The sequence below is a fragment of the Martelella limonii genome, from assembly GCF_013344475.1.
Lineage (GTDB): Bacteria > Pseudomonadota > Alphaproteobacteria > Rhizobiales > Rhizobiaceae > Martelella > Martelella limonii.
The window spans coordinates 285,152-342,157 of sequence record NZ_JABUOU010000001.1 but is presented as its reverse complement, the minus strand read 5'-3'; the positions used below and the strand labels follow the sequence as shown (position 1 = coordinate 342,157).

The window sequence follows — 57,006 nt, the reverse complement described above, 5'->3', positions numbered from 1 at the left end:
CACGATTTCGCGCAGGCGGTCGGCCGATTCCAGACCCAGCTTTTCGGCCAGGGCATCGTTGATTTCGATTTCACCGGCTGAGGCCACTTCCTTGACGGTGACGTCGAAGACGGCTTCCTTGCCGGCGAGGTGCGCTGCCGGATATTCTTCCGGGAAGGTTACCTTGACCTGCTTTTCATCACCGGCCTTGGTGCCGACGAGCTGCTCTTCGAAACCCGGGATGAAGCGGTTGGAACCGAGCACGAGCTGCGAATCGGTATCCGTGCCGCCATCGAAGGCTTCGCCGTCGAGCTTGCCGACGTAATCGATCGTGACGCGGTCGCCGTTGGCGGCCTTGCCCTTCTTGGTTTCGTATTCGCGGGCGTTCTCGGCAACGGCCTTGACCTGCTCTTCGACTTCCTCATCGGAAATCTCGACAACCGGACGCTCGACCTTCAGGCCGTCGGTCGGCTGCAGATCGAACTTCGGCAGGACCTCGTAGGAGACGGTGAATTCGAAATCCTGCTCGCCGTTGAGAACCTTGTTGGCCTCGGCTTCGTCCTCGGTCATGTCGATCTTGGGCTGTCCGGCAGCGCGTTCGCCACGCTCGGCAATCACGGCCTGCGGCTTTTCCTGAAGCGTCTCGTTGACGATCTCGGCCATCACCGACTTGCCGTAAAGCTTCTTCATGTGCGACATCGGCACCTTGCCCGGACGGAAACCGTTGATGCGCACCTTGTCCTTGGCCTCGGCCAGGCGTTCGTTCATGCGCGCCTTCAGATCATCCGCAGGAACTGTGATCTTGATTTCGCGCTTCAGCCCTTCGGCGAGCGTTTCGGTTACCTGCATATCCATACCTTCATTTCATATCGGCCAGACGGCCGTTGGGTTACATGCGCAAACGCGGCGCTCATGGCCGGGCGCGACTTCTTGCAATATCCTCGGCATTTTGACAAGCTTTTCCGGGCTTGGGCAAAATGGCGCCAGGGCGTTGACCTGCGGCAGACGTCGCCTTCGACGCTATACACGGTCCCCTTAAAAGCGGCTTGGTGCCCCCGGCAGGATTCGAACCCGCGACCCTCTGATTACAAATCAGATGCTCTACCAACTGAGCTACAAGGGCATTGGGCATGCCCACTATCAGATTTGGTCCCTCTGTAAAACGAAAAAATCACCTATTCAGCCTGTATTTTGGCCAATGCGGCCAAGAACACTGATCATCAGGGCTTGCAAAACATGGCCCGCTCGGGTGATCTGGCCCCGCGCCAAACGCGAACGGAAGAGCAATATGCCAAAGACCAGTCCCGCCCTCTGCTTTCTGTCTTCCGGAACAGAGGATGCCGAGGCCGCCCTCAGTGAACTGACAGGGCTTTATGGCAATGTCATGCCGGAGGAAGCGGATTATATCGTGGCGCTCGGCGGCGACGGCTTCATGCTGCAGACGCTGCATGAATACATGAATTCCGACCTGCCGGTCTATGGGATGAATCGCGGCTCCGTCGGTTTCCTGATGAACGAATATTCGACGGAAGATCTGATCGCGCGGCTTGAAGCCGCCGATGTCAACGAGTTCCGGCCGTTGCGCATGACGACCAGGAATGCCGATGGCTCATCCTCCATCGCGCTCGCGATCAACGAGGTCTCGATGCTGCGGCAATCCCACCAGGCAGCCAAGCTCCAGATCAGCGTCGATGGCCGGGTGCGGCTGCCGGAGCTTGCCTGCGACGGCATTCTGGTGGCCACGCCCGCAGGCTCCACCGCCTACAATCTTTCCGTCCACGGCCCGATCATTCCGCTCGAGGCGCCATTGCTTGCGATCACGCCGGTGAGCGCGTTCCGCCCGCGGCGCTGGCGCGGCGCGCTGCTGCCCAATACCGCCGTAGTCGATATCGCCGTGCTCGAACCCGAAAAGCGCCTCGTCAACGCCTTTGCCGATCACACCGAGGTCAAGCACGCGGTCCATGTGCGGATCGAGCAGGACCCTGACGCCCGCGCCAAGGTGCTCTCGGACCCGAACCGCTCATGGTCGGAGCGGATCCTCGCGGAACAGTTTTCGGATTGAGGCAAAACGCTTCCGGAAAGCGGCATCCCGGCGGAGAAAGGACGGCGCTTTCTTTCTCCTTGAGCTCCAATCAGAGCCCGAAAACCTGCCGGTTCATCGCGGCCCATTGCAGCATGACGACCGTCTTCGCGTCCGAGATCGCACCGGTGGCGACCATGTCCATCGCCTCCTCCAGGGAAAGCGTGACGAGTTCGATGTCCTCGTGCTCGTCGGCAAGACCACCGCCCTCGGCCACGCGCATCGATGCGTCGACAATGGCCGTATAACAATGGATCTTTTCCGTCATCAGGCCGGGCGCGCTGACAATCCGGTAGGCGGGAATCAGCGTTTCGACCGCATAGCCGGTTTCCTCGCGCGCTTCGCGAATTGCAGCCTCGTCGGGCGTTTCGCCCTTGTCGATCAGGCCGGCAGCCGTCTCAAGAAAGAAGCCGTCCCCCTCGCCCATCGCATAGACCGGCACCCGGAACTGGCGCACCAGCACGAACCTGCCGAGATCCCGGTCGAACACCAGAACCGCCGCCGCTTCCGGCCGCTCGCTGACCTCCCAGCTGCGTTCGATGTCCCGCCCCTTGCTGTCATGGTAGCGGAAGACATATTCGACGATCCGGTTCCAGCCCTCGAACAACGTCTTCCTGCTGATAATGTCGACACGATCGGAGGCCATCGGAATATCCTTTCGAAATGAAGGGGAGCGGGCAAGGCCGGGCTGAGGGGCGCTGCTTGTAAAGCCGTGCCGACAGTCATAATAACATTCGCGCCGAAGGCAATGCGAGGAAGCGATGAACTACCGCCATATCTATCACGCCGGAAACTTTGCCGATGTGCTGAAACACGCCGTGCTTGCCCATGCGATCCGCTATTTCCAGAACAAGGAGGCAGCTTTCCGCATTCTCGATACCCATGCCGGGATCGGCGAATACGACCTGTCGAGCGTGGAAGCGGAAAAGACCGGCGAATGGCGCGACGGCATCGGCAGGCTGATCGAGGCGGACCTGCCCGAAGATGTCGCAAGCCTGCTCGCCCCCTATCTCGACTGCGTGCGTGCCATGAACCCCGAGGGCGGAATAAAATCCTATCCGGGATCACCCCGGCTCGCCCGCATGCTGATGCGCAGGCAGGACCGGCTTTCGCTGATGGAACTGCACCCCGCCGACTTCGAAACGCTGCACAGCGCCTTCGAGGGCGATCACCAGGTACGCGCCACCCATCTCGACGGCTGGCATTCACTCGCAGGCCACCTCCCGCCAAAGGAACGCCGCGGCATCGTGCTGGTCGACCCGCCCTTCGAGGCGCCGGGTGAATTCGACCGGCTCGTCGACGGGCTTTCGAAGGCCTATCGCCGGTTTGCGACCGGCACCTATCTACTCTGGTACCCGATCAAATCCGGCGCGCCGGTCCGCCAGTTTCATGATGCACTGAAGGAGCTCGCGATCCCGAAAATCCTCTGCGCCGAGCTGACTGTGAAGAACGAGGCCGACGGACTTTGCGGATCCGGCATGATCATCGTCAATCCACCCTATACGCTGGCACGCGATCTCGATATTCTGCTGCCCTATCTCAGAACCTGCCTGAAGCAGGACCGTTTCGCCCGGGCCGACCATTTCTGGATCGCGGGCGAACAGATTGCGGGAAAGACTTGAAATCATGAAACTTTTTTATTCCCCGGCCTCGCCGTTCTCCAAGAAGGTGGTGATGGCCGCCTTTTATATGGGGATCGATCTCGAGCTTGAAGTCTCCGCGACGCCGGACAATCCTGCCGATCTCCTGGCGGCCAATCCGCTCGGCAAGATCCCGACGCTGGTGACCGATTCCGGCGAAACCTATTACGACAGCCGCACGATCATGCATTACCTGAACGGGATCGCCTCGGACGACGCGCGGATCTATCCGCGCACGCCCGAAAAGCGCGCGATGGTGGAGCGCACCGAGGCGCTTTGCGACGGCATCTGCGAGGCGGCGGTTCTGACGATCTACGAAAAGCGGTTCCGCACGCCCGAGACCTTTCATCAGCCCTGGGTGGACCGGCAATGGGAGAAGGTGCGGCGCGGCCTCGACTATCTCGACGCCCATCCACCGGAATTCGGAAAGCGGCTCAATGCCGGCCATTTTGCGCTTGCCAGCACGCTTGGCTATCTGATGCTGCGCTTTCCGGGCCAATGGGAAGAACACCGCGTGCGCCTCACCAATTGGCCGTCGGAGTTCGAAACGCATTTCCCGGATTACCGGCACCTTCGCCCGCAGGCCTGAAAGCCTGCCGCAAGGCAAGGAAAAGCGTTTGGCGGCAAGCTGACGGGACTGTCTTCCGGCAGACAGTTGCAAGCGCCGCCCCGCCCCTCCGGCGCAACGAAAAAGGCCCGCCTTGCGGCGAGCCCTTTCCTGTACCAGCGGATATCGGGTTCTTAGAAGTGAACGCCGAGACCGACCTTGACGGTGTTTTCTTCAAAGCCGCGCTCATAGGTCGCGCCGTTGAGCTTGAAATCCTGCTTGCCGTAATCGGTGTAGCGGTATTCCACGCGTGCCGAGATGTTCTGGGTCAGCATGGCTTCGGCACCGGCGCCGACCGTCCAGCCCCAGCCCATCTGGGTATCCTCGGCGCCGGTCTGCTTGCCGGTCAGCTTGGAACCGGCGAGACCGGCCGTACCGTAAAGCAGCACCGGATCCATGGCGAAGCCGACGCGGCCTCGCAGCGAGCCATTGATGCCCTGCTCCATCTTCACGTTCGGGAACACGACTTCGCTCTGGCTCGAGGTCGCGAGATCGGCTTCAACGCCGTAGACGATGCTGCCGCTCTGCATGTTGTAGCCGCCGAACAGCGTGCCGCCCCAGCCGTCTGCGTCGAAATCGCCTTCATTGAACGTGCCCCAGTCCCAGTTGGCGGCGCCACCGACGTAGAAGCCGGCCCAGTTCTTGGCCTGTACCGGCGGGGCGTAGCTGACCGGGCTCGGCTCATAGGGGGTGGAGACGATGGCGTCCGCGGCCTGAGCCGCACCAGCGCCTACCATTGCCGCCAATGCGACGGCGGTCGTCGTTTTGAAATTCCGCATCTTGTCTCTCCTTGATCGCAACGATTGCATTCCCTGCAAATGCACTTGCTAGATGAGATAGGCCCCTGTTCTGATCTTTTCAATACTGTGCAAATTAACCTTATTGCCATCGTTAATGAGGCGTTTACTCGGAATATCCGCATGAAAAACACGGTTAATACTTGATTTATTCATAAGGACGCGTTTCGCGGAACAAGTGCTCCCGAGCCGGTCTGAAATACAAAAGCCGCCATCAGACCTGCCGTTTCTTCAAAAAGGCGGGACGGAACGGCTTTCAGCCGACCAACGCTGTTGCAATGCAGCATAAATCCGCCCGGCGGCAGGGATCAGCGAGAAGCGACGGGGCCTGTCGTGGCAAGTCAGATGCTTGGGCCACCAGCAATTGCGGCCTGAATGTGGCGGAATGCACCGTCCCTACGTTGAGAACCGGGATGTTCGTATGTGCAGACGTTCCGAACATCGTCCGTTCTGGCCCTCCATACGCACGCCCGACACCCAAAAATCGGCGGATGGCTGATCAGCATTTTGAAAGCGGGATCGAAACTCCTATCTTAGGGACAGAAGCTGCGTCCTGCGGGCGCCGATTCGCGATTGAACGCCCCGATCACGGGCCAGAAGACCGCGCCCGTTCTCGGGCAGCGCCTGGCCCTCACATCACCGCACAGGACGGGTAGGACGGAATGACACGCAAGGCGCCCGATGGCGGCATTGTTTACGAAGAGACCGAAGACGACGACGGCTTGCCGGAGCCTGCGCCATCCTCCGCCGATGCCATCGAGTGGAACGACGCGGCAAGCGAGCAGCATGAGCTGAAGGGCGCGGCGCTGATCGGCGAATTCGTCAAGCGCCTGCCGAATGCGCCGGGCGTCTACCGCATGTTCAATGCCGCGGGCGACGTGCTCTATGTCGGCAAGGCGCGCTCGCTGAAGAAGCGCGTCACCAATTACGCCCAGGGTCGCGGCCATTCCAACCGCATCACCCGGATGGTGAGCCAGACGGCCCACATGGAATTCGTGACGACCCGCACGGAGACCGAGGCGCTGCTGCTTGAAGCCAACCTTATCAAGCGCTTGCGCCCCCGCTTTAACGTCCTGCTGCGGGATGACAAGTCGTTCCCCTATATCCTGATCACCGGCGATCATGAAGCGCCTGCGCTCTACAAGCATCGCGGCGCCCGCGCCCGAAAGGGAGATTATTTCGGCCCCTTCGCGTCGGCCGGCGCGGTGGGGCGCACCATCAACGCGATGCAGCGCGCCTTCCTGATCCGCTCCTGCACCGACAGCGTCTATGAAAGCCGCACCCGCCCCTGCCTGCTCTACCAGATCAAGCGTTGCGCTGCCCCCTGCACCGGCGAGATCTCGAAAGAGGGCTATGACGCACTGGTGGATGAAGCCCGCGCGTTCCTCTCCGGCAAGAGCAAGCAGGTGCATGCGGAGCTTGCCGGCGCCATGAACGAGGCCTCGGAGAATCTCGATTTCGAACGGGCGGCGATCTACCGCGACCGGCTATCGGCGCTTTCCCACGTGCTTGGCCATCAGGGCGTGAACCCGGCCGGGATCGAGGAAGCGGACGTGTTCGCGATCCACAATGAAGGCGGGCTTTGCTGCATCCAGGTCTTCTTCTACCGCACCGGCCAGAACTGGGGAAACCGGGCCTATTTCCCGAAGGCCGACCCGTCGCTTTCGGGTGCGGAGATCCTCAACGCGTTTCTCGCCCAGTTCTACGACGACAAGCCGATCCCGCGGAATATTTTCCTGTCCGAGGAGATCGAGGAACAGGCCCTCCTGGAGCTCGCGCTCTCGGAACGGGCAGATCGCAAGGTGCAGATCACCGTCCCCAAGCGCGGCGAAAAGCGCGAGGCGGTCGAACACGGCCTTGCCAATGCCCGCGAGGCCCATGGCCGCAAGCTTGCCGAAACCGCAACCCAGGCGCGGCTGCTGGAAGGCTTTGCGACCACGTTCGGCCTTGACCGGCCACCAACACGCATCGAGGTCTACGACAATTCCCATATCATGGGCACGAATGCCGTCGGCGGCATGGTGGTGGCGGGCCCGGACGGCTTCGTGAAGACGCAATATCGCAAGTTCAACATCAAATCGACCGAGATCACCCCCGGCGACGATTTCGGCATGATGCGCGAGGTCATGACGCGGCGGTTTTCACGCCTGATCAAGGAGCACGGCATACCGGATGGCAGCGCGCCCCCGGAGAGCGAGGGCGAACAGCCCTTCCCTGCATGGCCGGACGTGATCCTGATCGATGGCGGCCAGGGCCAGATGACGGCGGTGCGGGCCATTCTGGACGAGCTCGGCATCCGCAATGCCGTGACGGCGATCGGCATCGCCAAGGGCGCCGACCGCGAGGCCGGCCGCGAGCGCTTCTTCATGGATGGGCGCGCCGATTTCGCGCTGCCGCCGCGCGACCCGGTGCTCTATTTCATCCAGCGGCTGCGCGACGAGGCCCACCGCTTCGCCATCGGCTCGCACCGGGCGCGGCGCAAGAAAGAAATGGTCAAGAACCCGCTGGACGAAATCGCCGGCATCGGCCCGTCACGCAAGCGCGCGCTGCTGCAGCATTTCGGTTCGGCAAAGGCCGTGTCCCGCGCCGGCCTCTCGGATCTTGCCGGCGTCGACGGAATTTCGGAAGCCATGGCGAAGCTGATCTACGATCATTTTCATGAGGGAAGCTGAAAATAACGTGTTCGGCCGTTACCTGTCACAGGTTTAATGGCGCGCCGCATTGACCTTTGGACCGCAATGGAAGCATTTTGCGGGCGGACAGCGCATCGGGCGCAAGCATACGGACTGAAGCCATGGCATCGAAAGCGTACAATCTTCCAAACCTCCTGACCTACGGGCGCATACTGGCGGTACCGCTGATCGTGCTGTGCTTCTTCCTGGAGGGCAAGCTTTCGAGTTCCGATTCTGCCCGCTGGGCGGCACTGACGATCTTCATCATCGCCTCGCTCACCGACTTCCTCGACGGCTACATCGCGCGCGCCTGGAACCAGACTTCCAATATCGGGCGCATGCTCGATCCGATCGCAGACAAGCTGCTGGTGTCCACCTGCCTGCTTCTGCTCGCCGCCGATGTGGAGCGCACCATTGCCGGCTGGTCGCTCTGGGCTGCGATCATCATCCTCTGCCGCGAGGTGCTGGTGTCGGGCCTGCGCGAATATCTCGCTGGCCTCAAGGTATCGGTTCCGGTGACCCGGATCGCCAAATGGAAGACCACCTTCCAGATGGTGGCGATCGGCCTGCTGCTGGCGGGGCCCGCCGGCGACAAGGTGTTCCCCTATACCAGCAATCTGGGCATCATCCTGCTGTGGGTGGCCGCCGGCCTGACCATCTATACCGGCTATGATTACTTCCGTGCCGGTCTGAAACATGTCGTGGACGCAGAGCGATGACGCGACTTGTCTACTTCGCATGGGTGCGCGAGCGCATCGGGCTTGCCGAAGAAGAGATCGACCTGCCGGCCGATGTCGCTGATGTCGCGGGATTGCTCGCCTTCCTTGCCGGCCGCGGCGAGAATTATCAGGCAGCGCTTGCCGAGCCGGAGGTGATCCGGGTCGCCCTCGACAGGGTCCACGCCGAACATGACGAGCCGCTCGAAGGCGCGTCCGAGATCGCCCTGTTCCCGCCGATGACGGGCGGCTGACATGACAATCAAGGTCAGCATTCAATCGGAAAACTTTGATATCGCATCCGAAATTGAGCGCCTGACCAGGGGCCGCGCGGATATTGGCGCAACCGTCAGCTTTACCGGCCACTGCCGCGACGAGGGTGGCCGTCTGGCGGCCCTCGAGCTTGAACACTATCCCGGCATGGCAGAGGCGGAGATCGCCAGGATCTGCGAACAGGCCGTCTCACGGTTCGAACTTCTGGGGCTCACCGTCATCCACCGCTTCGGCCGTATGGCGCCCGGAGACCTGATCGTCGTCGTGCTTGCCGCGGCAAGCCACCGCCAGGCAGCCTTCGACGGCGCCGCCTTCGTCATGGATTTCCTGAAGACCGACGCACCGTTCTGGAAGAAGGAACACCTGAAATCCGGCGACAGCGGCGACTGGGTTACCGCCCGCGACGCTGACGAAGACGCTCGGCTACGCTGGCTATAAAACGGTCACGTTGTCGTTATAGAAGCGCTGAGGCCGGGGAATCGCCCTTGCCGGGAACATAAATTCGCCTATGCTCCGGTTGAAATCTGTTTCAATCGATTTGCAGCTTGATGAGGACCGCCATGCCCGCCAATGCCGCTTCCATAGATGTCGGCTTGATCATGTATCCGGGTCTGACCCAGCTTGACCTGTTCGGACCCGCCGATGTCCTGACGCGCATGCCTGGAACGAATATCAAGTTTCTCTGGAAGAACCTCGACCCGGTGATCGTCGATCGCGGCCTGCGCGTCCTGCCCAACACCACGTTCGGACAGTGCAAGAGCCTCGATATCGTCTGCGTTCCGGGAGGCCCCGGACAGATCGCGCTGATGGATGACGAGGAGACGCTGAACTTCCTGCGCAGGATTGCGCCCGGCTGCAAGCTCGTCACCTCCGTCTGCACCGGCTCTCTGGTGTTGGGTGCTGCAGGCCTGCTCGATGGCTACCGCGCGACCTCGCACTGGACCTCGATCGAGCATCTCGAACTCTTCGGCGCCAAGCCCGTGCATGAACGCGTCGTGGTAGACCGCAACCGCATCACCGGCGCGGGCGTGACCTCTGGGATTGATTTCGCGCTGCGCGTGGTCGAGGAGATGACGGACCGCACCACCGCCCAGCAGATCCAGCTGCAGATGGAATACGACCCCGACCCGCCTTACCGCTGCGGCAGTCCGAAGACGGCCCCGCCGGAAATCGTCGACGCCGTGCGTGCGCGCCTCCACATGTTCCAGTCCAGCCGCCGCTCCGCCAGCGAACGCGCTGCAGAACGGCTTGCCGCTCGCAAGGGCTGAGGCGGGAGATACCGAGCGCCGCCCACGGGCGCTATGCTCTTCGGTTACTCGTCGCTTTCCCCATTCTCAGTGTCACCCTCGGGCTTGCCCCTAGGGACCAGGCGGGCCTCTCCGTGTCTCCTGGATGCTCCGGTCGATCCCGAGCATGTTCCGACAGAGGCCTGTTTTCACAACAAAAAAACCCGCGGCAAGCCGCGGGTTTCTAAACGTCATCAGTCGAAAAATCAGCCGACGATTTCGGTTTCGGAGAACCAGAAGGAAATCTCGCGCTTTGCGGTTTCCGGAGCGTCCGAACCGTGAACCGAGTTTTCGCCCATCGACAGCGCGAAGGTCTTGCGGATCGTGCCTTCGTCAGCCTTTTCCGGGTTGGTTGCGCCCATGATCTCGCGGTTCTTCAGAACGGCATTTTCGCCTTCGAGAACCTGAACCACCGTCGGGCCGGAGCACATGAATTCGACGAGTTCACCGAAGAACGGACGTTCCTTGTGCTCGGCGTAGAAGGCTTCGGCTTCGCGCTTTGCCATCCATACGCGCTTGGAGGCGACGACGCTGAGGCCGTTTTCCTCGAAAACCTTGGTGATCGCACCGGTCAGGTTGCGCTTGGTGGCATCCGGCTTGATCATCGAAAAAGTGCGTTCAATCGCCATGTCATCGTCCTTTGCGTTCATGAAATTTGGCCGGTGTATAAAGCGGTTTCGGCCAAAATGGAAGGAGCCGGACACGATGTTTTGATGCTGGCCCCCATTATGAAGTTTCGGTGACGAGCTCACAGCGTTCGAACCAGTTCAGGACGGGGTCATTCGCGTCAAGCAGACCGGAATTGCCGGTCGTGAAGGCCCATTTAAGTGCGCCGAAGACGATGTAGTCGGCAAACAGCGGCGTGTTTCCGCCTATGAAGGGCTGGTGCGTCAACATCGTTCTCAGCGGCGCAAGCTTGCCGGCAAAGGCTGCGATTTCCGCCTCGCGTCCGGTCGCAATCTCCTCAAGCGTCGCGCCGAGGCGCGGCTCCCGGCTTTTGCGGAAGTAGGCCTGATCAACCGGGGCAAGCATGTCGTGAATATTCTTCACCGCGATCCGGGTGATGGCGGGATGCAGCGTCGACTGCGAATAGGCCTCGACGAAGCGCGCCATACCCATGCCGCCCTCGCCCGCAAACAGCGACGGCGCATCCGGATAGGTCTGCTCGAGATAGAGCGCGATCGCGAAACTGTCAGCGATCAGCCTGTCGCCATCCCTGAGGATCGGCACGGTCTTTGAAAAACCATTCTCCAGCGCGGGAATTTCAGTGAAGCCGACCGCCCTCTCCTCGAAGTCGAGGCCCTTGTGCCTCAAGGCCTGCACGACCTTCCAGCAATGGGGTGAAAAGCGGTTGTCGGTGTCATCACCGCAAAGCGAATAAAGAATACGGGCCATGAGAAATTCCTTCTGCTCCTTGCGCCAGCCTAGCAGGTTTATCGATGAAGATTCATCACAGTTTCTGCTGCCACCCATCAAAATTTGAAGCTGGTGCGGACGGCGTTTCGGACTATTTTCCGCAGGATAAAGGAGAGCCTGATGTTACAGAACTTCCGCCGCTTCGCCGGCTATAATGCCTGGTCCAACCGCCAGATCTATGAAACTGCGGCCACGCTTTCGGACGAGGAATATCGCCGCCCGCTCGGCGCGTTCTTTCCCTCCGTCCATGCCACGCTCAACCATCTGGTCTATGCCGATGGTCTCTGGATGACACGCTTTGCCGGCAAGGATACCGGCCCGGTCAAGCTCGATACCATCGTCTGCGAAGATTTCGAGAGCCTGAGACGCAAGCGGGAGGAACTCGACGCACAAATCATCAGCTTCATCGACGGCCTCGACAGTCTGGAAGGAACATTTTCCTATCAGCGCGGCAACCCTCCGGAAACCTATACCGACCGCCTCGGCACCACGCTTGCTCACTTCTTCAACCACCAGACCCACCACCGCGGCCAGGTGCACATGATGCTGACGGTGCTCGGCCAGCCCTCGCTTTCTCTGGACATGATCTACTTCCTGCGCACGCCCGAAGGACGCGCGCTCGACGCTGCATGAACCAGCGCTTGCCAAGCGGAGCGGTTTCAGACAAAACCGCTCCATGATCTCCATATCCGACCTTACAGTCCGCGTTGCCGGACGCCTTCTGATCGAAAACGCCTCCGTCTCCATTCCCGATGGGATGAAGGCGGGGCTTGTCGGGCGCAATGGCGCCGGCAAGTCGACGCTGTTTCGCGTGTTGACCGGCCTGCTTGCGCCCGAGACCGGCACGGTGTCGCTGCCCAAGCGCGCGCGCATCGGCCAGGTGGCACAGGAGGCGCCGGGAACGGAAGACCCGCTGATCAACATCGTGCTGGCCGCCGACAAGGAGCGCGCCGCCCTGATTGCGGAAGCCGAGACCGCAAGCGATCCCGGACGGATTGCCGACATCCACACCCGGCTTGCCGATATCGATGCGCATTCGGCGGAATCGCGCGCAGCCAGCATCCTCTCGGGCCTCGGCTTCGACGAGGCCGCCCAGCAGCGCCCGGCCTCCTCCTTTTCCGGCGGCTGGCGCATGCGCGTGGCGCTGGCGGCGGTGCTGTTTTCCGAACCGGACCTGTTGCTCCTCGACGAGCCGACCAACTATCTCGACCTTGAAGGCACGCTGTGGCTGGAGGATTATATCCGCCGCTATCCCTATAGCGTGATCATCATCTCGCACGACCGCGATCTTCTGAACACGGCCGCCAACGCCATCGTCCATCTCGACCAGAAGAAGCTCACTTTCTATCGCGGCTCCTACGACCAGTTCGCCCGCCAGAAGGCGTCGCAGGACGAGTTGCAGATGAAGGCGCACGCCAAGAACGAGGCGCAGCGCAAGCATCTGCAGAGCTTCATCGACCGGTTCAAGGCCAAGGCCTCGAAGGCACGCCAGGCCCAAAGCCGGGTGAAGGCGCTGGAGCGCATGGGCACGGTATCCGCAGTCATCGAAGACCATGTGCAGGGCTTCTCCTTCCCCGCGCCGGAAAAGCTGCCCGCCTCCCCGATCGTCGCGATCGAAGGCGGCGTTGTCGGCTACGAACCGGGCAAGCCGATCCTGTCCAACCTCGATCTTCGCATCGACAATGATGACCGGATCGCGCTTCTCGGCGCCAACGGCAACGGCAAGTCGACCTTTGCGAAATTCATCTCCGGGCGGCTTGCGCCGCAGGCCGGCAGCCTGAAGCTTGCGCCGCATCTTTCGACCGGCTTCTTCGCGCAGCACCAGATCGACGATCTGGTCCCCGATGAGAGCGCGATTGCCCATGTGCGCAAGCTGATGCCGACGGCAACCGAGCCCAAGGTGCGCGCCCGCGTGGCGCAGATGGGGCTTGCGACCGAGAAGATGGACACGCCCGCCCGCGACCTTTCCGGCGGCGAGAAGGCCCGGCTCCTGATGGGCCTTGCCGCCTTCCACGCGCCCAATCTGCTGATCCTCGACGAGCCGACCAACCATCTCGACATCGACAGCCGCAATGCGCTGATCCAGGCGCTCAACGACTATCCGGGCGCCGTCATCCTGATCTCGCATGACCGGCACCTGATCGAGGCGACCGTCGACCGGCTTTGGCTGGTGCATGATGGTACGGTGAAGAGCTATGACGGCGACCTCGAGGACTACCGCGAACTGATCATTTCCGGCGGCAAGCCGAAGGCCTCCAAGGCGCCGGTTGAAGACACCCGTTCCAAGGCGGAGCAGCGCAAGAGCGCCGCCGACCGTCGCGCCTCGCTCGCCCCGCTGAAGAAGCAGATCGACATGGCGGAGCGCAAGACTGCCAAGATCGAGGAGATCATCGCCAAGCTCGATGCCGATCTCGCCAATCCTAAGCTCTATACCCAGTCGCCGGAAAAGGCGAAGGTGATGATCCAGGCCCGCGCCAATGCAGCGGCCGAGCTTTCAAGGATCGAGGAAGAATGGCTCGCGCTGTCGGCGAAGTATGAAGCCGCCATGGCGGGCTGACAGTCCGGACCGCATTGACAGCAGGTGTCTGAGGCACCTCAATTGCTATTAAAAACAATCCTATGGCGCGGGTATTTGATACGGAGACTTCACGATCCGGCCCGCCAGCCGGGTGGCGGCAGCAGCACAACCCGCATGTCCCTGCCGAGGCGTTCGAGATAGGGCCTGGGAAGATGATCCATGACCTCGCCGCCGCGCGTGACGCTCGCGTAGCGGCAGACCCGGCGCGCATCCGGGGCGCCTTGTGCCGCCTTGATGCGCTCATGGAGCTCCCACACGACCGTCGTTCCATCAGGCACCGGAACCTTGATGCGGAAGCCGCCATTGGCGACATTCGCACCGATATGGTCGTCGCCGCAAGCCCGCCCGGCGGGATGCGGCTTGCCCCCATGGAAGCCGAACAGCGAATCATGCGCAAGCAGGCTTCGCCGCGCATGGGGCCACACCTGCTCGCGCAGGAAATACTGATCCGCAAAATGGGCGGAGGCGAGCGGCTTTGCGAGATAGCGCGCCACCATGGCCTCCATCGAAGGCAGCGCGCCTGCGGTCATGCCCCAGAGACCGGCATGCAGCAGTTCGGTGTGTGTATGCCAGTCGCGGATGTGGTGGAACTGCCGGTCACCAGAGACCCATTCATCCACCAGTATCCGCTCGCGGCTTGAAATCAGCGAATCGGCATCGCGGAACAGGACGCGGTGCATCCCGGGGATATCGGCGGCGGCAAAGCGCCACATGGTCGGGGGCCAACGTTTCAGCGCGCCGGACACGACACGGATATGCGCGCCTTCCGCAGTCAGCCGCTCGAGCACAGAAGCGGGCACCGTCTCGTCGACATAGAACAGACAGGTCCATTCGGGAAAGACGGTTGCCTGCGCCTTCGCGTTCAGTATCGCGGTTTCGCAATAGCGCGCACGATTGCCGAACAGGCTGAAGGCAATAATGTTGTGTTGGCGGGTCTTGAGCGCGGGCGGTTCCGGCAGGGGCGCCATGGAACAATCCGTGTCCGGCGGGCGTGCGAACTGCCGGTCGCGCAGTGTGAGCGCCTTCAGCCCCCACTCTCGGACCGCCTCGACATTCCCCTTCTCGCCATAGGCGTGGGAGAGCGCGTCATAGGCGACGAAGTTCTCGGGCATGCGCGAAAGCGCCTGGAGCGTGAAGTCAATCGCATCGTCGAAATCGTCCAGACGCAGGTGGCTGACGGCAAGGTTCATCAGGATCAGCGCATTGTCGGGCGCCATCGCATGCGCCTTTTTGGCAATCGCCAGAGATCGGGAATAATCGCCCGCATCATACGCTGCGCCATAGGCACGCTGCAGATCCTGCAGCGTGCCGGGCATGGCATCAACGACAAGTCGGCCATCCTGCATTGCGGCACCAGGTTTCGTTTCCACGAAACCACAATACATCAATGAAACGGGGAGTAAACTTTACCCGTTATATTGAAAATAAACCCCACATCATCATGAATTACTAAAATATAAATATGATGCTGAGTGCGCGCGCAGATCAACCGGCCTGTCGCGCACGTTCATCTGCAAAACCGCTTCCGGTGCCGCGCGCAGGCTTTACGCCGAGACGATCGAAGACCGCGATCAGCAGCTTGGAGCGGTTCATCGTATAGAAATGGAAGTCATCAATGCCGCGGCGCTGCAGATCGAGCACCTGTTCGGCGGCGACCTCGAAATGGGCTTCCGGATCTTCAGTGAGCGCGCCAAGACGCTTCTCGATGAAACCGGGAATGGTCGCCCCGCACATCGATGCAAAACGGCGGAGCTGCGTCAGATTCTGGACGGGCATGATGCCAGGCAGGACCGGGATCGTGATCCCAGCCTTCCTGACATCGTCAAGATAGGCCTCGAACACGTCATTGTCGAAGAAGAACTGGGTCAGCGCCCGGTCGGCGCCATTGTCGGCCTTGGCCTTCAGCATCGCAATATCGGCGGAGCGATCAGCGCTTTCGGGGTGCTTTTCGGGATAGGCGGAGACCGAGATATCGAAATCATCGATCGCTTTCAGGCCCTTGACCAGTGCGGCAGCGTTCTCGTATCCGCCGGGATGCGGACGGTATGCGGCGCCGACGCCATCCGGCGCATCACCGCGCAGCGCCACGAAGCGCCTGACACCGGCTTCGCGGAATTTCCGCACGACATCATCGACCTCGCCGCTGGTGGCCTTGACCACCGTGAGGTGCGAGGCCGTCACCAGATCGGTTTCATCGATCAGGCGCTTGACGGCATCGAAGGTCGGCGCCTGGCTGGAAGCACCGGCCCCATAGGTCACGGAAACGAAAGCCGGATCGTAAGCCGAAAGCGCCTCGACCGCGCGCCACCATCCGGCAGCCGCCTGTTCGCTTTTCGGCGGAAAGAATTCGAACGAATAAGAAAACGGCCGAGCGCCGGTCACATCGGTCATTGTTTCAGACACTCCTCGCAAAAGTCTTTTCATTGCCATCGGCCACAAGCAGCCGGGGGTCGCGGGCAAGCCACACCGTCACCGTCAGCGAGCGCTCCTTGGCGCCGGCAAAGGGAAGATCGGTGACGTTCTCCACATCGAGACCGGCAGACGTCATCCAGTCTTCCATGGCCTGATGAGAGAAGCCGAGCCGGAGATGGGCGTGGTCGGCCCGCAGATATTCGAGATCATGGGGGGCGAAATCGATCACCACCAGGCGCCCGCCTGGCCTCAGCACGCGGGACGCCTCGGCGATCGCGGCTTCGGGATTTTCCAGGAAGTGCAGGACCTGATGAATGATCACCAGATCGAAATCCTCGCTCTCGAGCGGCAGGTTCAAAATGTCGCCAAGGCGCACGGCCGCGCGGGTGAGCCCTTCCGCATCAAGATTGGCGCGGGCAACGGCCAGCATGTCGCGACTGGCATCAAGACCCACGGCGCGGCGATAGATGTCCTTCAGGAGAAGCAGCATGCGCCCTGTGCCCGTGCCGAGATCGAGCAGGTTCTGGACAGGCTTGTCTCCGATCAGGTTGACGAGGCAGCTTTCCACCTCCGCTTCGGAAATGTGGAGCCTTCGCATCTGGTCCCATTCGCCGGCATGCTGGGCGAAATAGGCTTCCGCCTTTTCCGCGCGGGCCTGTTTGACAGCAGCGAGCCGGGCGGCGTCGCGCTTCAGCGCCGAATCATCGTCGGACGCGTTGTCCAGCAGCTGCCGGACCAGCCGTGCCGGCGTCCCCTCATCCCGCAGACGGAAATAGGCCCAGGCCCCTTCCTGGTAGCGGTCGATCAGGCCAGCTTCCGCCAGAAGCTTGAGATGACGTGAAATGCGCGGCTGGGACTGGCCCAGAATGTCGGTCAGATCCGAAACCGTGAGGTCGCCGCCTGCAAGAAGCGCAATCAGCCTCAAACGCGTGGGCTCGCCCACCGCCTTCAACACCTCCACCATGGTTTCCAGATCGAACTTCGCCATCGCCCCGACTTTCATCAAGATATAAAGATATGTTTATATCGACTGGCTGCGATACGCAAGCCTGTTGATGAACGAAGAATAGCACAGCGCGGCTGAACACGGACGACCGTCCTGAAACGCAAAACGGCGCGTCAGGGACGCGCCGTCTGAAGCTTGCCGTGAGGGGACCCGTATCAGCCGTTGAGATAAGGCATCGGGTCGACGGCAGTGGTGTTGTCGCGCACCTCGAAATGGACCATCGGGCGCTGGGCATTGCCGGTCATGCCGGAGATCGCAATGGTCTGGCCACGCTGCACGGTATCGCCGCGCTTGACCTTCAGCTCCTCCGCATAGCCGTAGACCGTCACCTTGCCGTCGTCGTGACGGATCAGGATGGCGTTGCCGTAATTGGAAAGCCCGTCATCGGCATAGACCACGACGCCGTTTTCCGCGGCCTTGATCGGCGTACCGACTGGAACGGAAATGTCGATCCCTTCGCTGATGTCATCGCCATAGGGCTGACCGAAGCCCACAACCACGGCGCCCTTGACGGGCCAGCGATAGGCCGAAATGCCGGTGCCTTCCGGCACTTCCTCGCCCGCGTTGGAGCGCACGGCGACTTCTTCGACCACTGCGGTGGTCTGCGCGGCCTGCGGCGGCTGATATGGTTTCGGACTTTCGGTGGCTGCCTCCGCAGTCTTCTGAACCGGCGCTGTCGGAACGGCGGCTGCCGTCTGAACCGGGGCCGCCTGCTGGACAGGCGCACCCTGGGCGGGGATCGCAAGCTGCTGGCCGATGCGGATATTGGCAGAAGACAGTCCGTTGGCAGCCTTCAGCGAATCAACCGTAACGCCGTAGGCCTTGGCAATGGTGTAGAGGCTGTCGCCGCTCTTGACGGTGTAGGTATTGCCCGCGCCGCTTTGACCATTCTGCGCGGCGGAGGCTGCGCTGCTGGCTGCGGGCGCGCTCTGACGTTCGCGAACGCTGGTGGTTCCCGGCAGAACGGCAACGCGCTGGTCCGGCGTGTCGGTGGGAAGCTGCGTGGGGGCTGCCGGCGGCAGACCCTGGCTCTGGCTGGCGGATTTCGCGGCCGACTGCTGGCTGGCGGTAACCGGCACCAGCAGCACCTGGCCGGGGCGCACCTGAGAGGCGCTGGTCAGCCCGTTAAGGCGAAGTATATCCTGTTCGCTGACCCCGTTGCGGCTGGCGAAGGCGGCAAGCGATTCGTCGGAACGGATCATCACGCGCTGCGTCGCCACGTCCTGCGTGGATGATGGCAGCGTGCTCGGCGCACCGACGGCTGCCTGCTGCACCGCCGGGTTGGCGGGCGGAACAAGCGCTGCGGTCTGGACCGGCGCGGGCGTTGCCGGCGGCAGGGAATTGTTCTGCACGGTGACGGGCGTCGTCGCCATGCGCGCGCCGGAACCGGCCGTGGTGGCGGTGCTGATCGGCTGATTGCTGACGACGGCCTGCCCCTGGGAAGGAAGGGTCTGATAGCCTCCGCCTCCGACATTTTCCGGCGGAACGAGCTGACGATACTGGGGAACGACCGACCCGGTGGTCATCGTATCCGGTCCACCGCTGAGGCGTGATGTTTCCGAACTGCAGCCTGCGGCCAAAATGGCCAGCGACGAAACGAGCAGTACGCCTTTTGTTGCTTTGCCGACTTCCGGCAGCCCAGAAATACGCATGAACCGACCCTGTACGCTTGAACTCTTTACTGCACCGGTTTTAACCACATCAGAGTTACCGCACGGTTAAAGTCCGCTCACGGATGCAAAATTCACGCTGGAATCGCTGGGAAAAATTTGTCGGGGCCTTTTGGCGCGGCGGATGGCGGCGCTGCAAAACCTCTAGAGAGCCTTCGACAGACCGCGTTCAGCCGCCAGATACGGCACCTCGAAAAGGTCCTGGCGCTCGAACCGGCTCCCGATCCTGGTCATGCGCACCATCAGCGGCGGCGCGTCCTCGCGGAGAATCGGCGCCATGATGACACCGTTCGACACCAGTTGCTCGACGCGTGCCCGCGGGATTTCGGGAACGGCCACGGTATAGAGAATGCGATCGAAGGTCCCCTCGCCGCTCATGCCTTCGCGGCCATCGGCGTGGCGCACGACCACGCGTCTCAGCGAAAGCTCAGTCAGCCGTTTGCGGGCGAGATCGGCAAGCGTGCGATAACGCTCGACCGTCAGCACGCGCTCGGCGATCCGGCCCATGATCGCGGCGGTATAGCCGGAACCCGTGCCGACTTCGAGCACGCGCTGGCCGGGCTTGATCTTCAGGATATCGATCAAGCGGATGGCAAGATCGGCGCTTTCCATGAAAGAGCCGCACTCGATCGGAACCGAGCGGCCGCTATAGGCATAAGGCGCCATGTGAGACGGCGTGAACATCGAACGCGGCGTTGCCTCGACAGCCGACAGGAGATCGAGATTGGTCACGCCGCCGGCACGAAGACGCATCACGAGGGCTGCAAACCCCTCCCGTTCCTGAAGCTTGGTCGCCACCGCCATCCTCTTTCAAATCATGCCAGCTGTTGCGCGATCCTGTCGCGAACCGAATGGTCGGTCAAGTCGAGCTTGAGCGGCGTGACCGAAACATAATTGTCGCCAACGGCCTCCAGATCGCTGTCATCGGCAAAGGCACTGAGCCGCTCGCGGAAGGTCAGCCAGTAATAGGGAAGCCCGCGTCCATCGGACCGTTTGTCGACGGAAAGACCTGATTCGAGCTTGCCCTGTGCGGTGACCCTCGTGCCCTTGACGGCATCGGGCGTGCAACACGGGAAATTGACGTTGAAGAACGTGCCCTCCGGCAACGCGATCGGCAGCAGTTTTTCGATCAGCGCCAGCGCATGGCGCTCCGCCACCTCCCAGGGGAAGTGCCGGTTGCCGTTATCATAATCGCCGGCCTGGCTGAGCGCGATCGAGCGCACGCCCTGCATCGTGCCCTCGATGGCGGCAGCGATCGTCCCCGAATAGGTGACGTCGTCGGCCATGTTGGCGCCGGAGTTGATCCCGGAGAGAATCAGATCCGGCGGCTCCGGCAGCACTTCGCGCACCGCCATGATCACGCAATCCGTCGGTGTCCCGCGCAGCGCGAACTGCCGTTCACCCATCTGTCGAAGCCTCAGCGGCTCCGACAGGGTAAGAGAATGGGCAAGACCGCTCTGGTCCGTTTCCGGCGCCACGGTCCAGACATCGTCGGAAAGCTTCTCGGCGATGCTTTGAAGCACGCCAAGGCCCGGGCCATGGATGCCGTCATCATTGGTCAGAAGAATGCGCATCACTGCCTCACTTTGCCGCTTCGATCCGTGTCATGCCGCCCATATAGGGCACCAGCACCTCCGGCACTGTGACAGAACCATCCTCATTCAGATAATTCTCGACAACGGCGATCAGTGCGCGGCCGACGGCAACGCCGGAGCCGTTCAGCGTGTGCACGAAACGGGTCTGCTTCTCATCCTTGCCGCGATAGCGCGCATTCATGCGCCGCGCCTGGAAATCGCCGCAGACCGAGCAGGACGAGATCTCGCGATAGGTATCCTGCCCCGGCAGCCAGACCTCGATGTCGTAGGTCTTGCGGGCCGAAAAACCCATATCGCCCGTGGAAAGGGCCATCACGCGATAATGCAGGCCAAGCTTCTTCAGAATGTTCTCGGCAGATGCCGTCATGCGTTCCAGCTCTTCGAGCGCGCTGTCCGCATCGGTGATCGAGACCATCTCGCATTTCTGGAACTGGTGCTGGCGCAGCATGCCGCGGGTGTCGCGACCGGCAGAACCCGCCTCGGAACGGAAGCAATAGGTCAGCGCGGTATAGCGCAGCGGCAGATCCTCGGCCGGCAGGATTTCACCCGCAACGAGGTTGGTCAGCGGAACCTCCGCCGTCGGGATCATCCAGCGGTCGTCAGAGGCCTTGAACAGGTCGTCGGCAAATTTCGGCAGCTGTCCGGTGCCGAAGAGGGCGGCATCGCGCACCAGAAGCGGCGGGCTGACTTCGAGATAGCCGTGTTCGCCGGTGTGCATGTCGATCATGAACTGGCCAAGCGCGCGCTCCAGCCGCGCGAACGCGCCCGTCAGCACCGTGAAGCGCGAACCGGACAACTTGGCAGCCCGTTCGAAATCCATCCCGCCGAGCGCTTCGCCTATCTCGAAATGCTCCTTCGGCGTGTGGTTCCAGCCAGGCTTTTCGCCCCAGCGACGGATCTCGACATTGTCGGCCTCGTCGGCGCCCACCGGCACGTCGTCGAGCGGCACGTTCGGGATGCCGGCAAGAAGATCGTCAAGCGTTGCCGTCGCTTCGCGCTCCTCGGCTTCGAGCGTCGGCATCGCGGTCTTGATCTCCGAGACCTCGGCCTTCAGCGTCTCGGCAAGCGCGATATCCTTCTTGCCCATCGCCATGCCGATTTCCTTCGAGGCGGCATTGCGGCGGGACTGCATTTCCTGGAGGCGCTGCACGACGGAGCGGCGCTTCTCATCCAGTTCGATGATTTCGGCGGCAAGCGGCCTGGCGCCGCGCGCGGCAAGCGCCTTGTCGAGCGCCTCCGGGTTTTCGCGAATCCATTTGATATCGAGCATGATGAAGCTTCCAGAATTGAAAAAAGGGTCGCCGTCATTTTCCGGCGGCCCTCTTGTGCCCAACTGATCGCAAAAGCGCAAGTGAAAGGCCGCGCCCGCCTTTAAGTTAGGCGGCGCATCAGCCTCAGGCCTCGTCCTCTTCGGAGGTCGCCTCTTCGGCTGCCTGCTCGACGCGTTTGCGCTCGACGACACGGGCCGCATAGATCGCCACTTCGTAAAGCAGCACCGTCGGCAGCGCGAGGCCCAGCTGGGACAGCGGATCGGGCGGCGTCAGAACGGCAGCGACGATGAAGGCGATCACGATCGCAAACTTGCGCTGCTTGCGCAGCCAGTCCGAGGAGATCAGCCCGACGCGCGCCAACAGCGTGGTGATCACCGGCAGCTGGAACACCATGCCGAACGCTAGCACCAGCGACATGATCAGGCTCAGATATTCCGAGACCTTGGGAAGCAGCGAAATCGCCACCTCGCCTTCCTGGGACGATTGCTGCATGCCCAGAAAGAACAGCATGACGACCGGGATCAGGAAGAAATAGACGATTGCGCCGCCGATGATGAAAAGCACAGGCGAAGCAATCAGGAACGGCAGGAAGGCCGAGCGTTCATTGCGATAGAGCCCTGGCGCGACGAAGCTGTAGACCTGGAACGCGATCACCGGAAAGGCCAGCAACAGGCCGCCGAACAGCGAGATTTTGATCTGGGTGAAGAAGAATTCCTGCGGCGCCGTATAGATCAGCTGCATCTTCTCGGGATCGTGATCAGACCAGATCACCGCCCATTTATAGGGCAGGACCAGGATGTTGAAGAGATCCTTCGCGAAGGCAAAGCAGAGCAGGAAGCCGAGAAAGAAAGCCACCAGCGACCAGACCAGCCGCTTTCTGAGTTCGATCAGATGCTCGACAAGCGGCTGAGGCTTGTCATCAATATCATTCTTGACGCTCATCGCGCGCTCCTGCGGCCAGGTTTGGACTTGACCGGCCTGGGCGCTGGCTTGAAGCCCGGACGATGGCTGACAAGCCGTTCTTCCTGCCGCCGCGAGACGAGTGCGGGTTCCGCCTCATCCTTCCGCGCCGCCGCCCTGTCCTTCGCAACAACCTTGTCGAACGCCGTCACGGGCGAGAAATCGGAATTGGTGCCGGGTGTCGGATAGGACGCCTTCTGGAGCTCGGGTCCGTCAGCCTTGTGCTTCGGCTTGTTGTCGAGCGCAGTGGACTTGCGGAGCTCGGAATCAAGATCGCGCGCGGTCTGGCGCAAGGGATTCATTGCATCGCGCAACTGATTGGCAGGATTGATTTTTCGGACATCCCTGAGCGCTGTCGAGACGTCCTGCATATCCGCCTCTTTCAGCGCATCGTCCATCTGAGAGCGGAAATCGGCCGCCATGTGCCGGAACTTCGTCATCGTCTTGCCGAAGGTTCTCAGCACATGCGGCAGTTCCCGCGGCCCGACGACGACGATCAGCACGATCGCCACGACCAGAAGCTCGGTCCAGCCAATATCAAGCATTCACATTCTCCTGCGGCCAGCCGTCGCCGGCTGCCCCCGGCATCAGCCCTGCTTGGTCTCGTCTGCCCTGTGATCGACGGTCTTGTCTTTTTCGACGGGCTTTTCGTCGTCGTCCGAAATGCCCTTCTTGAAGCTTTTGATGCCCTTGGCAACGTCGCCCATAAGTTCTGGGATCTTGCCGCGACCGAAAAGCAGCACGACAATCGCCAGAATGATCAGCAACTGCCAGATACCGAGATTACCCATAACCAGATCTCCTGTTCCTTAGTTGTCTCTGGTGTAAGGGGTTTGCCGTTGATTTTCAAATACCAAAATCGTCTGATCCGCGACTTCGATGAAAACCCGCTCGGCGCCTTCGCTGATCTGGCCCGCGGAGGCACTGGCCTCAAGGATGTGTCGGCTGTCTTCGGTGCGCAGCCTGAACCGCTCCTCTGTGCCGAGAAAACGCCGCTCCATGACTTCCGCAGGTGTTGCCGAAAGCGTGGCCTCCTCAAAAAGGCGGATATCGCCGGGCCGCACCGCGACCGTCACGGGGCCCTCCGCCGTCGTCGACAAAACGGACCTCCGCCCGAACGGCGTATCCACATGTCCTTCATGAACGTCGGCATCGAAGCGATTGATTTCGGAGAAGAATGCGGCCGTAAAAAGATCCTTCGGCCGGGCAAAAAGCGCCCGCGGGCTACCCACCTGCACGAGGCATCCATCACGTAGCAGCGCGATCCGATCGGCGACCCCCATGGCCTCCTGCGGATCATGCGTGACGATGATGACCGTCGCGCCCGTCTCGCGCAGCACCGAAAGCGTTTCGGCGCGCACCTGATCCTTCAGCCGCGAGTCGAGACCGGAAAACGGCTCGTCCATCAACAGCACCGAGGGGCGCGGCGCAACCGCGCGGGCGAGCGCCACGCGCTGCTGCTCGCCGCCTGAAAGCATGTGGGGATACTTGTCGCGGTAACCGTCGAGGCCAACGCGGGCCAGCGCCTCGTCCACCGCCGCAAGGCGCGTCGACCGCGCCAGCCGCTGGAGCCCGAAGGCGACATTGTCGCCAACCGTCATATGCGGAAACAGTGCGAAATCCTGGAACATCAACCCGACGCCGCGCCGTTCCGGCGGCAGGAAGGCCGACGGGCCAGTAACTTCGACCCCGTCGATCAGCAGGCGGCCGTGCTGCGGCACCTCGAGCCCGGCGGCGATGCGCAGCAGCGTGCTCTTTCCCGAGCCGGACGGGCCAAGCAGGCACAGAACCTCGCCCGGCGAAGCGGCGAGGCTCACACCCCTGACAATATCGCCCTGACCGTAACTGTGACGGATATTTTCGAAACTGAGCCGCGCGGTCTCACCGCCTTGACCGATCGGGCGTCCGGCAAAATTCATCGCCGCTCCAGACTATTTTTTCACCGATCTACAACCAGTCGACGGTTTTTTCTAGAGATTATTCATCATGTTTTCCGCCCGGTGTCAAAAGACCCAGGTCCTCAAGGTCGGCCGCATCCAGCGGCTCCTCGTCATCGGTCAGATCCTCGTCATCGTTGAGCGGCAGCGGGATCTGGAAACCGGGCGGTATCCGGCCGGAAAGCAGCCCTGCCCCGCGCAACTCGTCAAGACCCGGAAGATCGCGGATTTCCTCAAGGCCGAAATGATCGAGGAAACTGCGCGTGGTGCCAATCGTCACCGGCCGTCCCGGCGTGCGGCGGCGACCGCGAAAACGCACCCAGCCCGCCTCCATCAGCACGTCAAGCGTGCCCTTGGATGTCTGCACGCCGCGGATTTCCTCGATCTCGGCGCGGGTTACGGGCTGGTGGTAGGCGATGATCGAGAGCACTTCGAGGGCCGCGCGCGTCAGTTTGCGCGCCTCGCGCTCGCCGCGATGGATGAAGAAGGAAAGGTCGGCTGCTGTGCGGAAGGCCCAGTGATCTTCGATGCGCACGAGATTGACCCCGCGATTGGCATATAGTGCGACGAGGCTCGCCATGACGTCGGCAACATCGATCCCCTCGGGCAGACGCTCGGCAATATAGGCTTCACTGACCGGCTCGGCGGAGGCGAAGACGAGTGCTTCGGCGATGCGCTCGGCTTCCAGAAGCGCCTGCGGGCCCGGGCCGGTCTCATCGCCATCTGCGCTCATTCAGCGGCCTCTCCGCGCCTGTCCTGAGGGCGTCCCTTTCCGCGCCGCATCATCAGCGGCGCAAACGCCTCGTCCTGCCTGAGGTCGAGGCTCCCTTCCCGCACCAGTTCGAGCGATGCCGCAAAGGTGCTCGCAATGGCGGTCCGCAGATCTTCCGGCTTGGCAAGATAGCGCAACAAGTACCGGTCAAGCGCCGTCCATTCGCCGATCTCGCCGATCAACCCCTGCAGCAGCTCGCGTGCATCCGTGAGCGACCAGACGTGACGCTTGGCGATGGTGACCTCGGTAATCGCCTGGCGCTGGCGCAGATTGGCATAGGCATCGAGGAGATCGTAAAGCGAAGCCATGTAGCTCGAACCGGGATCGGCGGGAATATGCTCCGGCGCGCCGCGGCGGAACACGTCGCGTTCCAGACGGTTGCGGTTGACGAGCTGGCTCGCTGCATCGCGCATGGCCTCCAGCCGCTTCAGCCGGAAGGCGAGCGTTGCCGCCATGTCCTCGCCCGAAGGCTCGTGGTCGCTGGGTCGCTTCGGGATCAGCAGCCGCGATTTCAGATAGGCAAGCCAGGCCGCCATCACGAGATAGTCGGCCGCAAGCTCCAGCCTCACGCGTCGCGCGCTTTCGATGAAGGCGAGATACTGCTCGGCGAGCGCCAGAACCGAAATCCGCGCAAGATCCACCTTCTGGGTGCGGGCCAGGTGGAGCAGCAGGTCGAGCGGCCCTTCAAAGCCGCCGACATCGATCAAAAGAGCCTCATCGCCGGATGCGCGGACTTCGACGGCATCTGGAAAGAAGCTCTCCTGCATGATCAGCTCCCGGCCTGAAGCAGGCTGTCGAGGCGCAGCGACAGCACATCGAGATCGGCATTGTCGGCAACCGGCCTTGCGGTCTCGATGCGCTCGGTGCGCAGCAGCGCCGCGCCGCCAAGCGTGGGCGCCGCCTCCGCCACCATCACCATTTCGGCCATCCTGCCATTGCAGTGGAGGATGATGTCGACATCGGCAGCCGCGACCGCACGCGCGCGATCGGCGATCGTGCCGGCAAGCGCGTTCATCGAGATATCATCGGAGATGATCAATCCGTCGAAGCCGATCATTCCGCGCATGATGTCGCTGACGACCCTGGGTGAGGTCGATGCCGGATTTTCGCTGTCGATGGCAGTAAACAGCACGTGGCAGGTCATTGCCATCAAGATGCCCTTGATCTCACGGAAGGGCCGGAAATCGCGCTCGGCCAGAACGGCGAGCGGTTCCTTGACCACCGGAAGAGCGACATGGGAATCGGCAAGCCCGCGACCATGGCCCGGCATATGCTTGACGACCGGCAGCACGCCGCCCGCTTTCAGCCCATCCGCCATCGCCTGGGCAAGCATGCAGACCTGTTCCGGCTCCGCACCAAAAGCCCGGTTGGCAATGAAACCGGTATCGGGCTCCGGAGGTATATCGAGCACCGGCGCACAATCGACGTCGATCCCGGCAGACGCAAGATCGGCGGCCATCAGGCGACCCGCTGCATAGGCTGCATCCCTGGCGTCCACCGGCGAACGCTCATAGAGCCTGCCGATCGAAGCGGCGGCCGGATAGTCGCGTACAAGCGGCGGGCGCAGGCGGCGCACGGTTCCGCCTTCCTGATCGATCAGCACCGGCGCATGACGCCCGACGCTTTCACGCAGCTCCGCCGTGAGCGCCCTCACCTGATCCAGACTTTCGACATTGCGGCCGAACAGGATGAAGCCCCAGGGACGCGCTGCGCGGAAGAAGGCTTTTTCTTCCGCGGTGAGACGCGTTCCGGAGCAACCCAGAATCATGGCTTTTGAGGCGTTGGTCATGAACGAATCATAGGAAAACGGGACCAAAGAACGAGTAAGGCCCGCCATTCATGCACAGATTTCTGTCCACGGCACCGGAAAAAGCGCCGGGATTGCTCCACTCAGGCCAAAATCAGCGCGGGACGAAGCAACTTCCACCCTGCGCCTTGAAGCTCTCGCAGAGCGAGAGTGCTTCCGACAGGCTCGAAGCCGGTACGCGGACCCGGTAATACGTGCCCTTGCCGGCAATTGCCGCCGGGACGATTTCCACCGATCTCCGGCCAAAGATCGCCGGATATTGGGCGCTCAGACGCCGGTAGGCCTGTTCTGCCTCCTGCTGCGAGGGCAGCGAGGCCACCTGCATCGCATAGGCTGATGTCGGCTGCGTGTTGACCGGAGCGGCGGCTGCCGGCGCAGAAGTCGCCGCCGGAGCCTGGGTCGCGGTCGCAGCCGGCGTTGCCGCGGCAACCCGGGCGGGCGCACTGCCTGCCGGCCGGCGCGTCGGCACCGGCACATTGGCAATGCCGAAATCTTCCACGGGGACGTCGGCGGTCGCGGGCTCTTCCGTTGTCGCCGGTTCTTCGGCAGTCCCGGTGGCAGCGACAGTATCATCTGCGGCGGCGAGCGCCTCCTCCAGAGATGTCGCTCCCGTTGAGCCCGTTGCCGCCTCACCCGTCGGCGGCGCAAGCGAGGTCGCGCCATCCGCTTGTCCTGCGGAAGCGAGGTCGCCTGCGGTCTGGCCGTTCTCCGACGCTGTATCTTGAGCCGTCTGGGAGGAGGACGGCGAAAGGCTCGCGGCACCGCGCTCGACCAGCGTGCCATCGGGCCTGACGATCATCGTCCTCACCTTGCGCGGCTCGAGACCGCCGGACACGGCCTGGTTTGCACCCGCATTGGCGCTTTCTGCCAGCGGATTGGGGGCCACTGTCTCGACATCCGTCGGCTGCTGGTCGGACGCGATCAGGCTGCCCTGACGCGGCGCCTCGGCAAGGGTGCCGGACACATCGTTGAAAACGGCATTGTCCTGATTGGGAACGACCTCTCCACCCGGATCCTCGGGTGCTTCCTTGAAGCTGGAATTGTCTGCGGTGATCACCACCGGTTCTCCACCGGCACCGCCTGCAAAATAACGCATGCCCGCGAAGACGGCCAACACACCGATCACGACAACGCCGCCCGCGATCAGGGCGATCCGCCCTGCCCGCATGTAGGTGGATGGCAGCATCGACCGACGCGGCTCACGCTCGTCGATTTCAAAATACTCTTCGTCGGCCGGGCTTTCATACGCGGAAGCGTTCTGCTGGAAGACAGTCTGGGCCGCGGCCGCCTGTGCAAAGGCCCGCTCATAGGCCTCGGTCTCGCCGGAGCGGCCATAGAGCGGCTCTTCAAGCGTCTCCGACTCGGCTTCAGGCTCCTGCAACGGGTCGACAAGCGCAGGCTTGGTCGCCAGCACATCGGCGAGCTCTTCATCAAGATCGAAGTCATAGGGGTCGGGCGACGGGCGCACCGGCACGACTTCGTCATCGCTCATCCGGGGCAGATCGAGTTCATCGACCGGCTGCGGAACCTCATCGGTCGAAATCAGAGCTGCCGGATCAAAATCGTCGTCATTGTCCGCGCCACTCTCCGGCACATCGTCAAGCGGACCGGGGCCTTCATCGGGGAGATCGATTTCCGAAAGCTCGAGCGCAATCTCGTCGAGGTCGAGGTCAAGTTCCTGCTCGTCCAGGGGTGCAGGCTGTTCTGCGACAGTCTCGAACCGATAGTCGGTTTCAGCGGTATAGTCCGGATCGGCGGTGTAAACCGGATCTGGCAGGTACACCTCTTCCGGTTCAACGGCGGGAGCGCGGGCATCGTCCGGCTCGCCGTCTGCCAGATACGGCTGATCGTAAGGCGTTTCGTAAGGCTCTGGCGCGCGCTGCGGCTCATGGGTCGAGAGGGTGTCACGCAACTCAGACAGGAAGAACGCGTCCGAGGGCTCCTCCTCGCCTACGGGTTCTGCCGGCAGTTCGTCCCAGATCGATGCGGGCTGCGGTTCGACGGCCTCGAAGTCCTCGAATTGATAGCTCTGTTCGCCGCCAAAGGGCGGCTCGCTTTCCGGGTGAGCGCCGTGGGTCTCGGCATGTGGCTCTGAAGGACGCTGAGGATCCGGAAACGAGTTGAACTCGCGCAACAACTCGTCCGTCAGATCGTCGGCGACTTCCGGCGTCTGGCCGAAAACGGGCTCTTCGTCGCGCGGGGCGATCAGCCGCGCCAGCTCGGCGAATGGATCGTCGAGCTCGAAAGCACCGTCATTGCCGTGATCCGGCTTTTTCTTATCTGCCATTTTCAAACCACCGAGGCTGCCATCGCCGTTGTGGCTGATGGGAGTATGCGGGCGGACCTATCGCATTTCCTGCGGCGCGTCGGTTCCCGTCAGAGCGAGCCCGGAACGCAACACGGCGGCGACGGAAGACACAAGTCCAAGCTTCGCGATCGTCGATTGTCGGTCACTCTCATTAATAAAGCGTAACGTCTGCTTTTCTTTTCCCTTGTTCCAGTGGGAGTGGAAAGAGGACGCCAGGTCATAGAGATAAAATGCCAGTCTATGCGGCTCGCGCATCGTCGCTGCTGCAACGACAACACGCGGATACTCCGCAAGCTTTGCGACCAGCTTCAGTTCTTCCGGCTCATATGTCGCGTGCCTGACCGCATCTTCAAGTGTTTCTTGCGAAATATCCAGCCCCGGAAATGCCTCTTCGGCCTGACGCAGCACCGACATGCAGCGCGCATGGGCATACTGCACGTAGAAAACCGGATTGTCCTTGGACTGTTCGGTCACCTTGGCGAAGTCGAAATCAAGCTGCTCGCTGCTCTTGCGGTAGAGCATCATGAAGCGGACGGAATCGCTGCCGACCTCGTCCACCACTTCGCGGAGCGTGACGAAGTTGCCGGAGCGCTTCGACATCTTCACTTCCTGGCCATCGCGCAGCAGCTTGACCAGCTGGCACAACAGCACGGTGAGCGTGGACTTGCCGCCGGACACAGCCTTTGCCACTGCCTCGAGCCGCTTCACATAGCCGCCATGGTCGGCGCCGAGGACGTAGACCATCTCGTCAAAGCCGCGCTCGTACTTGTCGCGGAAATAGGCAACGTCGGCCGCGAAATAGGTATAGTTGCCGTCCGACTTGATCAGCGGCCGATCGATATCGTCGCCGACATCCGTCGAGCGGAACAACGTCTGCTCGCGGTCTTCCCAGTCTTCCGGAAGCTGCCCCTTGGGCGGCGGCAGCGTGCCCTTGTAGACATGGCCCTTGAAGGTCAGGTCGTTGATCGCCGAACGGATCGCGCTCGCATCGTCGGCATGCAGCTGACGTTCGGAGAAGAACACATCGTGGCGCACGTTGAGGGCTGCGAGGTCCTCACGGATCATCTCCATCATCGCGGCGATCGCGCGTTCCTTGACGATCGGCATCCACTGCTCTTCCGCAACATTCAGCAGCGACGGGCCGAATTCGGCCTTCAGCGCTTCGCCGACCGGAACGAGATAGTCTCCGGGATAGAGCCCTTCCGGGATCGCGCCGATATCCTCGCCCAGTGCCTCGCGGTAACGCAGGAAGGTGGACCGTGCCAGCACATCGATCTGCGCGCCGGCATCGTTGATGTAATATTCCTTGGTGACGTCAAAGCCGGCATAGCCGAGAATATTGGCAAGCGCATCGCCGACCACGGCGCCGCGGCAATGGCCGACATGCATCGGCCCGGTCGGGTTGGCGGACACGAACTCGACATTGATCTTGCGGCCCTTGCCGACATCGCCACGACCGAAATCCTCGCCCTCGCGCACCAGCGCAAGGAGCACGTTCTGCCAGTAACGCGCAGAAAAGCGGATATTGATGAAACCCGGACCGGCGATCGAAAGCTCGTCGATATCCTCGTCGCCCGCAAAGGCCTGAACGATCTTCTCGGCCAGATCACGCGGCTTCATCGAAAGCGGCTTGGAAAGCACCAGCGCCGCATTGATGGCGATATCGCCATGGCTTGGATCGCGCGGCGGCTCCACGACGATGCGGGTAAAGTCCAGCGCATCGCCCTTGTCGGCAATTTCGGCAATCGTCAGCAGCCGGTCGTTCAGTCTCTGTTCGAATTCGGTAAAAAGATTCATGTCAAATTCCATTCGCCGCAGCGGGCTGAAAGGGCGCGGTTTGCCGGGCTCCTACCGCAATTCAGGGGTATGGTCAAACAACTGACGGTGCGTGTTGTAGGCGTAGGTGTCGGTCATCCCTGCCAGATAATCCGCGACGTGGCGGGCAAGCTGAGCCTCTTCAAGCCGCTCGATCCCCTCGCTCCATGAATGGATGCCCATCAGCTTCGGATCGGCGAGATAGGCGTCGAACAGATCCGTCACGATCTCCGCCGCGCCCTTGCGGATCCTCATGATGTCCGGGTGGCGATAGATGTGCTTGAACAGCAGTTTCTTGATCTGGCGGTCGATCTCGGCCATCTCCGGCGAGAAGGTCGCGAGCGTCCTGCCGGCGTGGCGCACCTCGTCTGCCGATTGCGGCTGGAGCGTGCGCAGGTTGCCCTGGGCAACCACGATCACGTCTTCCACCATGGCCGTGATCTGGCGGCGCATGATCTCGTTGGTGAAGCGCGCCTCCTCAAGCCCCGGATAGCGATCATTGACCTCGCGCATCAGGCCGGCCAGAAACGGCACCTCTTCGAGCATCTCGTAGTTCAGGTAGCCGGAGCGCAAGCCGTCGTCGATGTCGTGGGTATTGTAGGCGATGTCATCGGCGATTGCGGCAACCTGGGCCTCCATGCTGGCATGGGTGGAAAGCCAGAGATCATGGCGGGCGCTATAATCGAGGATCGGCTGCGGCACCGGTCCGCCAAGCCCCTCGCCGTCTGCCGCCTGGAGCGGGCCATTGTGCTTGACGAGACCCTCGAGCGCTTCCCAGGTCAGGTTGATGCCGTCGAATTCAGCATAGCGCCGCTCGAGCCTGGTGACGATCCTGAGCGACTGGGCGTTGTGATCAAAGCCGCCATAAGGCTCCATCTTCTCGTGGAGCGCATCCTCGCCGGTATGGCCGAAGGGGGTATGCCCGAAATCATGCACCAGCGCCACGCCTTCGGCGAGGTCCTCGTCCAGCCTCAGCGCGCGGGCGAGCGAACGGGCGACCTGGGCCACCTCGATGGTGTGGGTCAGGCGCGTGCGATAATGATCGCCATCATTGGCGATAAAGACCTGGGTCTTGTGTTTGAGCCGGCGAAACGCCGTCGTGTGAATGATGCGGTCGCGGTCGCGCTGGAAGGGAGAGCGCGTCAGGCTGTCGGGTTCCTTGTAGAGGCGTCCGCGGCTTTCCCATGGGATGCAGGCGTAAGGTGCGTGCGCCACATCGCCGAACCCCAATGCCGATTTGTCGATTGTCATGCTTGTTCCTGTCGCGGGCATGGATACAGTCACCCGGTTTCAGATAGACCGTTGACGGCTGTCATCGCCGTTCTTAACTAAGTTCCATGATCAATGAAAGGCGCGCCAGGCTTCGCGCCGCAAAACAGCTGTTTTGACCCGCTGAGCGGGTTCAGGAGACGGATGATGGATACCAAGACTGTGACGCTTTCGGAAGCGGCCGCCAAACGGATCGCCGCAATCATCGCCAAGGAAGAGGGCAAGCAGGCCCTCAGGGTGACGGTGGAAGGTGGCGGATGCTCCGGCTTCTCCTACAAGTTCGATCTCGCGGAAGGCCCAGAGGCCGACGATATCGTCGTCACCCGTGGAGACGCACAGGTGCTGATCGATGAAATCTCGCTGGTCTACATGGCCGGCTCCGAGATCGACTTCGTCGACAACCTTCTCGGCCAGTCGTTCCAGATCCAGAACCCGAATGCCGTGGCAAGCTGCGGCTGCGGGACCAGTTTTTCGATCTGAGGTTCTCACGTTCGAGGAGAACCCGCGCCCGTCTGAAAGAGACGGCAGCCGGGAGCATCCCTCGCAAGCAGCAAGACGATCGCCCGCGCAGCGCGCCGAGCTTTGCGATCGGCACGATCACCGCCCAACCGCTTCCGATCCGGAAGCGGTTGGGTTTTTACTTTGCGAACCCGCTCAGTTGACCGGCGCTGCTGCCGAGATCGCAGACTTGAAGCCTTTCAACGACAGCGGCACGCTCAGTTCCTGGCCATTGGTCATGTCGAAGGCGACGCTCGCTGCTTCCGACCCCTTCAGCAGATCCATCTGGGCCGGCGTTAGTTCCTTCTCGGCAATGCAGAACTGGTTGCAGGTCATGTATGTCAGCAGGATCTGCTCACTGCCTTCAGCAGGCGCGGCGCTGACGGCCCCGCCCTTGGCCGGCTGAGCGTCCGCCGTTGCGCCAAGCCGCATGGTGACGCCGGAGCGCAGCGCGACGTTGATGGGCGTCTGGATCACCAGCCTGTCCGTGTCACTCTCCGGCAGCTTGCCGACGGCCACTGTCAGCAGCCGCTGCATCTCGCCGCCTTCCTGCTGTGCGTTCAGCACCTGGCGGACTTCGCAGACCCGCTGCGGCGCGCCTGGCTGGGCCTCGCCCTCCTTCTGCACCTGAACGAGCATGCAGTTCTGGGTCCAGTCCCCGTAGGCAACGGTGGTCGAACTCGGCATCACGTCGTCATCAGCAGCAAGAGCCGCACCAGACCATACGAAAGACGCAATCCAAAGTTGTGCTGCGCCAGTCTTGAGAAGAAGTTTCATTGCAAATATCCCTTCGAAAAAAGCGGTTTCAACCCGTCAGGCTGCCTTCGGACTTCTGAGCTTTTCCTGCAGGTCGAGCAGGATTTGCCAGTTCTGGGCGGATGCGAGATGGAGCACGACGGCATCCGTGAACGCCTTCTTGTGCCATTCCTCGACCGTTTTTGCCGGAAGATCGCGGAACCGCTCGGCATTGACCGTCAACAGCCCGTCAAGCCGGTGGCGGCTCTTGTCGGGGAAGACCATGTCGACCTGCTTGTCCTCGAGGAGATTGTGTTCCCGAAGCGCCTTGATGAAATCTTCTCCCTGAAGGCTCTGCTGGTGGAATGCGTTGCAGAACTCCATCATCGGCCGTGTGCCCTCGCCTGCCGTGCCATCCTCGGCAAACAGCGGCTGCCCTTCCTTCAGCTTCTCCGCCGGCTGGATGCGGTCGCTGTCCTCGTCGAAACCCAGCACGGTCTGTGACTTGTCTTCCGACTGGATGAGAATGAAGGGATAGCGGCGCACATAGGCCGGAATGTAGGTATTGGCGCGCCATTCGCCGGCATCATCCACAAACAGGTTCTGGTTTTGCTTCAGCCCCGTGACGGCAACCGCCGAAACCTTGCCGCCGCCCTTCACGAACACGATCGGATAATGCCGGACGGCCGGCAGGAATTCGCTGGGCGCGAGCGGGATCGCGTTGGCGCCAGCTGCGAAAGAAAAATCTGGCTTCCTTTCAAGCGCGAGGTTCTTATGATCCTCGAACCGCAACACTTGCGGCGTCTTGTAAAAAAGCGGCTTTTGATCCGTGGACATTTTTCCGTTCCCCTAAACAGAGCTTCTTCACCTGCGCTCTCTACCTATGAGAGCATTACAAGACCATAACGCGTATTTACCGATTTTCAATCTTACATGTTTTGAAAGCCACACGCCCTGGAGAAAAGGGCCTGCGCTTGCCGCCCATATGCATTTCCTGAAATTTAGCGCGTGCGAAATTTGCTGCCTGCGATCTCTCGTCTTGCAACCTGAAGGTCGAGCCCGAAGCCTAAGGCAGCAGAAGGAAATGGCGTGTTTTCCGCACGCTTTTCAGAAATTCAGGCTGATCGCAAATTGTCCAAACTAATTTTAATCATCTGATTGACTAACGCTCAGTTTCGGACTAGCTTGTGTTCATGGCGCTTCAGTGAGCGCAACAAGTTTCATCGTGGATGGGTAAGGTCGGCCGTCTACCGGCTTTTGCTCTCCGTGGCTGCCATGTTCACGATGACCTCCAGGAACACCCCGGCAGATCCCTGCGCCGGGGTGTTCTTTTTTGTGCGCCCCTCAAAAGCCGAGGGCCGCGATTGCGGCCCCCCTTCTCGTCGTCTCAAGCCTCTATCGTCTTGCCGGCCCGCTCCGGGATGAGCAGAGACAGCAGGATGGCCGATATACCCGACAGTGTGATCGGCGTTGCAAATACCTTCTGGATGATATCGGGCATGTGCTGCATCGACTGCGGGACCAGCGTGACCCCAAGGCCGAGGCCGAAGGACACGGCCATGATGTATACCTTGCGGTGATCGATCGGCTCGGATGCCAGGATCCTGATCCCGGCAACCGCGATGGAGCCGAACAGAACAACCGTGGCGCCGCCAAGAACCGGCTTCGGCACCAGCAGGAACGCCCCGCCGATAATGGGGAAGAAGCCGAGGACCACGAGGATGCCCGCGATGTAGAGCCCGACATGGCGGCTGGCAACGCCCGTCATCTGGATCACGCCGTTATTCTGGCTGAACGTGGTGTTGGGGAAGGTGCAGAACAGCGCCGCGATGCCGGAATTGATGCCATCTGCCAGCACGCCGCCCTTGATCCGCTTCATATAGAGTTCGCCCTGCACCGGTTCGCCGGAGATCACCGAGTTCGCGGTCAGGTCACCCGTCGTTTCGATCGCGGTGATCAGGTAGACGAAAGCGATCGGAATGAACAGGCCGAGGTCGAAATCAAGACCGAACTTCAGCGGCACGGGGATCGCGAAGAGCGGCTGCGTGCCGAGCTTCGAAAAATCCACCATGCCGAAGAAGATCGACACCACGAAGCCGACCAGAAGGCCGAGCATGATCGCTGCAATGCGGACCATCGGCTGCTTCGAAAACGAGAAGAAGATGATGACTGCAACGACCAGGAGGCCGAGAACGATATTGATCGGCGCGCCCAGCGCATCGCCGGCGCCCGCGCCGCCTGCAAAATCGGTAAAGCCCGACTTCACGAGGCTGAGCCCGATGACGGTGATCACGATACCGGTCACGGTCGGCGTCACCACACGGCCCATGCGCGTGATGAACTGGCTGAGGACGATTTCCACCAGGCAGCCAACCAGGCAAAGTCCGAAGATCATCGCCAGAATGTCTTCCGGAGAGCCGCCCCTGCCCTTGACCGCAAAGCCTGCGGCGAGAATGACCCCGAGAAACGCAAAGCTGGTGCCCTGGACGCTGAGCAGGCCGGAACCGACCGGGCCGATGCGCCGGCACTGGATGAAGGTTGCGACGCCGGAAACGAACATAGACATGGCGAGCAGATAAGGCATGTGAACGCCCAGTCCGAGCGCCCCGCCGATGATCAGCGTGGGTGTGACGATCCCGATGATACTGGCCAGAATATGCTGAATTGCGGCCAGAAACGATGCACCCGGCGCGGGCTTATCGTGAAGCTTGTAAATGATATGAGTTTGATCCGACATGAAATGATCCCCCGCGGCCAAGGCCGCTTTTGTCGTACGTGCTTACAAGCATGGCCAAGCAACATCCGTGCCACAAAAGCGTCATACTCAAAAACGCTGCGGGAACACCTCAAAAGTGGGGTGAAATCGCGTTGGCCGGGCGCCATCGCGATGGTTCAACGGCGGCCAATCACGCAAGCGGCCGTTCGCAGTTCAGGATCGATTCCATGCAAGGAATGCGCGAGTTGCATAAAACGAAGGCAGTAAACCATGGGTGGCCTCCCGACTGGATCGGTCGGCAGGCCAGGTCCATGGGGCTGATTTTCAGCGGACATGGCGGGCCCTCCTGTCGTTTGAGGGACCCGCCTCTCCTCCTGCAGCGCAATCCCTCCGCGCAAGGGAGAGACTGCGGCCACGTCAGGTCACCAGGTTCAATGCCCCCCTTCCGCCGCCAGAGCCGCGCTGCGGATCTCATCTTCGCTGGCCTCTTCGGCGCCATTGAAGAACAGGTTGAGCATCACGGCGGCGATCGACGCCAGCAGAATGCCCGAGTCGATCAGCGGGTGGATGACATGCGGCATCCACTGCTTGAAGCTCGGCGCAATCAGCGGGATCATGCCGAAGCCGAGCGCAATCGCGACCACGAACAGGTTGTTGCGGTTGGTCTTGAAATCGACGCCGGACAGGATCCGGATGCCGGTTGCAGCCACCATGCCGAACATCACCAGGCCACCGCCGCCAAGGACGACGGTCGGCAGCGACTCAACCAGCGCCGCCATCTTCGGCAGGAGCCCCAGAATGACGAGGATGATGCCGCCGGCAACGCAGACGAAGCGCGAGCGCACCCCGGTGACACCGACGAGGCCGACATTCTGCGAGAAGCTGGTATAGGGGAAGGTGTTGAAAATGCCGCCGATGAGCGTTCCGAGACCATCCGTGCGCAGGCCGGCCGCAAGCATGCCCCGCGTGACCGGCTTGCCGGTCATTTCCCCCAGCGCCAGGAACATGCCGGTCGATTCGATCATGACCACGATCATGATCACCGACATGGTGATGATCAGAACCGGATCGAAAATCGGCATGCCGAAATGGAACGGCATCACCGGCGCGAACCAGGCGGCGCTGGCCACCTTCGAGAACGACATCATCCCCATCAGCGCGGCCACCACGCCGCCGACGATGATGCCGATCAGCACCGAAATATTGGCAAGGAAGCCCTTGGCGTAACGGGCGATAAAGATGATCGTGAGCAGCACGACCGCCGCCACCGCGATGCCGCTGAGCGGCGCATAGGCCGGGTTCGGCAGGTTTGCGCTCAGCGCCAGATTGGCCGGAACCGGCGGAATGGCGCCGCCGCTTTCGGCGAGGCCGCGCACATCGTTCAGCCAGGTTGTGTTTGCAGGGTCCACGAGGCTTGGCGCCGTCGGGCCGACGGGATTGCCGAAGATCCAGTTGATGCCGATCCGCATCAGCGTCACGCCGATTACCAGGATGATCGTGCCGGTAACGACCGGCGGAAAGAAACGCAGAAGACGGCTGATGACCGGCGCCACCAGGATCGCGAAAATGCCCGCGCCGATGATCGAACCGAAGATCATCCGCGCCCCCTCCGGGCCGCCATTCATGTTCGCCATCGAGATCATCGGGCCTGCCGAGGCGAAGGTAACGCCCATCATGACAGGAAGCTTGACGCCGAACCACTGCGTCAGGCCGAAGGATTGAAGCAGCGTGGCAATGCCGCAGGCGAAAAGGTCAGCCGAAATCAGAAAGGCGACATCTTCCGGTGCGAGTTTCAGTGCCCTGCCGATGATCAGCGGGACGGCAATTGCCCCGGCATACATCACCAGCACATGCTGGAAGCCGAGGGCAGCAAGCCGCGGTAGCGGCAGCACCTCATCGACGGGTGAGACTTTGACGGTTTCTACAGACATGTTGATTGTCCTTGCATGGGGGCTTTCTTACCCCGCGTTGATCCGGCATGATTGCGCTGGAAAAATCAGCGCTTCCCCTCAGCCGACAACCTCAATTTGATACGAATTGTAATTTTGTCAAAGGCAACCATAAGGCGATCCGCAAATTTTTACAGCAATGCTGACCATTGCTTCAAAAACAGGCACAGGCCCGGAATTTAATCAATGAAAATAGCCACTTGGAACATCAACGGCATAAAAGCGAGGCAGGAAAATCTTGTCGCATGGCTCGCCGCAGAGCAGCCCGACATCGCCTGCCTGCAGGAGATCAAGTCGGTCGACGAGAGCTTTCCCACAGCGCCGCTCGAAGACTGCGGCTATCACGTGGAGGTGCACGGCCAGAAGGGTTTCAACGGCGTGGCGCTGCTTTCGAAAAAGAAGCCGGAAGAGGTGCGCCGCGGACTGCCGGGCGACGATGATGATGCGCAGGCACGCTACATCGAAGGCGTCTACAGCGTAGCGGGCGGTGTCATCCGCGTGGCGTCGATCTACCTGCCGAACGGAAATCCGGTCGACAGCGAAAAATATCCCTACAAGCTGAACTGGATGGACCGGCTCACCCGCCACGTGGCGGAGCTTCTGCCGTTCGAGGAACCGCTGCTGCTTGCCGGAGACTATAACGTGATCCCCCGCCCCGGCGACTGCCATGACCCGGCAGCATGGGCGGGTGATGCCCTCTTCCTGCCTTCCACCCGCCAGGCGTATACGAAGCTTGCCGGCCTTGGCCTCACCGATGCCGTGACGGCAAGTGACGACCGGGGCGGCCAGTACACTTTCTGGGACTATCAGGCGGGTGCATGGCCAAAGAACAATGGAATCCGCATCGACCATCTCCTGCTTTCCGCCGAAGCGGCAGACAGGTTGCAGACGACCGCTATCGACAAGAAGGTGCGCGCCTGGGAAAAACCATCGGACCACGTCCCGGTCATCGCCAGCTTCGATTTCGAATGGGCATGAAAACAGCCGGCCTCGCTCTGCTGCGGGCGAGGCCGCAGAAAAGCGCCATTGCTCAGGGATTGGCAGACACGCTCATATTGTGGGCCAACGCAATCGCCCCGCGCCGGTCGGTCTCATCCACCACGGAGAAACACTTCTCCTGCAGATCGCGGATCCAGGCGCATTCGCCAGGACCGCAGCGATCGACGGCCATGGTGAGATAAGCAAGCCCCAGAACCGGCTGACCTTCATTGAAGATCAGGTCGCCGAACACCGCCATGGCCCCGACATTGCCGTTCTTGCGGGCAAGGTTCAGCCATTTCTTGGCAAGCCGGACATTCTTGGCGCCGCCCTCACCGTTGAGAATCATTTCTGCGAGATGGAACTGCGCATCAGGGTCGCCGAAAACGGAGGCAGCCTGAAAATAGAGCTGGCGCGCCTGCACGAGATCCTTCTCGACCGGCGTATCGGGAATGCCGCTCTGATAATAGCTGGCAAGCGCCAGAAGGGCATTGATGTAAAAGCCTGTATCCGGAGAGCCGGGCTCGACATCCTGGTTGACGATTTCCGCATAGGCCTTGAAGGCCTCGTAGTCGTTTTCAGGGACGCCGTCGCCGAAGGCATACATATTGGCGAGCGCCCACCTGGAACCGGTGTGGCCCTTCTCCGCCGCATAGCGATAGGCCTCGACAGCCTTCTGCTTGTCACCGTTCTTGTAGGCCTTGAAGCCGAAACGGAAGAGATCGAATCGTCCGGAGTCCTTCGGAACATCATTCGAAATATCAAAGGCAGACGCGCTTGAAGCGGCCGAGGCGAGCACGCCTGCGAGCACCAGCATCATCCCTGTCTGTTTCAATATCGCTTTGATCATCGAACAAATGCACCACGTTTGCGCGCCAGGATCCGCACCAGAAGCGGTAGAAGCCAAAGTCCAGCGCGAGGCTTGAAGGCTCTGTCGCCTATTCACATGCCGCTTGTTTGTGGCGGGAAGTAGACGCCTGACCTCAGATCGGTTGTACGAGAGAACCGAACCAAAAGCTGTGACGGAAGCGCCACAGTAACGGGATTCATTAGGAAGCGTTAACGCATCGCGATCTTCGTCGATTCACCGGCAATTCTATTGCGCATCATCCGGCGCCATACTAAAAACGCCAAACCCGTTTCAGCGGGGACGCATGTTTCTGGGCAAACTGCCTCAAACAGCAGCACCGCAATGTCGCGCGGCGCTGCAAAGACGGCAACGAACGCTCCAGACAAAACCAGATCGATGCGGGCGTGGCGAAACTGGTAGACGCAAGGGACTTAAAATCCCTCGACCTTGGTCTTGCGGGTTCGATCCCCGCCGCCCGCACCAGTCCCGGTTCCAAGGCGCCATCGACGTTAGACGCCATCAATACCCTTTCACCAGAATTGACCGCGAAACGCGATTGCCAGAAACGCACCCACCGCGTCGCGCCCGTAAGCCCGCACTTCGGCGAAGAGGCGAGAGGCAGCGCGGCACTGCCGACGCACACCAAGATCGCTTTCGAAAACAAGCGAAACATGAAAAACCGAACGAAACAAAAAAAGCCCGGTCAAAAGACCGGGCTTCTTCAATAAGGCGCTCTTCTTAGAAGTCGCGCTGCAGACGGAACCAACCGGCCCAGTAGTCATCAGCATAGTACTGGTTCGGGGTGTCGGTGTACTGCACGTTCAGCTTGGCGTTCAGGCCTTCGACGATCGTGTAATCGAACAGGATGCCAGCAGACCAGAAGTCTTCATTGTCGGCACCCGGAACGTTAGCAGACGTCCACTGGTAAGCAGGCGTGATCGAGAAGTTGTCAGCCACGTTCAGCTTGTAGCCGGCAGCAAGCGCCCACTCGGCGTATACGCCCGGCAGAGCCGTCGGGGTAGCAAGCGAGTAGTCCTGGAAGTCGTTGTTGCCGTAGGTAACAGCGTATGCGCTCCAGCCGGTGGCATAGATAGCGCCGAGGTCAAGCGAGCCCGGACCAACAGCGAAGGAAGCCATGCCGCGGAAGGCCGCTTCTTCGTTGTAGGTGTCGTAGCCGGCATCGATCTTCGCGCCAACGCCGCCAGCCTGGAAGCCCAAGCGACCGGAAACACCGAGATGCGGAACGTTGTTGCCGCTGTTCATCAGGCCGACCATTTCAGGCTCGAGGAAGTCGAGCGAGATGCCGCCTACGAAGCCGTCGCCGGTGTAGACATAACGGACCGAGTTGAACTTGGTCTGGCCATTCAGGTCGTCGATTTCGCCGAGAAGACCCTGATCCCAGTAGCTGTTGAAGTAACCAGCCTGGAAGCCGCCGAGTGCGAGGAAGGTTTCATCGAGCTCAACAGACGTCGAACCGTTGTCCGAGTAGTAGTTGGCGTTGAGCGAGATGAAACCTGTCAGAACACCGAGCTCGGTGTCGGTCTTCGACGAAAGGTCGATATGACCGCGGGAGTATACGTCCCAAGCGTCCGGCGAGTTGGCGCCGGTCTGAGCGTCGATCTGGAAACGGACATAACCGCCGATATCGAGGCAGGTTTCAGTGCCCGGGATGTAGAAATAGCCGGCACCGAAGGTGTCGCAGATTTCTACGTAGTTAGCTGCTACGGGCTCGATGACCACGACCGGGTCGGCCGCCTGTGCGCCAGAAGCTGCTGCAACTGCTGCAGCGGAGCCGAGGAGAAGGCTCTTCACGTTCATAATGACCTCCAATAGATCTAACGGCGGAAATGAGTTTTCGCAATTGCGATCCCTGCCTCATTTCCTGGTTTCAAGAAGATCGGGCCGTCTCGCCCTCGCTTCTGACTATGAACATACAAGACAGCGATCCTTGCGCAATCAACAATCGCCTGCATCGGCCCCAGAACGGCTTCCTTACCTGCTTGATGTTGCGGATAGGCAACAAGTTGGCATATCGAGCGGCCAAATCTTTACAAAAGGTAAAGAAAACAAGCGTGAGACGAAGCACTCTATAGGCAGGAAGATATCGAAACCCTGTCGAAACGACGCTTCAGCCTATGCCGCGCTGCCGAAAAAGGCACAATATGTGCCGACACCCACCGCAGCAACCGCGCGCGCACGACTCGAAACCCCACGAATCTCCTCCAGGCGATCACGCCGCGCTAGACGAGCTCCACATCCACTACGCCTGCGACGGCGCGCATCGCTGACGCCACCTCCGGTGAAAGCCGATACTTTCCCGGAAGCTCAACCTCGACTTCGCGCAAGCCCTCGTTCTGGATCACCACAAACGAGACGATCCCGTCGCCGCTGGCATTGAGGTGGCGCGCAAGCGAAGACAATGGCGAGCCATCGCGCAGATAGACACGCATTGCACTTTGCTGTCGCACCGCCTCTTCTTCGAGTGACTGGACAGTCTGGATCCGCATACCGATCCCCTCAGGGCGAACATCCGCCGCCACGGTGATCACGACCGATGTCCCCGGCTCCAGCAGATCGCGATACTGGTAGAGCATCTCCGAAAAGAGCACTGCCTCAAACTGTCCGGTGGCATCGGACAATGTCACGATGCCCATGCGATTGCCGGTTCGCGTCTTCCGTTCCTGTTTGGCAACCACTGTCCCGGCAAGCCGCCCCCGGCCCGATCCGTTCTTCACAGACAAAGAAAAATCGGCAAAGCTCTGTACCCGCATCCGTGAAAGCACGTCGCCATAAGCATCGAGCGGATGGGCCGTCTGATAGAATCCGAGCATCTGGAATTCGCGCATCAGCCGTTCGGAATCAGCCATCGGCGTGTAATCCGGCAGAACAATCCTGGCGAGTTCCCCGGCATTGCCAAAGATATCCGCCTGACCGCTCGTCTTGTCTTCCTGGCTACGCTGCGCAAGGCCGATGATACGATCTAGACCCGCGATCAGTGCCGCCCTGTCCTTACCGAAGCAGTCAAAGGCACCGGCATAAATCAGGCTTTCCAGCACACGACGGTTCACCAGCTTCGGGTCGATGCGCCGTGCAAAATCCTCGAGCCCCTCGAACGGCTTGTCTTTCCTGACGGCAACGATGTGCTCGACAGCCGCCTCCCCCACGCCCTTGATCGCCGCAAGCGCATAATAGATGCGCCCTTCACCCGGCTCGAAGTGACGGTAGCTGGTCTGGATCGACGGCGCCACGACGTCAATGCCCAGGCGCTTGGCATCGTGGCGGAAATCGTTGAGCTTCTCGGTATTGGCCATGTCGAGCGTCATAGAGGCGGCCAGGAACTCGACGGGATAATGCGCCTTCAGGAAAGCGGTATGATAGGAGACGATCGCATAGGCTGCGGCGTGCGACTTGTTGAAGCCGTAATTTGCGAACTTTGCCAGGAGATCAAAGATCTCATCTGCGCGCTGTTTCTTGACACCGTTCTCGACGGCCCCTTCAACAAAGCGCACGCGCTGCTTGTCCATCTGCTCCTTGATCTTCTTGCCCATGGCACGGCGCAACAGGTCCGCCTCCCCGAGCGAGTAGCCCGACAGGACCTGCGCAACCTGCATGACCTGCTCCTGATAGACGATCACGCCCTGGGTCTCGGCCAGCAGCGGGTCGATCAGCGGATGGATCGACTCGATCTCCTCCTCGGCATGTTTTCGGGCATTATAGACCGGGATGTTTTCCATAGGCCCCGGACGATAGAGCGCAACCAGCGCGATCAGGTCCTCGATCCGGTCGGGTCGCATGCCGATCAGCGCCTTGCGCATGCCGGCACTTTCCACCTGGAACACCCCGACCGTCTCGCCACGTGCAAGCATCTCGTAGGATTCCGGATCGTCGAGCGGCACCAGCGAAAGATCCACCGATATCCCCCGGCGGGCGATGAAGTCGACGGCCGTCTTCAAGACCGTAAGCGTCTTCAAACCCAGGAAGTCGAACTTAACAAGCCCGGCCTGCTCCACCCACTTCATATTGAACTGCGTGACGGGCATGTCGGAACGCGGGTCGCGGTACATCGGCACAAGCTGTGACAGCGACCGGTCGCCGATCACGATCCCCGCAGCGTGTGTTGATGCGTGGCGGTAAAGCCCCTCGATTTTCTGTGCGATCGCGAGAAGCCTGCCGACGATAGGCTCTTCCTCGGCAGCCTCCTGAAACTTCGGCTCATCCGCGATCGCCTGGGCGAGTGTTACCGGATTGGCGGGATTGTTCGGCACGAGCTTGCTGATCCGGTCGACCTGCCCATAGGGCATTTCGAGCACGCGCCCGACGTCTCGCAAGGCAGCGCGCGCCTGAAGCGAACCGAAGGTAATGATCTGGGCCACCTGCGCGCGGCCATACTTCTCCTGAACGTAACGGATGACTTCCTCTCGGCGGTCCTGGCAGAAGTCGATATCGAAGTCGGGCATCGAAACGCGTTCAGGATTGAGAAAGCGTTCGAACAGCAGTGAAAAGCGGAGCGGATCAACGTCCGTGATCGTCAGTGCGTAAGCAACCAACGACCCAGCGCCCGAACCGCGCCCCGGCCCGACAGGTATGTCGCGTTCCTTGGCCCACTTGATGAAGTCGGCAACGATAAGGAAGTAGCCAGGAAACTTCATGCCCTCGATGATGCCGAGTTCGTAATCGAGACGCTCGAAATAGGCTTCGCGCGTATGGCCTTCGCTCAGTCCCACATGGGCAATTCTCTGCTCCAGACCCTCTTTGGCCTGACGGCGCAGCTCGGCAGCCTCCGCACGCTCGGCCTCCTCCGGATCATCTGTCGCACCCGTAAAGCGCGGCAGGATCGGCATCCGGGTTTCGAGAATGAAGCTGCAGCGACGCGCAATCTCCACACTGTTTTCGATCGCCTCAGGCAGGTCGGAAAAAAGCGCGACCATCTCATCCTGCGACTTCAGGCAGTGATCGGGGGTCAATCGGAAGCGACGGTCGTCCGACACAATCGCATTATGCGCGACCGCCATGAGGGCATCATGCGCCTCGAAATCATCACGCGTCGGAAAGAAAGCCTCGTTGGTTGCAACAATCGGGAGATCGCGCTCATAGGCGAGCGAGACCACCCGCCTCTCATGCTGCACATCGAAGTTGCCGTGGCGCTGTACCTCAACATAGAGCCGATCGCCAAACAGGGAGTGAAAGAAGCCCAAACGCTCTTCCGCCTTGGCCTCGAAGCCGGCGATGATCGCCTCGTCGATCGGACCGCCGCGTGCCCCAGTCAGAAGGATGAGCCCTTCGGCATGCTCATCCAACCAAGACTTCTTTATATGGATGGTGTCGTGACCCTCTCCCCCAAGATAGGCTTCACTCACCAGATGCATGAGATTGGCATAGCCGGTCGGGTCGGCAGCAAGCAGGACGATCGACGGTTTTTTCGGCGGCAGATGGTTACCACCGCGGCGATCACCCTCCCCACCATCCTCCATATCAATAGAGAGCTGGCAGCCAATAATGGGCTGAACACCCTCCCCGACCGCCTTTTGCGAAAACTCAAGGGCGCAGAAGAGATTGTTCGTATCCGTTACCGCGATCGCCGGCTGCCGATCGGCTACCGCACGCTTCAAAATCGTCTTTATCGGTAGCGCCCCCTCCAAGAGGGAGTAGGCTGAGTGAACCCGCAAATGGACAAAGTGGACGGCATCACTGGCATGCGCGCTTTCCTTGCTCATATCCGAACCACTCCTTCATCGATGACACTTCCGACCGTTTTCGCAGGCCAACCCCAGCAACGCAATCATTTGTCGATCAATGCACAGAAACCTGGCTCGGCGATCTATCACAAACGCCCGCTCAGCTCCCGCTGCAACCGGTGACAGGAACGGGATCCTTGGAATTCACAACGAGCTCACGATCAAAGCCATGCTTGCCAGAAACAGGCTGACAGAGAAGAATGCTGCCACATCACGCAGAATATCGGTCATAGCTACCTCCGTTTTTGTTATAATCACTTTATGTTCTGTTTTTGTTCTTATTGCAACCATATTTCTCGCGTTTCACCTGCAGCTCCGACCCGTGCACACAGTTAATTTTCTATAAGCCTACGATTTTATTGACTTAAATAGATTTTTATTTTTCCTTCCGCGTGGAGAATTTTCTACGGTGTCAGCGCGGTTGCCGACCGCAAATACTGTTTGACGAGCGAAGCAAACTCCGGGCACGCCGCGTGATGTTCGCGGAAATGGTTTCTTCGACGCAGAAGAAATCGTTAGCTACGCAGAGCCCTTCGTCGGCATGGGCGGCGTGTTCCTGCGCCGCGATCGCCAGCCGAAGACGGAGGTGATCAACGATATCAGCGGCGACGTCGCCAACTTCTTCCGCATCCTGCAGCGGCATTTTCCGCAGTTCATGGATACGCTCCGCTTCCAGATCTCCGGAAGGCGGGAGTTCGAGCGGCTGATGAAGACCGACCCGACAACGCTGACATATCTCGAACGCGCCGCCCGCTTCCTCTACCTTCAGCGCCTCGCCTTCGGCGGCAAGGTGGCGGGCCGCACCTTCGGCGTCAGCAAGACCACCGGCGCGCGCTTCAATCTGGTCAAACTCGCCTCCACGCTGGAGGACATTCACGAGCGCCTTTCCGGCGTCGTCATCGAATGCCTGCCCTGGCAGGACTTCATCCGCCGCTATGACCGGCCGGGCATGCTGTTCTATCTCGACCCGCCCTATTGGGGAAACGAGGCCGATTATGGCGCGGACGTCTTCGGCCGGGAGGACTTCGAGGCGATGGCAAAGGTTTTAAGCGGCCTTCAAGGCACCTTCATCCTGTCCTTAAACGCCGTTCAAGGCGTCTTCGAAACCTTCTCACGGTTCAATATCGAGGAGGTGGATTGCACCTATTCGATCGGGGACGGAAATGGGAAGGCGGTGAAGGAGGTGATCATAACGCCAAAAGAGTGTTCGATGTCTTCAGAACGATGAGCTGGCTTTCACAGCTCTATTCGGGTTTGCCACAGAGCGCCAAAGCGATTTAACTTCATCAGAATCATGGAGCGAGGCAAAAAAAGCATGGGCATCTCTGACTGGATTTCTCTTTTAGCTGCGGCCGTAGCCTGTGGCGCACTCCTCCACTCCATCCGAACCAGCCGAAGAACTGCAAATCTTGAAAGGCTGCAGAAAAAGCTCGCTGAAGTAGAAATAGAACGACAAGAGAAGACGAGTGCTGAGGCTTTGAAGGCCTCCTTCAAAGTGACTTTCTCATCTGCGGAGAAACGGGTCATCATCGAAAACTCTGGCTCCAACGAAGCGCGAAATGTTCGCCTGGGAATCAAGGGAAATTGGTCGCCGATGGCCAGCAATGTAGTAAGGGCACGATTTCCTGTGAAAAAGATTGAGCCAGGTGATGTGATCAAGATTCCCGCCACTTGGACAATGGGGGCGCCACCTACAGTAGGCCTTTAGCTCATTTGGAGCGACGACCACGGGTGCGACCGATCGAAGGTATTTTAAATATCGCCCTTTTAGAAGCGTTCAAGAATTTGTCGTTGGCAGGCCTCTCCAATAAAAATTCGCGTTGGAGCGGCCAGATTGCGGGTCAAACTTCCAATTCGACCTTTTGAAATTCAAACCTGAACATGAGATCCAAATGCAAGCGGAAACTTGAAGATGACATTTCCGAACAAGCTTTACAAATACCGCGCGTTTAACGACCGATCTTTGGACCAAGCGGTCGGAGATCAACTTTTCTATGCCGACCCCACCACCTTTAACGATCCTCTCGACACCAAACCCAACCTTGAAGCCGACCTAGACGAGTTCGCTTTGGCGGAAATCCTCAATCAACTTTTGGAGCAGCGTATCCAAGCCGAAATGGACGCAGCTGCAAAAATGATCAAATACAAGGGGCCGAAAACGATCAACCATATCTCTCAACAAAGCAAAAGACGCGCTCAAGGAATGGTTGATCAAGTTCGAGAGGGGATAGCTAATATCGACGACGAATTCGACGCAACGCCAGCAGAAATATTTAGCGGGTTTATCGAACGCGAGCTTCTCCGCAGATATGACAAAGGCATTATTTCAATGGCGGAGAGATACAACTGCCCCCTTATGTGGAGTCATTATGGAGACCAACATAGAGGAATTTGCTTTGGCTATAGTATCCCAGAGGACGCTAGACGACACCTATATAAGGTCACCTATGATGGGGATAGAACGGTGAAAGCGAGCTCAGTCCAAGCGATGCTCCGCGGCAGCGAAGATGCGCGCCAGTTGGTCGATGCTGCTGTCTTATCGCGAAAGGCACCTGACTGGGAATACGAAAAAGAATGGCGCCTAGTGGGTACCAGAGGAGTGCAAAATTCACCGCTAGAACTGGAAGAAATCATCTTCGGGATAAGGTGCTCTCAGACCGTGAAGTTCTCGCTCTTAAGATCGTTGAATGAAAGGAGACGCCAAGTCAGCTTCTACGAAATGCGAGAGCAAAGAGGAGCGTTCGACCTTCGCCGAACCGAATTAGATCAAACTGATCTCTTAGCCTATTTCCCGAGACGCTCTCTCGACGTTTACGACCATTTTTCGGCTCTGGTGAGCGCTATCGAAGCCGTTCAGGACAACTAGACTAAGACACTCTCCCGATGAACGAACAACGAAGTCGCAGTGAGTTTCAAAACTCAATCGCTGCAAAACCAACTGTCAAAATTGCAAAACCGCTGTTGTTTGCCAGATGAGGCTGCAATATCCGGGAATTGGCGAAAACAGGCGGGAACCGGCGCGAATGCCCTCTACCTCTAGCGATCTGCCGATATGACGGGCGGCGACGCTAGGAATTGCCTTTGACAGCTCAGGTCTTCAAAGTTCATCGTCTAGCCTGAGCGCAGCCCAGTCGCAGCCAACCTTTTCAAAAAACGTGAAAATAGAAGCATCCGACGCTGATGCGTCATAAGGCCCCTTATGGAACTGAGACGCCCCCTCCCCGCCAAGTGCCCGAGATATAAGGCTTCACGGGTTTGGAGGAGTTTTCACGGTGTGGCTTCAAATGCCCTTGAAACCGTCTTCAAAGCAACCTCAATCGAGCGGCAGCCGGCGGTCAAATCAGGCTAAAATCCAAACCGAACATGCAAGTCACTTGCATGTTTGCGAAAACAACAAAGAAATCAAAGCCATCACCGAAAATTGACACGTTTTGAACATGCAAGCGGATTTTCGCTACCGCTTATGGACTTTACACCCGCATACGAGAACATTATAAGAACAAAAACATGGTAGTTGCGTAGATCAAGAAGCTGTCAGTTCGGCGAACGCGCTATGCGGGTTGTCGAGACGCAAACATGCCTCAGCACTGACACCCTCCGCTTCTACCTAACCTTGATCACTAATTGACGAAGGACTGTCTTTGACATCCAGCTGCTGAAACTTGCCTGGAAGACGGGCTGCCGGATGTAGGAACAAAGTCCGAATCGCGCTACACCAAACATACTATGCGCGTGGAACATGCCCACGCGGCTGAAAATTCGAGAGGGCGGTCATGAGCAACTGGACAGCGATCGATCTTTTTTGCGGTGCGGGCGGCTTGTCGGAAGGGTTTCGCCAAGCTGGTGTGCACGTGCTTGCAGGGCAAGATATTGATGCAACATTCGGCGAGACTTTTGCCGCATCCCACGCCGAAGCCAAGTTTGTTCATGGACCGATCCAAGAGATATCGGCCTCGGACATGCTTGCTGCAGCCGGCGTCAACGCGGGCGAGATAGATGTCATCGTTGGTGGACCGCCGTGCCAAGGTTACAGTGTCTACAATCACAGCCGCGGCATAGATGACCCTCGCGCAGGTTTATTCAAAGAGTATCTTCGGATCGTCGAAGAAATTCGACCGCGCTGGATCGTCATGGAAAACGTTACCGGCATCACATCGATTGCAGGGGGCGGGATCGTAAGAGAGATCCAGGCTGGCATGCGCAAGCTGGGCTATCGTGTAGATATGAAACCGCTGAAGGCTGAGGAATTTGGCGTTCCACAGGAGAGGCGACGTGTGTTTTTCATTGCCACCAGAGAAGAGAACAATCCTATTCTCTTCCCAACGCCGACTTATGGTCCAGAGCTCGAGCCGTTTGTGACTGTTTGGGATGCAATCTCCGATCTTCCCCACCTTGAAAACGGTGAGGATCGCGGCGATCAGCCTTACGCTGTTTCACCGCAGAATGGATATCAGGCGCTTCTTCGCGGTGACCGTATTCGGGTTTCCAATCATGCCGCGACACGCCTATCGCAGGTCAATATCGAGCGTATGCGCCACATCCCCGAAGGTGGGTCCTGGCGTGATATTCCTTTTCATTTGTTGCCGGAGGGAATGAAAAAGGCGAAGCGCTCAGACCACACAAAGCGTTACGGTCGCCCTCGCAAGACTGATCTGTCTTGCACCGTGCTCACCAAATGCGACGTACATTGGGGCGCCTATATCCACCCGACACAGAACCGCTCTTTCACGGTGCGTGAAGCTGCTAGGTTGCAGGGGTTCCCCGATTTCTTTGATTTCAAAGGAAGCCGAACTGAGCAGTTCGTCCAGGTTGGGAATGCGGTCCCTCCCCTTTTGGGGAAAGCCGTTGCAGAAGCCGTAATGGCAGCAGATGCGTCTTCGCGCGGCGACATTCCGCTCGATATCGAGCGTGGATTGTTGCATGCCGTTTAAGCCGGAAGATGCAATCGGTGAGGTCTTGGGCCAACGAGCGGAGAAGGCAATCGATCCTTCTTTAGCCGGCTTTGTTTGTCCCTACATCGAGACCGAATGCCCGAAACGGTCGACGAATTTGGGTACGGAACCCTATCCGGTCTGCACACTCTGGAGAGGTTCGCGCGGCCAGCCCCGGTCCACGGAACGCGACTTGATATGTGTCTGCCCAAAGAGGTTCTACCAGGTAGACTGGCTGCAGGAGGTAATCGAACACTGCTGGCCATTTGATCCGCCGAGGAATGCAATGATCGCGTCCGAAGTGAAGATGGCTGGTTTCGGCAATGTCGATTTCGTTATAGCCGATCGAGGTGATAGCGGCGAGATAGGCAATTTTCTGTCAGTCGAGCTTCAAGCCGTCGATATCACCGGATCTGCATATACCGCTTATGAAGCGTTGCGATCTGCCCATGACCTTCCAAAGCGACCGACCTACGGGTTTAATTGGGATAATGTTTATAAGCGATATATCACCCAACTCGTGCGAAAAGGGTATTTCCACCACCACTGGGGAACCAAAATCGTCGCGGTGATACAGGATCAGGTCTACCAGTCTGTCCTTGAGAAGGCTGACTTCATGAGAACACCGAACGTCAAGGACAAGACGGTCAATATAGTTTTCATGACCTACGTATTCGAAGATGATCCTGACAATTCCGGCCAATTTCGGCCCAAGCTGGAGCGCGTCGAAGGCACCAGCCATGCCAGTCTGCAAAGTGCGATTATGTACAAAGAAGCGCCGACAATCGACGAGTTCAAGAAGCGGATAGCGAATGCGCTAGGGCGCCGCTAGCCATCCACCTCTTCCAATGCCACGGACACAAAGCCTGAGATGATCGTGCGGCGCTATCTACATGCTAGCGGGCTGCGCTATCGCCTTCACGACAAGACATTTCCGGGCCAATCGGACCTGGTCTTTCCCAGCCGCCGCGTCTCCGTCTTCGTGCACGGCTGCTTCTGGCATCAACACGAAGGCTATCCCGCGCCAAGCGGTCAGCCTCAAATTCCGATTACTGGACAAAAAAGCTCGACGGCAATGCTGCGCAAGATCAGCAGCACATGGTTGAGCTATGGGCTGGAGGCCAATGGTGTCCAGGCAGTGTGATATACGAAAGGCGATCTGCCTTCCACTCTATTGCGTTGCGTTAGGTCATCACAATGCCGGCGTAATGGCCGCTAGCTTTACCTCTAAAATCACTTAGTTTCTTGGCTTTGCGCCGTCCTTGTCGAAGGCGGGTCCAACAAGTCTCCCGGCACTTCTGATAAAGTCCGGGTACTGTCTGGTTATAGAAAAAGCATCTTCTCGAATAAGCTTACCATCGACGGAATGCAACGATATCAACTCATCTTGAAATTGCCGGGTGACCCAACTTGTTGTGAGATTATTGGAAGGAGAACGGAAGGAATTATTTTCTAATTCTGACGATGCAGACAAAGTTTTTACGGAACCCACCAGCAGTCCTTGAAATGCTGCACTCCCGTCAAATGGTGCTGCTCCTTCCTTATTAAAAAGCCACGTATTTCCTGTGCTGGACCTCGTCTCGAGGATTTTTTTTAATTCAATTTTTATAATTTCTACGCCTTTTATGCTTCTTTTCTGCTGATAAATGGCCACCAAAGGAGCCAATAGACAAATCTGTATCTTCAGGTCTGGCCATATCCATGTCGTCTCAATGATTCGGATTATATCTAAGCATTGATCAACATCCCGAAGCGTAAGGCCCAGAAAGTGGAAGCACCCAGCCAAATATGTTGCTACGTCGACGCCTCGAGGCAGGCTATAGCTATCTTCTTCATTAATTCTATATCGTGCGCAAAGCTCAATTACATATTCTTCGACGCTCGGCTCCTCAAATTCGTAACTTCGGTCGAAGAAACGCATCAGATAGCGCTCGGCGTCAAAATCGCTCCCATAAATCGCTTTGACCGAGTGCCCAAGCTGATCAGTGTCCGTGGCGATGATGAAGACGACGTTGTCGGTTTCGAAAATGTGTTTAATCCGCTCCAGCAGCTCTATGGCGTAAAGCGGGCGGCAACGATCAAGCTCGTCTATGAGAACGAACAGAGGCGCGTGAAGGCTTCCCGTGTCGACCTTTTCGATGAACTCCTTCAAGCCTGAGCGAAAGCGATCTATCATCTCTCTGTTACGTCGGAAGCCGGAAAGAAGTTTGTTTGAATAGTCGTCAATGGCACTGTTCAGCTCTGCATTGATGCTATCGGCCATCACAGGCTGGCTGCGGCCGTCGCTGCTTTGATCGTTGCCGAAAACAGCCTCGCCGATTGCATCGGCCCCCTCTCCGATCGCCTTCCGTGCCCAATGCTTAATCGCACCCTTGGCGATGGACACCGCGACAATGCTAGCGGTGGCCTTTACCTTTCTCCACCTCTCGACCTGCTCCTCGTCATGGACAATGAGGGGCTGGATGGCTTCGTCGATCGCAGACATGACCGACAGGAGAGGGTCGGCAGCGTGGTCATCGGCCCAGGCATTCACATAAGCCACGGGATACTGCTCACTTTCGAGCTGACGCTGAAGCCGCTCCAGGAAGAACGTTTTTCCAGTGCCCCATGACGCGTTAACATTGAGCACGTAGGATCTGGTTCTGCCGCTCCGCGCTCGCTCCTCAATTCTGTTGATCAGAAACCGGATAAGAAATTTCGCATCGGCTTCACGGTTGAGACGATCCTCATGCCAGATTTCATCGCTCATATGCGTTCTCTTCTTCTCCCAGTCGCCGACAGAGGGCTCGACTCAGCGTCCAAACACTGCAGACTTAGATTGTTTGAGGTCGTGGCTGCAATCGGTCTCCCCTAAACAGAACGAGAGGAAGCTCGACGGCAATGTCGCGCGAGATCAGCGGCAAATGGCTGAATACGAGGCTATGGGCTGGACGCTGCTGGTGATTTCGGGTGTGAAACGCGGATCAGTGGTTCACTATCTCACCTAAAGGCGGCTCTTTCGACAGCTGGATCAAAAAACTAACGAAAGAGGCACCTGCCCAAACTTTAGCAAACCCAATAATAAGTACTCGGTATCAGGCCAATAAACTTATCATGCCCTTCTGATTTTTTTTGCCCGAGTTTTGCCATTCTCTATGGTAGCAGTGTAGCTAACTCGATCTCCAACTCTCGGCTTGTAGCCCGCTTCCAAATCGAAAAACTTGAAATAATAATCTAAATGCTGCGTGCCTCCCCTTATGAAACCGAAATTTGATTTGGGTTTCGCTTTGATAACAGTTCCTATTTCCCGCTTTTCTTTATTTCTATCTACCCTAATTCTCTTTCCTATATTTAGAGCCTTCGTCAATCCATAAAATATCTCATAATTAACATGCGTTCTTACTTTGGGATTCAAGTTCGAGGAGGTCCGCTCTCTAAAACACCATCTAATAAATGTCTTATCATCATTCGAATATTGGTCATAAATACCCTCTCCCTCCTTGTAACAAATAACATTTTGCTCGAACAAAAACTGCAAAAACACATCCGAAGATTCAAAGAATTTTGGCAATTCGGTACTCGACCTGGAACAGCTATCAATAAACGCATGAAAGCTGTCGAGATATTCATCGTATGAAAATCTCATCTTTCCGTCCAAGTATGAGAAAAATGCAAGAAAAAGTTCATAGTCTGATTGGCTATAATAAAAGAGAAGTTGGTCTTTCAATTCACCTAAAAGGTAGTTTGCCAATGCGTCGCGGAATGTGGGATCATCAAAATCTCGCCTTTCTACCGAGACGACCTCACCTCTTCGTTTCAAAATTTCCTGAAGAGTAGACATCATCGCGTTTATGTCGCGAGGACGATGATAGCTAAACCTAAGAAAAGAAATGAACGAAGTTGTCGTAGAATCGGCTTCGCCGCTATCGGATCCGACGGTGCTGCCGGCTTCAAAAGGAAAGTAGAAGTCCCATGCCGCGCCATCACTTTCAACCTCGTCATTTTGAACAGACAGCATGCGATCTGCGACAGAGAATAGCCGAGAAGTCCGGTGATCTTTATAGGCAGTCTTCCAATCTAAAAGTACTGAATTATCGCGCACCTTCGTATTAACATTGTGGAGGCCAGATCTGAAAAAAATGTCCGGTCGAACAAGAAGGACAACCTTGATGCGGCCGCGGCTATCCTTAATATTTGCGAAAAAGTCGTTGTTAACTGACCAGGTCGCTTCAATTATTCCTCGAACGCAGTCAAAATATTCATCATATGGAATGTTCGCAGGCCGAACATCGATTCCGTCGATAAATAAAATAAAATCTTCATCGAGCTTCAAGGAAGAGATAGCATCCTCAAATGAACGCCTGATACTTAAAATGTTGGTTTGAAACGTGGAGTTTTGATCCCTTGTCTCATTCCTTTTCTTTGATGAAAGGGACGCATCTAAGTTGCTATATTTAGCGATCAATGATGCTGAATTTTCAGAAGATTGTATAAAACTAAGAATTTTAACTATTTCTGGTGAAAACGCCCCTTTATAAAAGTCATCTATCGCCTTCTTAAGGTGAGATATCTTGGTAAACCTCTGAAGAAACGCGGGAGTACTTGTTACACTCAGAACACTTGTAGCCGATAGAATTAGAAATATCAGCGACCACACTTCAGAATATTGACTTAATGGGAGATTTCCTGATTTCTTTATCTCTATAAATTTTTGATACTCTGTCTGCCTGACATCAAAAGAAAATGAATTTTTATTTTTATATTTTGTATTTGATAAATATGTCGAATATGCAGTTTTACCAGTCCCTTTTTCTCCGACAAGGAAATATATATTACTATCAATTATTCTCTCTAAATTTTCATCTCTCACGAAATACCTTGAGAAAATATCTTTATTCTCCCTCCTTCTATAATTTTCTGCATTGCTGAACCCTAAGTTAAGTTTTGTAAACGAACGCATCTTTTCCTCCTCTACGCTTCCGGCCGCAAGCTGGGTGCAAATTAAATAGTTCTCTTTTTCAAACGCGCTGCTAAATTTTACAAGAGTGTACTCTTCACGGCACCCTGCAAAAGTACACCACCCTCCCTAACACGCTCAGCGTGTCCGCGTGCGTTTGGTCGAGGAATTCGGACTGATAGGTATCGTTGTCCGAGCTCAGCTCTAGCTTTCCGGTCATGTGCCATTTGGCGCGTTTTACCAGCATGATCTCCCCTACCCTGAAGACGTAGATGCAGCCGTGTTCGATTTTTTCGGTTTGGCTTTCGTCTACGATCAGAAGGGAATTGTCTGGGATCGTTGGCAGCATGCTGTCGCCATACGATTTTATGATGAAGCAATTGTCCGGTGATGCGCCCAGGTTGCGGAGGAAGGCCCGTTCGAAAGCTATTGAGCCGGAGGGCAATTCGTCCAGCGCGATGCGTCCAACACCTGCAGAAGCCTCAGCGTCAAAATAAGGAAGCGCAAGCAAACGCTTCCCAGCCTCCGATGTGAGGTTAGCCCCACTTTGTAGTTTTAGAGCGTCGCCGAACATCTCGCCTTCACCGGTTAAAAGCCAATGGAGGTCCACGTGCAGGTTTTCCCGGTAAGCCAGAAGAACATCAATGTTCGGGGCTCTATCTCCGCGCTCATAATTAGCTAAGCTATTGACATGCAATCCCAAAGTTGGAGCGAACTCCTCCCTTGAGGGGTCCCCCTGCTCAACGCGTATTTCGCGCAACCGTCGACCGAGCTCCGTCTTTATCCGTTCCTGCCTCGCCACAACCCCACCC

At 59.0% G+C, this 57,006-nt stretch carries 51 protein-coding genes and 2 tRNA genes (1 of these 53 running past the window's edge); 19 read left to right on the top strand and 34 right to left on the bottom strand.

The features are described from left to right. On the bottom strand, positions 1-828 hold the 5' portion of the coding sequence (tig, locus tag HPQ62_RS01610; protein ID WP_174801402.1) for a trigger factor. 744 nt of this gene lie to the left of the window's left edge; 828 of the gene's 1,572 nt are visible here — the first part of the coding sequence; its start codon is at positions 826-828; its stop codon lies beyond the left edge, outside the window. Between the two features lie 198 nt (positions 829-1,026). Continuing rightward, a tRNA-Thr gene (locus tag HPQ62_RS01605) sits at positions 1,027-1,102 on the bottom strand. A gap of 165 nt (positions 1,103-1,267) precedes the next feature. Between HPQ62_RS01605 and HPQ62_RS01600 the strand changes: the two genes are divergently transcribed. Then, positions 1,268-2,041 (top strand): NAD kinase, encoded by a 774-nt coding sequence (locus HPQ62_RS01600; RefSeq protein WP_174800759.1) that lies wholly within the window; start codon positions 1,268-1,270, stop codon positions 2,039-2,041. Positions 2,042-2,111: 70 nt separating this feature from the next. Here the strand turns inward: HPQ62_RS01600 and HPQ62_RS01595 are convergent, their stop codons facing one another. Further along, on the bottom strand, positions 2,112-2,705 hold the full coding sequence (locus tag HPQ62_RS01595; protein ID WP_174800758.1) for an NUDIX domain-containing protein: 594 nt from the start codon (positions 2,703-2,705) through the stop codon (positions 2,112-2,114). A gap of 115 nt (positions 2,706-2,820) precedes the next feature. Here HPQ62_RS01595 and HPQ62_RS01590 point away from each other — a divergent pair, with 115 nt between their 5' ends. Next, positions 2,821-3,681, top strand: a complete 861-nt coding sequence (locus tag HPQ62_RS01590) for a 23S rRNA (adenine(2030)-N(6))-methyltransferase RlmJ (protein WP_174800757.1) — start codon at positions 2,821-2,823, stop codon at positions 3,679-3,681. A gap of 4 nt (positions 3,682-3,685) precedes the next feature. Then, entirely contained in the window at positions 3,686-4,288 is a 603-nt protein-coding gene (locus HPQ62_RS01585) for a glutathione S-transferase family protein (RefSeq protein WP_174800756.1), read from the top strand. 152 nt (positions 4,289-4,440) lie between these two features. Here HPQ62_RS01585 and HPQ62_RS01580 read toward each other — a convergent pair whose 3' ends face one another. Continuing rightward, entirely contained in the window at positions 4,441-5,085 is a 645-nt protein-coding gene (locus HPQ62_RS01580; RefSeq protein ID WP_174800755.1) for an outer membrane protein, read from the bottom strand. A 680-nt stretch (positions 5,086-5,765) separates the two neighbouring features. Here HPQ62_RS01580 and uvrC point away from each other — a divergent pair. The 5 genes from uvrC to HPQ62_RS01555 all read left to right on the top strand — a co-directional run bounded on the left by uvrC (position 5,766) and on the right by HPQ62_RS01555 (position 10,032). Beyond that, positions 5,766-7,775, top strand: a complete 2,010-nt coding sequence (gene uvrC, locus HPQ62_RS01575; RefSeq protein ID WP_174800754.1) for an excinuclease ABC subunit UvrC — start codon at positions 5,766-5,768, stop codon at positions 7,773-7,775. A gap of 122 nt (positions 7,776-7,897) precedes the next feature. Continuing rightward, positions 7,898-8,494 (top strand): CDP-diacylglycerol--glycerol-3-phosphate 3-phosphatidyltransferase, encoded by a 597-nt coding sequence (pgsA, locus tag HPQ62_RS01570; RefSeq protein ID WP_174800753.1) that lies wholly within the window; start codon positions 7,898-7,900, stop codon positions 8,492-8,494. Beyond that, the gene (moaD, locus tag HPQ62_RS01565) at positions 8,491-8,745 is read left to right on the top strand and encodes a molybdopterin converting factor subunit 1 (RefSeq protein WP_174800752.1); all 255 of its coding nucleotides are present in this window, start codon (positions 8,491-8,493) and stop codon (positions 8,743-8,745) included. Before pgsA ends, moaD begins: the two co-directional genes overlap by 4 nt. A gap of 1 nt (position 8,746) precedes the next feature. Continuing rightward, the gene (locus HPQ62_RS01560) at positions 8,747-9,202 is read left to right on the top strand and encodes a molybdenum cofactor biosynthesis protein MoaE (protein WP_174800751.1); all 456 of its coding nucleotides are present in this window, start codon (positions 8,747-8,749) and stop codon (positions 9,200-9,202) included. 122 nt (positions 9,203-9,324) lie between these two features. Then, positions 9,325-10,032, top strand: a complete 708-nt coding sequence (locus tag HPQ62_RS01555) for a DJ-1/PfpI family protein (RefSeq protein ID WP_174800750.1) — start codon at positions 9,325-9,327, stop codon at positions 10,030-10,032. Positions 10,033-10,256: 224 nt separating this feature from the next. Here HPQ62_RS01555 and ndk read toward each other — a convergent pair whose 3' ends face one another. Further along, on the bottom strand, positions 10,257-10,679 hold the full coding sequence (ndk, locus tag HPQ62_RS01550) for a nucleoside-diphosphate kinase (RefSeq protein ID WP_174800749.1): 423 nt from the start codon (positions 10,677-10,679) through the stop codon (positions 10,257-10,259). Positions 10,680-10,776: 97 nt separating this feature from the next. After that, complete coding sequence (locus tag HPQ62_RS01545) at positions 10,777-11,445, bottom strand: glutathione S-transferase family protein (RefSeq protein ID WP_174800748.1); 669 nt, start codon at positions 11,443-11,445, stop codon at positions 10,777-10,779. A gap of 141 nt (positions 11,446-11,586) precedes the next feature. Here HPQ62_RS01545 and HPQ62_RS01540 point away from each other — a divergent pair, with 141 nt between their 5' ends. Both HPQ62_RS01540 and HPQ62_RS01535 read left to right on the top strand, forming a co-directional pair. Continuing rightward, the gene (locus HPQ62_RS01540; protein ID WP_174800747.1) at positions 11,587-12,099 is read left to right on the top strand and encodes a DinB family protein; all 513 of its coding nucleotides are present in this window, start codon (positions 11,587-11,589) and stop codon (positions 12,097-12,099) included. A 43-nt stretch (positions 12,100-12,142) separates the two neighbouring features. Continuing rightward, positions 12,143-14,023, top strand: a complete 1,881-nt coding sequence (locus HPQ62_RS01535) for an ABC-F family ATP-binding cassette domain-containing protein (protein WP_174800746.1) — start codon at positions 12,143-12,145, stop codon at positions 14,021-14,023. Between the two features lie 89 nt (positions 14,024-14,112). Here the strand turns inward: HPQ62_RS01535 and HPQ62_RS01530 are convergent, their stop codons facing one another. The 17 genes from HPQ62_RS01530 to HPQ62_RS01450 form a co-directional block, all read right to left on the bottom strand. Further along, a complete protein-coding gene (locus HPQ62_RS01530; RefSeq protein ID WP_174800745.1) occupies positions 14,113-15,390 on the bottom strand; it encodes a tetratricopeptide repeat protein in 1,278 nt (425 codons plus the stop codon). A gap of 139 nt (positions 15,391-15,529) precedes the next feature. Continuing rightward, positions 15,530-16,435, bottom strand: a complete 906-nt coding sequence (gene metF / locus HPQ62_RS01525; RefSeq protein WP_244629517.1) for a methylenetetrahydrofolate reductase [NAD(P)H] — start codon at positions 16,433-16,435, stop codon at positions 15,530-15,532. 4 nt (positions 16,436-16,439) lie between these two features. Continuing rightward, positions 16,440-17,444 (bottom strand): ArsR/SmtB family transcription factor, encoded by a 1,005-nt coding sequence (locus HPQ62_RS01520; RefSeq protein WP_174800743.1) that lies wholly within the window; start codon positions 17,442-17,444, stop codon positions 16,440-16,442. 173 nt (positions 17,445-17,617) lie between these two features. Beyond that, on the bottom strand, positions 17,618-18,988 hold the full coding sequence (locus HPQ62_RS01515; protein ID WP_174800742.1) for a LysM peptidoglycan-binding domain-containing protein: 1,371 nt from the start codon (positions 18,986-18,988) through the stop codon (positions 17,618-17,620). 288 nt (positions 18,989-19,276) lie between these two features. Then, on the bottom strand, positions 19,277-19,930 hold the full coding sequence (locus tag HPQ62_RS01510) for a protein-L-isoaspartate(D-aspartate) O-methyltransferase (RefSeq protein WP_174800741.1): 654 nt from the start codon (positions 19,928-19,930) through the stop codon (positions 19,277-19,279). Between the two features lie 17 nt (positions 19,931-19,947). Continuing rightward, positions 19,948-20,706 carry a 5'/3'-nucleotidase SurE gene (surE, locus tag HPQ62_RS01505; RefSeq protein ID WP_174800740.1) on the bottom strand — a complete coding sequence of 253 codons (759 nt, stop codon included), beginning with the start codon at positions 20,704-20,706 and terminating at the stop codon, positions 19,948-19,950. Positions 20,707-20,713: 7 nt separating this feature from the next. Beyond that, positions 20,714-21,997, bottom strand: a complete 1,284-nt coding sequence (gene serS / locus HPQ62_RS01500; protein WP_174800739.1) for a serine--tRNA ligase — start codon at positions 21,995-21,997, stop codon at positions 20,714-20,716. Positions 21,998-22,121: 124 nt separating this feature from the next. Continuing rightward, positions 22,122-22,940: a twin-arginine translocase subunit TatC gene (gene tatC, locus HPQ62_RS01495; RefSeq protein WP_174800738.1), complete on the bottom strand. Its 819-nt coding sequence runs from the start codon at positions 22,938-22,940 to the stop codon at positions 22,122-22,124. Next, positions 22,937-23,503, bottom strand: coding sequence for a Sec-independent protein translocase protein TatB (gene tatB, locus HPQ62_RS21215; protein WP_174800737.1), 567 nt, complete (start codon positions 23,501-23,503; stop codon positions 22,937-22,939). Before tatB ends, tatC begins: the two co-directional genes overlap by 4 nt. Before the next feature lie 42 nt (positions 23,504-23,545). Continuing rightward, positions 23,546-23,749 carry a twin-arginine translocase TatA/TatE family subunit gene (locus tag HPQ62_RS01485; RefSeq protein ID WP_174800736.1) on the bottom strand — a complete coding sequence of 68 codons (204 nt, stop codon included), beginning with the start codon at positions 23,747-23,749 and terminating at the stop codon, positions 23,546-23,548. A gap of 18 nt (positions 23,750-23,767) precedes the next feature. Next, positions 23,768-24,877 carry an ABC transporter ATP-binding protein gene (locus tag HPQ62_RS01480; RefSeq protein WP_174800735.1) on the bottom strand — a complete coding sequence of 370 codons (1,110 nt, stop codon included), beginning with the start codon at positions 24,875-24,877 and terminating at the stop codon, positions 23,768-23,770. A 58-nt stretch (positions 24,878-24,935) separates the two neighbouring features. After that, entirely contained in the window at positions 24,936-25,628 is a 693-nt protein-coding gene (gene scpB / locus HPQ62_RS01475) for an SMC-Scp complex subunit ScpB (RefSeq protein ID WP_174800734.1), read from the bottom strand. Beyond that, complete coding sequence (locus HPQ62_RS01470) at positions 25,625-26,434, bottom strand: segregation and condensation protein A (protein WP_174800733.1); 810 nt, start codon at positions 26,432-26,434, stop codon at positions 25,625-25,627. The genes scpB and HPQ62_RS01470 overlap by 4 nt, the downstream gene beginning before the upstream one ends. A gap of 2 nt (positions 26,435-26,436) precedes the next feature. Next, entirely contained in the window at positions 26,437-27,456 is a 1,020-nt protein-coding gene (gene nagZ / locus HPQ62_RS01465) for a beta-N-acetylhexosaminidase (protein WP_244629516.1), read from the bottom strand. Positions 27,457-27,568: 112 nt separating this feature from the next. Then, positions 27,569-29,761 (bottom strand): SPOR domain-containing protein, encoded by a 2,193-nt coding sequence (locus HPQ62_RS01460; RefSeq protein ID WP_174800732.1) that lies wholly within the window; start codon positions 29,759-29,761, stop codon positions 27,569-27,571. A 57-nt stretch (positions 29,762-29,818) separates the two neighbouring features. Next, entirely contained in the window at positions 29,819-31,579 is a 1,761-nt protein-coding gene (gene argS, locus HPQ62_RS01455) for an arginine--tRNA ligase (protein WP_174800731.1), read from the bottom strand. Between the two features lie 51 nt (positions 31,580-31,630). Beyond that, positions 31,631-32,848, bottom strand: a complete 1,218-nt coding sequence (locus tag HPQ62_RS01450) for a deoxyguanosinetriphosphate triphosphohydrolase (RefSeq protein ID WP_174800730.1) — start codon at positions 32,846-32,848, stop codon at positions 31,631-31,633. 165 nt (positions 32,849-33,013) lie between these two features. Here HPQ62_RS01450 and erpA point away from each other — a divergent pair, with 165 nt between their 5' ends. After that, positions 33,014-33,346 carry an iron-sulfur cluster insertion protein ErpA gene (erpA, locus tag HPQ62_RS01445; RefSeq protein WP_425312581.1) on the top strand — a complete coding sequence of 111 codons (333 nt, stop codon included), beginning with the start codon at positions 33,014-33,016 and terminating at the stop codon, positions 33,344-33,346. Positions 33,347-33,520: 174 nt separating this feature from the next. Here the strand turns inward: erpA and HPQ62_RS01440 are convergent, their stop codons facing one another. From HPQ62_RS01440 to HPQ62_RS01425, 4 genes are all read right to left on the bottom strand, one after another. Beyond that, the gene (locus HPQ62_RS01440) at positions 33,521-34,141 is read right to left on the bottom strand and encodes an invasion associated locus B family protein (protein WP_206678027.1); all 621 of its coding nucleotides are present in this window, start codon (positions 34,139-34,141) and stop codon (positions 33,521-33,523) included. Between the two features lie 36 nt (positions 34,142-34,177). Continuing rightward, positions 34,178-34,936 (bottom strand): SapC family protein, encoded by a 759-nt coding sequence (locus HPQ62_RS01435; RefSeq protein WP_174800727.1) that lies wholly within the window; start codon positions 34,934-34,936, stop codon positions 34,178-34,180. Positions 34,937-35,486: 550 nt separating this feature from the next. Then, a complete protein-coding gene (locus HPQ62_RS01430) occupies positions 35,487-36,836 on the bottom strand; it encodes a uracil-xanthine permease family protein (protein WP_174800726.1) in 1,350 nt (449 codons plus the stop codon). Positions 36,837-37,246: 410 nt separating this feature from the next. Next, a complete protein-coding gene (locus tag HPQ62_RS01425) occupies positions 37,247-38,746 on the bottom strand; it encodes a nucleobase:cation symporter-2 family protein (protein ID WP_174800725.1) in 1,500 nt (499 codons plus the stop codon). Positions 38,747-38,950: 204 nt separating this feature from the next. Between HPQ62_RS01425 and xth the strand changes: the two genes are divergently transcribed. Beyond that, a complete protein-coding gene (gene xth, locus HPQ62_RS01420; RefSeq protein ID WP_174800724.1) occupies positions 38,951-39,742 on the top strand; it encodes an exodeoxyribonuclease III in 792 nt (263 codons plus the stop codon). Positions 39,743-39,794: 52 nt separating this feature from the next. Here the strand turns inward: xth and HPQ62_RS01415 are convergent, their stop codons facing one another. Continuing rightward, on the bottom strand, positions 39,795-40,592 hold the full coding sequence (locus HPQ62_RS01415; RefSeq protein WP_174800723.1) for a tetratricopeptide repeat protein: 798 nt from the start codon (positions 40,590-40,592) through the stop codon (positions 39,795-39,797). Between the two features lie 398 nt (positions 40,593-40,990). On the opposite strand from HPQ62_RS01415, the gene HPQ62_RS01410 reads away from it, so the two are divergent. Continuing rightward, positions 40,991-41,075: transfer RNA gene (locus tag HPQ62_RS01410), tRNA-Leu, on the top strand. A 47-nt stretch (positions 41,076-41,122) separates the two neighbouring features. Here the strand turns inward: HPQ62_RS01410 and HPQ62_RS01405 are convergent. From HPQ62_RS01405 to dnaE, 3 genes are all read right to left on the bottom strand, one after another. Then, positions 41,123-41,317, bottom strand: coding sequence for a hypothetical protein (locus HPQ62_RS01405; RefSeq protein ID WP_174800722.1), 195 nt, complete (start codon positions 41,315-41,317; stop codon positions 41,123-41,125). 13 nt (positions 41,318-41,330) lie between these two features. Next, positions 41,331-42,410, bottom strand: a complete 1,080-nt coding sequence (locus HPQ62_RS01400; protein WP_174800721.1) for a porin — start codon at positions 42,408-42,410, stop codon at positions 41,331-41,333. A gap of 422 nt (positions 42,411-42,832) precedes the next feature. Then, positions 42,833-46,306: a DNA polymerase III subunit alpha gene (dnaE, locus tag HPQ62_RS01395; protein WP_174800720.1), complete on the bottom strand. Its 3,474-nt coding sequence runs from the start codon at positions 46,304-46,306 to the stop codon at positions 42,833-42,835. 532 nt (positions 46,307-46,838) lie between these two features. Here dnaE and HPQ62_RS01390 point away from each other — a divergent pair. The 6 genes from HPQ62_RS01390 to HPQ62_RS01365 all read left to right on the top strand — a co-directional run bounded on the left by HPQ62_RS01390 (position 46,839) and on the right by HPQ62_RS01365 (position 52,402). Next, positions 46,839-47,555: a DNA adenine methylase gene (locus HPQ62_RS01390; RefSeq protein ID WP_342343673.1), complete on the top strand. Its 717-nt coding sequence runs from the start codon at positions 46,839-46,841 to the stop codon at positions 47,553-47,555. An 87-nt stretch (positions 47,556-47,642) separates the two neighbouring features. Then, positions 47,643-48,035, top strand: coding sequence for a hypothetical protein (locus tag HPQ62_RS01385; RefSeq protein WP_174800718.1), 393 nt, complete (start codon positions 47,643-47,645; stop codon positions 48,033-48,035). A 204-nt stretch (positions 48,036-48,239) separates the two neighbouring features. Beyond that, a complete protein-coding gene (locus HPQ62_RS01380) occupies positions 48,240-49,193 on the top strand; it encodes a DUF2971 domain-containing protein (protein WP_174800717.1) in 954 nt (317 codons plus the stop codon). Between the two features lie 907 nt (positions 49,194-50,100). Continuing rightward, positions 50,101-51,258 (top strand): DNA cytosine methyltransferase, encoded by a 1,158-nt coding sequence (locus HPQ62_RS01375; protein WP_174800716.1) that lies wholly within the window; start codon positions 50,101-50,103, stop codon positions 51,256-51,258. Next, entirely contained in the window at positions 51,197-52,090 is an 894-nt protein-coding gene (locus HPQ62_RS01370) for a NotI family restriction endonuclease (protein ID WP_342343660.1), read from the top strand. The genes HPQ62_RS01375 and HPQ62_RS01370 overlap by 62 nt, the downstream gene beginning before the upstream one ends. A 39-nt stretch (positions 52,091-52,129) precedes the next feature. Beyond that, entirely contained in the window at positions 52,130-52,402 is a 273-nt protein-coding gene (locus tag HPQ62_RS01365) for a PDDEXK family nuclease (protein WP_174800714.1), read from the top strand. A gap of 93 nt (positions 52,403-52,495) precedes the next feature. Here the strand turns inward: HPQ62_RS01365 and HPQ62_RS01360 are convergent, their stop codons facing one another. The 3 genes from HPQ62_RS01360 to HPQ62_RS01350 all read right to left on the bottom strand — a co-directional run bounded on the left by HPQ62_RS01360 (position 52,496) and on the right by HPQ62_RS01350 (position 56,996). After that, positions 52,496-54,007 carry a KAP family P-loop NTPase fold protein gene (locus tag HPQ62_RS01360; RefSeq protein WP_174800713.1) on the bottom strand — a complete coding sequence of 504 codons (1,512 nt, stop codon included), beginning with the start codon at positions 54,005-54,007 and terminating at the stop codon, positions 52,496-52,498. Positions 54,008-54,349: 342 nt separating this feature from the next. Further along, on the bottom strand, positions 54,350-56,197 hold the full coding sequence (locus tag HPQ62_RS01355) for a P-loop ATPase, Sll1717 family (protein WP_174800712.1): 1,848 nt from the start codon (positions 56,195-56,197) through the stop codon (positions 54,350-54,352). A gap of 94 nt (positions 56,198-56,291) precedes the next feature. After that, positions 56,292-56,996: an XRE family transcriptional regulator gene (locus HPQ62_RS01350; protein WP_342343659.1), complete on the bottom strand. Its 705-nt coding sequence runs from the start codon at positions 56,994-56,996 to the stop codon at positions 56,292-56,294. Between the last annotated feature and the right edge of the window lie 10 nt (positions 56,997-57,006).

What these genes read in the sequence shown, in the direction of transcription:
- HPQ62_RS01600 (WP_174800759.1), top strand. Translation starts at nt 1,268, where the DNA reads ATGCCAAAGACCAGTCCCGCCCTCTGCTTTCTGTCTTCCGGAACAGAG.
- HPQ62_RS01595 (WP_174800758.1), bottom strand. Translation starts at nt 2,705, where the DNA reads ATGGCCTCCGATCGTGTCGACATTATCAGCAGGAAGACGTTGTTCGAG.
- HPQ62_RS01590 (WP_174800757.1), top strand. Translation starts at nt 2,821, where the DNA reads ATGAACTACCGCCATATCTATCACGCCGGAAACTTTGCCGATGTGCTG.
- HPQ62_RS01585 (WP_174800756.1), top strand. Translation starts at nt 3,686, where the DNA reads ATGAAACTTTTTTATTCCCCGGCCTCGCCGTTCTCCAAGAAGGTGGTG.
- HPQ62_RS01580 (WP_174800755.1), bottom strand. Translation starts at nt 5,085, where the DNA reads ATGCGGAATTTCAAAACGACGACCGCCGTCGCATTGGCGGCAATGGTA.
- uvrC (WP_174800754.1), top strand. Translation starts at nt 5,766, where the DNA reads ATGACACGCAAGGCGCCCGATGGCGGCATTGTTTACGAAGAGACCGAA.
- pgsA (WP_174800753.1), top strand. Translation starts at nt 7,898, where the DNA reads ATGGCATCGAAAGCGTACAATCTTCCAAACCTCCTGACCTACGGGCGC.
- moaD (WP_174800752.1), top strand. Translation starts at nt 8,491, where the DNA reads ATGACGCGACTTGTCTACTTCGCATGGGTGCGCGAGCGCATCGGGCTT.
- HPQ62_RS01560 (WP_174800751.1), top strand. Translation starts at nt 8,747, where the DNA reads ATGACAATCAAGGTCAGCATTCAATCGGAAAACTTTGATATCGCATCC.
- HPQ62_RS01555 (WP_174800750.1), top strand. Translation starts at nt 9,325, where the DNA reads ATGCCCGCCAATGCCGCTTCCATAGATGTCGGCTTGATCATGTATCCG.
- ndk (WP_174800749.1), bottom strand. Translation starts at nt 10,679, where the DNA reads ATGGCGATTGAACGCACTTTTTCGATGATCAAGCCGGATGCCACCAAG.
- HPQ62_RS01545 (WP_174800748.1), bottom strand. Translation starts at nt 11,445, where the DNA reads ATGGCCCGTATTCTTTATTCGCTTTGCGGTGATGACACCGACAACCGC.
- HPQ62_RS01540 (WP_174800747.1), top strand. Translation starts at nt 11,587, where the DNA reads ATGTTACAGAACTTCCGCCGCTTCGCCGGCTATAATGCCTGGTCCAAC.
- HPQ62_RS01535 (WP_174800746.1), top strand. Translation starts at nt 12,143, where the DNA reads ATGATCTCCATATCCGACCTTACAGTCCGCGTTGCCGGACGCCTTCTG.
- HPQ62_RS01530 (WP_174800745.1), bottom strand. Translation starts at nt 15,390, where the DNA reads ATGCAGGATGGCCGACTTGTCGTTGATGCCATGCCCGGCACGCTGCAG.
- metF (WP_244629517.1), bottom strand. Translation starts at nt 16,435, where the DNA reads ATGACCGATGTGACCGGCGCTCGGCCGTTTTCTTATTCGTTCGAATTC.
- HPQ62_RS01520 (WP_174800743.1), bottom strand. Translation starts at nt 17,444, where the DNA reads ATGGCGAAGTTCGATCTGGAAACCATGGTGGAGGTGTTGAAGGCGGTG.
- HPQ62_RS01515 (WP_174800742.1), bottom strand. Translation starts at nt 18,988, where the DNA reads ATGACCACCGGGTCGGTCGTTCCCCAGTATCGTCAGCTCGTTCCGCCG.
- surE (WP_174800740.1), bottom strand. Translation starts at nt 20,706, where the DNA reads ATGCGCATTCTTCTGACCAATGATGACGGCATCCATGGCCCGGGCCTT.
- serS (WP_174800739.1), bottom strand. Translation starts at nt 21,997, where the DNA reads ATGCTCGATATCAAATGGATTCGCGAAAACCCGGAGGCGCTCGACAAG.
- tatC (WP_174800738.1), bottom strand. Translation starts at nt 22,940, where the DNA reads ATGAGCGTCAAGAATGATATTGATGACAAGCCTCAGCCGCTTGTCGAG.
- tatB (WP_174800737.1), bottom strand. Translation starts at nt 23,503, where the DNA reads ATGCTTGATATTGGCTGGACCGAGCTTCTGGTCGTGGCGATCGTGCTG.
- HPQ62_RS01485 (WP_174800736.1), bottom strand. Translation starts at nt 23,749, where the DNA reads ATGGGTAATCTCGGTATCTGGCAGTTGCTGATCATTCTGGCGATTGTC.
- HPQ62_RS01480 (WP_174800735.1), bottom strand. Translation starts at nt 24,877, where the DNA reads ATGAATTTTGCCGGACGCCCGATCGGTCAAGGCGGTGAGACCGCGCGG.
- scpB (WP_174800734.1), bottom strand. Translation starts at nt 25,628, where the DNA reads ATGAGCGCAGATGGCGATGAGACCGGCCCGGGCCCGCAGGCGCTTCTG.
- HPQ62_RS01470 (WP_174800733.1), bottom strand. Translation starts at nt 26,434, where the DNA reads ATGCAGGAGAGCTTCTTTCCAGATGCCGTCGAAGTCCGCGCATCCGGC.
- nagZ (WP_244629516.1), bottom strand. Translation starts at nt 27,456, where the DNA reads ATGACCAACGCCTCAAAAGCCATGATTCTGGGTTGCTCCGGAACGCGT.
- HPQ62_RS01460 (WP_174800732.1), bottom strand. Translation starts at nt 29,761, where the DNA reads ATGGCAGATAAGAAAAAGCCGGATCACGGCAATGACGGTGCTTTCGAG.
- argS (WP_174800731.1), bottom strand. Translation starts at nt 31,579, where the DNA reads ATGAATCTTTTTACCGAATTCGAACAGAGACTGAACGACCGGCTGCTG.
- HPQ62_RS01450 (WP_174800730.1), bottom strand. Translation starts at nt 32,848, where the DNA reads ATGACAATCGACAAATCGGCATTGGGGTTCGGCGATGTGGCGCACGCA.
- erpA (WP_425312581.1), top strand. Translation starts at nt 33,014, where the DNA reads ATGGATACCAAGACTGTGACGCTTTCGGAAGCGGCCGCCAAACGGATC.
- HPQ62_RS01440 (WP_206678027.1), bottom strand. Translation starts at nt 34,141, where the DNA reads ATGAAACTTCTTCTCAAGACTGGCGCAGCACAACTTTGGATTGCGTCT.
- HPQ62_RS01435 (WP_174800727.1), bottom strand. Translation starts at nt 34,936, where the DNA reads ATGTCCACGGATCAAAAGCCGCTTTTTTACAAGACGCCGCAAGTGTTG.
- HPQ62_RS01430 (WP_174800726.1), bottom strand. Translation starts at nt 36,836, where the DNA reads ATGTCGGATCAAACTCATATCATTTACAAGCTTCACGATAAGCCCGCG.
- HPQ62_RS01425 (WP_174800725.1), bottom strand. Translation starts at nt 38,746, where the DNA reads ATGTCTGTAGAAACCGTCAAAGTCTCACCCGTCGATGAGGTGCTGCCG.
- xth (WP_174800724.1), top strand. Translation starts at nt 38,951, where the DNA reads ATGAAAATAGCCACTTGGAACATCAACGGCATAAAAGCGAGGCAGGAA.
- HPQ62_RS01415 (WP_174800723.1), bottom strand. Translation starts at nt 40,592, where the DNA reads ATGATCAAAGCGATATTGAAACAGACAGGGATGATGCTGGTGCTCGCA.
- HPQ62_RS01400 (WP_174800721.1), bottom strand. Translation starts at nt 42,410, where the DNA reads ATGAACGTGAAGAGCCTTCTCCTCGGCTCCGCTGCAGCAGTTGCAGCA.
- dnaE (WP_174800720.1), bottom strand. Translation starts at nt 46,306, where the DNA reads ATGAGCAAGGAAAGCGCGCATGCCAGTGATGCCGTCCACTTTGTCCAT.
- HPQ62_RS01385 (WP_174800718.1), top strand. Translation starts at nt 47,643, where the DNA reads ATGGGCATCTCTGACTGGATTTCTCTTTTAGCTGCGGCCGTAGCCTGT.
- HPQ62_RS01380 (WP_174800717.1), top strand. Translation starts at nt 48,240, where the DNA reads ATGACATTTCCGAACAAGCTTTACAAATACCGCGCGTTTAACGACCGA.
- HPQ62_RS01375 (WP_174800716.1), top strand. Translation starts at nt 50,101, where the DNA reads ATGAGCAACTGGACAGCGATCGATCTTTTTTGCGGTGCGGGCGGCTTG.
- HPQ62_RS01370 (WP_342343660.1), top strand. Translation starts at nt 51,197, where the DNA reads ATGCGTCTTCGCGCGGCGACATTCCGCTCGATATCGAGCGTGGATTGT.
- HPQ62_RS01365 (WP_174800714.1), top strand. Translation starts at nt 52,130, where the DNA reads ATGATCGTGCGGCGCTATCTACATGCTAGCGGGCTGCGCTATCGCCTT.
- HPQ62_RS01360 (WP_174800713.1), bottom strand. Translation starts at nt 54,007, where the DNA reads ATGAGCGATGAAATCTGGCATGAGGATCGTCTCAACCGTGAAGCCGAT.
- HPQ62_RS01355 (WP_174800712.1), bottom strand. Translation starts at nt 56,197, where the DNA reads ATGCGTTCGTTTACAAAACTTAACTTAGGGTTCAGCAATGCAGAAAAT.